This window comes from Vibrio limimangrovi (assembly GCF_054064025.1).
Genome location: NZ_JBSUGF010000004.1, coordinates 1 through 57671, shown reverse-complemented (window position 1 = coordinate 57671; position 57671 = coordinate 1). Strand labels below are relative to the sequence as shown.

Here is a 57671-nt window from a genome sequence, read left to right as displayed (position 1 = left end):
CTGACTCTGTAAACGCAGTTCTTGAAGCAGCTGCAAAAGCTAAAGCTCCAGTTATCGTTCAGTTCTCTAACGGCGGTGCTGCTTTCTTTGCTGGTAAAGGTCTAAAACTTGAAGGTCAAGGTACTCAAATCTTGGGTGCGATTGCTGGCGCTAAATACGTACACGCTGTAGCTGAAGCTTACGGTGTTCCAGTGATTCTACACACTGACCACGCTGCTAAGAAACTTCTACCATGGATCGACGGTCTACTAGACGCAGGTGAAGAGTACTTCGCTCAAACTGGTAAACCTCTATTCTCTTCTCACATGATCGACCTTTCTGAAGAGTCTCTAGAAGAGAACATCGAAATCTGTGCTAAATACCTAGAGCGTATGGCCAAGATGAACATGACTCTAGAGATCGAACTAGGTTGTACTGGTGGTGAAGAAGACGGCGTTGATAACTCTGACATGGATTCATCTGAGCTATACACTTCTCCAGAAGACGTTGCGTACGCATACGAGAAACTAAACGCTATCAGCCACCGTTTCACTATCGCAGCATCTTTCGGTAACGTACACGGTGTTTACAAGCCTGGTAACGTTGTTCTTACTCCAACTATCCTACGTGACTCTCAAGCGTACGTTTCTGAGAAATTCGGTCTTCCAGCGAACTCTCTAAACTTCGTATTCCACGGTGGTTCTGGTTCTTCTCAAGAAGAAATCCAAGAGTCTATCGGCTACGGTGTTATCAAAATGAACATCGATACTGATACACAGTGGGCAACTTGGGATGGTATCCGTCAGTACGAAGCTGAAAACCACGATTACCTACAAGGTCAAATCGGTAACCCAACTGGCGAAGACGCGCCAAACAAGAAGTACTACGATCCACGCGTATGGCTACGTGCTGGTCAAGCTTCAATGGTTACTCGTCTTGAGCAAGCTTTTGCAGACCTTAACGCAATCGACGTGCTATAATTCGTCTGAATTTAGTTATTTTAAAACCCGCTCACTGAGCGGGTTTTTTTATATCTAAAGTTTATTGTTGGCTTAATTCATCGCAGTTTATTAAAGAGGTTTGATAGAGTGTTTTGATGTTGCATCTGGGTTTATATCTTCATCTTGAGCTTGTTTTGGCTATTTTGTGTTCAATATAGGTGAGTTTCGGCATTAAGAAGTAGATAAAAGGCAGCGCATTGCGTAACCTGTAACAAGCCGATATAGGAAAACTCTGATAATGTCTTGTTTTGCATGCATTTGCGAAATTCTGACTTTGTAAAACGTCAAGGTTGATATATCGTGCCAAAAATCTGACTCTGGTCAGTTTGACAATAGCAATATTGTTTTCAATAAGAGCCTGTAAAAGACAAGGTTCATAACTAAACGGCAATTGGTTTTATATTTTTATTTGAGGATAAGAATTATGGCAGGTGAATCGATGGGTATCGATACCACGTTAACCGACGGGTTGACTAAAGCTGAAACGTGGCTTTCAAATAACTCAGACCTACTTGTTCAGTATGGTGTAAACATTATTTCAGCGCTGATTATCCTATTTATCGGTAATATTATCGTTAAAGCAGTCGCTGGTAGCGTGGCAAAAGTACTTGAAAAGAAAAAGATGGATAAGGCAGTCGTTGAATTTATTCACGGTCTTGTTCGTTACCTACTTTTCGTTATCGTACTGATCGCTGCTCTTGGCCGCGTAGGTGTTCAAACGGCATCTGTAGTTGCTGTGATTGGTGCGGCAGGTCTTGCAGTTGGTCTTGCTCTACAAGGTTCGCTATCAAACTTTGCGGCAGGCGTACTGATTGTCGCATTCCGTCCGTTTAAATCAGGTGACTATGTAGAGATTGGTGGTGTTGCTGGTAGCGTTGAAGCGATTCAAATCTTCCAAACGGTTCTGAAAACCCCGGATAACAAAATGGTTATAGTGCCTAATGCTTCTGTTATCGGTGGCGCAATTACTAACTATTCTCGTCACTCAACTCGACGTGTCGATCTAGTGATTGGTGTTTCTTACAAAGCGGATCTACAGCTAACTAAAAAAGTTATCCGTGAAACGCTAGAGAAAGATTCTCGTATCCTAAAAGATCCTGACATTACGATCGGTGTACTGGCTCTGGCTGACTCTTCTGTGAATTTTGTCGTTCGCCCTTGGGTTAAAACTGCGGATTACTGGGGTGTTTACTTTGATGCAATGCAAGGCATTAAAGAAGCATTGGATGCGAATGGTATCGAGATCCCATTCCCACAAATGGATGTTCATCTGAACAAAGTCGAAGCTTAATCTGCGCGATTAGGTATTTGAAAAGCGAGGCCTTCTTGGTCTCGCTTTTTATTTTGGGCAGAAACGATAATACCATCGTAGTTAATAACCGCTCTTACTTGCTGGGCAAAACTCTCGATAGCGGCGTAGTCGATTTTGCTTGTCATCTACTGGTTAATCAGGTCCACGACAGTGTTGCTTTGATGAAAAATCACACTGAGATTACACAGTCAAAGTTGTGTTAGAAGTGAACTAAGGTGGTTGGATAATCGCCAAAAGTTTCTATTATCAACCCATCTATTCCCACGACATTGGTCGTTAATGACTAAATCTTGTTAGCATTTGGGGTAGCCCACTGTTTTTATTATGGATGGAACTGTTGAATGAAACTGTATTCGTGTTTGCTGGCTTCCGTGCTCAGCTTTGCTAGTGTTTCAGTGCTTGCCAATACACCTGAATTTGCTCACGTTACTACCACGGGTTATGGCGAAGTAACTGCTACGCCAGATATGGCCACTTTCTCCGTCAAGGTTGTGGATACGACGATGACCGCAGAGCAAGCTAAGCAGTCAGTGGATAAGACGGTTGATGATTTTTTGCAAAACCTGGCTGATGCTGGCTTGTCAAAAGATAACATCACAAGCTCGAATCTCTACCTTGCTCCACAATATCATTACCCGAAATCAGGTAAAGCTGAGCTCGTCGGTTACCGTGCTTCTCGCAGCATAAATGTCACCGTGACGAATTTGGCAGATCTAAACCAATATCTAGATATGGCGATACAGACGGGTATTAATCAGGTAGACGATATCCAGCTTAAAGTGAGCAATCAAGCAGAGTATCAACAGAAAGCACGTATGGCAGCGATAAAAGATGCTCAAGAAAGTGCGGCTTCGTTGGCATCTGGTTTTGGTAAGCAGCTCGGTGATATCTGGCGTGTGAATTATAACCATAATTATCCAGCGCCGGTATTAATGCGCTCAATGGCAATGGACAGTAAGCAAAGCGCGAACAGTTATCAAGATTCTACGATCGTAATCCGAGATCAAGTCGACGTCATTTATAAGTTGAAATAATACTAATCTGACTCGTGAAAAATAAAAAAGGCAGGGAAATCTCCCTGCCTTTGTCGTTTGTGTTCTTCTTAGTGAAGAATACGAGCACGAATCGTGCCTTCAATACTTTTCAGTTTGCCTAGTGCTTCGTGTGAACGCTCTGTTTCCACATCGATAACCACGTAACCAATCTCAGCTGCGGTTTGTAGGTACTGAGCCGCAATGTTGATGCCTTCTTCAGCAAAAATGGTGTTGATCTGAGTCAGGATACCTGGACGGTTTTTGTGGATGTGTAGCAAGCGCGAACATTCACCACCGTGCTCAGGCAGAGAAACTTCTGGGAAGTTAACACTTGAAAGCGTTGAACCATTATCAGAGTATTTCGCAAGCTTACCTGCAACTTCTACACCGATGTTTTCTTGAGCTTCTTGAGTAGAACCACCGACGTGAGGTGTCAAGATAACGTTGTCGAACTTCATTAGCGGTGATTCGAATGGGTCAGCGTTTGTTTTTGGTTCAACAGGGAATACGTCGATAGCCGCACCAGCAAGATGGCCTGATTCTAAGCTGTTACAAAGTGCAGGAATATCTACAACCGTACCGCGAGCTGCGTTAATAAAGATTGCGCCAGGTTTCATGCGAGAAAATTCAGCTTCGCCCATCATGTTTTTCGTTCCCGGAGTTTCAGGAACATGCAATGAGATGACATCACACTTATTCAGCAGCTCGCTCATTGTATGAACTTGTGTCGCGTTACCAAGTGACAGTTTATTTTCGATGTCGTAGTAGTAAACGCGCATACCGAGGTTTTCAGCGATGATACCCAACTGAGTACCGATATGGCCGTAACCGATAATACCCAGACGTTTTCCACGCGCTTCGTATGAGTTGTCAGCGCTCTTTTTCCAGATGCCGCGATGTGCTAGAGCGTTCTTTTCAGGAATACCGCGAAGAAGCAGTAGAATTTGTCCTAAAACTAGTTCAGCTACGCTTCGAGTATTTGAAAATGGAGCATTAAATACAGGAATACCAAGTTTAGCGGCTGCACCTAGATCTACTTGGTTGGTACCGATACAAAAACAGCCAATAGAAACCAGTTTGTTTGCTGCGTTAAGTACTTCTTCAGTGATGTTGGTTCGCGAGCGGATACCAATGAAGTGAACATCTTTAACTGCTTCAATCAGTTCATCTTCAGGAAGTGAACCTTTGTGATATTCGATATTGGTGTAACCAGCTGCTTCAAGAACTTCAACTGTAGAAGGGTGTAAGCCTTCCAGTAGTAGGATCTTGATCTTTTCTTTTTCCAGTGAAACTTTGGCCATTTTTTTCTCGTCCTTAAAATGGAAAGGTGGGCTAATATGGCGCACATTGGTCAAAACCATCAAAAAGGGGATAATGAATAGTTTTGTAGGAGGCAAACGTTTCCTTATGCGTCTTCTGTTCAATAAAGTAACAAAAAAAAATTACTTTGGGTAAGAAAATTACGGAATAAGGAATAAATTTATTTGGATAAAGAATGAAAAACGGTGCTTTGCAGCACCGTATGTAATGAAATAACCGAAAAATGAACCTGATAGGTGTTTTCCTAGGGGGTTACTCTTCGATTCTTGCGCCTTCAGGGGTGCCAGTGATAACCACATCAGCCCCACGATGAGCAAAAAGACCGTTTGTTACCACACCAGCGATGCTGTTAATTTTGTCTTCCATCTCTTTTGGATTGGTAATCTTCATGTTGTGTACATCTAGTATCACGTTGCCATTATCTGTCACAACACCTTCACGGTAAGCCGGGTCACCACCCAGTTTAACCAGTTCGCGAGCTACGTAAGAACGAGCCATTGGAATCACTTCTACTGGCAGTGGGAATTGACCAAGAACATCAACTGCTTTTGTATCGTCCACAATGCACACGAACTTTTCAGAGATGGCTGCGACGATTTTTTCACGAGTCAGTGCTGCACCGCCACCTTTAATCATGTCGCGCGTTGGATTGATTTCATCAGCGCCATCAACATAAACATCCAATTTAATTACGTCGTTACACTCGAATACTTCGATACCAAGCTCTTTTAGACGCTCAGTAGAAGCAACAGAGCTAGAGACTGCACCTTTGATATCGTCTTTGATAGTACCTAGTGCATCGATGAAGTGATTCACGGTAGAGCCAGTGCCTACACCGACAATGCTGCCTTTTTCAACATATTTTAATGCTGCCCAACCAGCCGCTTTTTTCATTTCATCTTGAGTCATGCCAATCTCCTGAATAGATGTTCGTTAACATTTGCGGCGTGATTATAGCGGGTAAGTGTTAGTTTTCCCATTGCCAGATTCGGCTTGGGGTCACGATCTTGGGCAGCGGAATATCCCAACTTTCAATGGGCAGGCGATCGACGTGCTGGCAATCGTGGGCAATACCAACAGGCACCGCACCTTCGCCGGTCGCAAACCAACGAGAAAGTGTCCGATCGTAATATCCACCGCCCATGCCCAAGCGGTGGCCAATACTGTCAAAGCCCACTAACGGTGTGCAGATAAGATCAAGCTGACGAACGGGCATCAGGTGACGGATATCGAGCCTAGGCTCAAGAATGCCATACTTATTGTAAACCAGTTGATCGTCGCTAACATACTGATGAAACAGCAGCTGACCTTTGGAAAATGGGTGGATAACTGGCAGGTAAATCGACTTCCCTTGCTGCCATAACCATTCGATAAGTGGCTTGGTATCCAGTTCACCATCCGCAGAGAGGTAAATCGCGATATGTTGCGAGCGTTGAATTTCAGGAAGTTGAGAGAACTGATTGACTAGATCGAGAGCAGCCTGGAACTGCGTATCGCTACACAGCGCGTTACGTTTTTCACGAATCAGTTTGCGAAAATCTTGTCGAGATAGTTGAGACATAGAGGATACCCCAGGGTGCCGTTGAGGATTGTGGCCCTTGAACCAGCTAGTTCAAGGCGGATCAGCAATGATAACCGTAGGCTTCTCGGTACATGCCAAGCTTGCTCAATAGTCATCAAGTACTAACCCTTAGGTATTGCTTATCGGCTCGGGGACTTACATCCTGCTGACGCACACCCCAGGGTAAATTTTGTATCTACTGCTGTCCTTGCGTAACTTTACTTAGTGCGCTTTCTAAAGACGCTGTGAGCTTTTCCATTCGCTCCGTCATTTCTTGCTGTTGGCCGCTCGATTCGTATGATTTAGTCTGCAATTCATAACAAATGTTTAATGCGGCAAATGTCAGTAGCTGAGTTTCATTGGTTACCTTAGTACGATTGCTCATCTCTTTCAATCGGCGATCGAGATCTTTTGCCGCTGCAACGAGAGAGTCCTCTTGCCCTGCTGGACAATTTACTCGTGTTACTTTGCCTAATATTTGAACGTCGATCGCTTGGTTGCTCATGATGAATAAACTCTATATTCGCGCTATCTAAGGTGTTGCTCTATACAACTACCGAGGAGGAAACTATAGGAAAACCGCATTTAAGATTCAAGCATTTCCCATCACAGAAAGAGAAATGATGACGTGATCACACAGGAATTCGGCAAATTGAACAAATGGTGTCCAAAATGATTTTGATAGTCGTTTCGGACGACTAGGCTTGATGGTAGGATATGTCGATACATAATTACGCAAGAATGAGCCAAGCTATGAGTGAAATCACCCTTCCTGAATACCAATCTATTGCTGCTGAACTACAATCTGCAAGTCTCGCAGTGACTCCTGCTGAGTTGCACGGTTTGCTTGTCGGCATGCTAAGTGGTGGATTGGCGATTAACGATCAAACCTGGCAACCAATTTTGTTTGACTACACCAACGATGGCATGGGATGGCCAACAACGGCTCTGGCATTTGCACAGAGTGTGTTCAAGGTAACTGCTGATGAACTCACGGGTTCTTCAATGGAGTTGACGCTATTACTGCCAGATGAGTCAGGCGAAGAAGGTTTGTTTGCTTTAGCCGATGGCTTATCCGATTTTGTTAACCATTTTATCTCTGGTCTTGGCTTGGCTGGAATTACGCTAGGTAAAGCGTCTGACGATGTGAAAGAAGCATTGGCTGACTTAGAAGAAATTGCCAAGCTTGGCATTGATGAAGATGATGACCTCGGTGAACAGGCACAATTGCTTGAACAAGTGATCGAACACGTAAAAGCTTGTGTACTAACTATCCATGCCGAGTTTGGTGCGCGCCCTGAAAGCAGCGACAACAAACCAACTATCCATTAATCATAAAATGTTCAGCAGAGGTAAGCATGAGGCAATATGATGTGGTCATTGCTGGTGGTGCTATGGCTGGGGCGACGTTGGCACTGGCGATTGAACACTTATCCAAGGCGGCTCTACGCATTGCTGTCATTGAGCCATTTAAGGCTCAGTCAGATGCTCACCCGGGGTTTGATTCACGCTCGATAGCGTTGTCATATGGCACGGTTAACCTGTTACGCCATTTACAGCTGTGGTCAGGCATTGAGCCGTTTGCGACGCCAATTGAACATATTCATGTTTCCGATCGCTCTCATGCAGGGATGACGGACATCACCAGGCAAGAAGTTGGGGTAGAAGCCCTCGGGTACGTCGTTGAATTAGCAGATGTTGGCCGTGTGTACCAGAATCTGCTGTCAAAGAGTGCTTCAATAGATTTCTTCTGCCCAGATTCCGTCACCTATATCGAGCGAGAGCAAGATCACACCAGTGTTGAACTAAGCAGCGGTGAAAAACTGGTTGCGAAACTTTTAGTTGCCGCTGATGGGGCTGTCTCTCAGTGTTGCCAGCAAATTGGTTTAGAGCTTTCTGAGCACGACTTCGAGCAAGTTGCTGTGATTGCAAATATTTTGCCTCAGGAGCCCCATCAAGGCCACGCGTTTGAGCGTTTTACAGAGAATGGTCCTGTTGCCTTACTGCCGATGAGCGACAATCGTATGTCGTTAGTGTGGTGTTTGCATCCAGACGAAGCGCAAGCGGTATTAGCGCTTTCAGATAGCGATTTTCTCGCACGTCTGCAGCAAGATTTTGGCTGGCGGTTAGGTTCCCTGAAGAAAGTAGGGCAGCGTGCAAGCTATCCTCTATTACTGCGTCACCGCAAGCAGAACATTTCGCACCGTTTTGCGATAGTAGGTAATGCAGCCCAAACGCTTCATCCAATCGCGGGGCAAGGTTTCAACCTTGGAATTCGTGATGTCGTGTCTCTCGCTGAAGAAGTGGTCAAGCAGAGTGATGATGCAGGGCGTTATCAGGGCTTAATGCGTTTTAGTCAACGTCGTGAAGCCGATCGTAGCGAAACCATCTGGTTAACGAGCTCGCTCGTGCATATTTTTTCCAATGATTTACCCGCGATGCGAATCGGACGTAATGCCGCTTTAGCAGCGATGGATAACCTTTCTATTTTTAAGCAGCCACTTCTACGTCATACTCTCGGCTTAGTGAAAAGATGATCGGTTGCAACGAATTAGATAGCTATCAGTTCTTAGGTACAATCCGTTGTTAGGTACAATCAGCTCCTAGATAAAATCAGTTATTAGGTAAGTAAAAGCAATGATGCAAAGTGTAGATATCGCCATCATCGGCGGTGGGATGGTTGGGTTGGCGCTTGCTGCCGCTTTCAAAGACAGTGATCTGCGTATCGCGGTTATTGAAGGCAGCGTACCTGACGATAAGCTTAATGAACTACCCGATGTGCGCGTTTCTGCATTGAGCCGCTCTAGTGAAACCATATTGCGTAAGCTCGGAGCCTGGCAGGGTATCGAACAGCGTAGAGCCTCTCCGTACTATGGTATGGAGGTTTGGGAACAGGACAGTTTTGCCAAAATAGAGTTTGATGCGCAAAGTATGGCTCAGCCTGATTTGGGTCATATTGTTGAAAACAGAGTGATTCAACTGGCACTGCTGGAACAAGTTCAACAACAGGACAACGTGAAGCTGTTTATGCCCGCCCGTTGCGCTACCTTAGCGGTTGGTGAGCAGGAGAGTTGGCTAACGCTGGATAACGGACAAGCAATGACGGCGAAGTTGGTAGTCGGAGCGGATGGTGCGAACTCTTGGTTGCGTAATCAGATGGATATTCCGCTAACTCATTGGAATTATGGTCATAACGCTCTGGTCGCAAATGTCAAAACTGCAGAACCTCACAACAATATTGCGCGTCAAATTTTCACACCTCACGGCCCATTGGCGCTGTTGCCAATGTCTCATCCTAATATGTGTTCTATTGTTTGGTCGACAGAGCCAGACAGGGCAGAACAACTGCTTGCTATGGGTGAGCGTGAATTCAATAAAGCGCTAACCAGTGAATTCGATGCGCGACTCGGCTTATGTGAAGTAGTGGGTGAGCGAGCTGCGTTTCCGCTGAAAATGCGTTACGCACGTGACTTTGTCGTAGAACGTGTAGCATTGGTTGGCGATGCTGCCCATACCATTCATCCACTTGCTGGACAGGGCGTAAATCTTGGACTTCTGGATGCGGCAAGTCTAGCTCAGGAAGTCTTAACTCTGTGGAAACAGGGGCAGGATATTGGCAGTAAGCGCAACCTTCGTGCATACGAGCGCTGGCGTAAAGCCGAAGCCGCCAAGATGATTGCCGCCATGCAAGGATTCCGTGATTTGTTCACTGGTGATAACCCGGCTAAGAAGTTATTTCGTGGTATTGGCTTGAGTTTAGCGGGTCAACTGCCTGGGGCGAAAGATGAGATCATGAAGCGAGCTCTTGGTTTGAAAGGACATCTACCTGAGCTGGCTCGCCAGTAAATAATTTTATTTAGGACGGGTACACAGTGCAAAAAAAGGCTGAATCATTCAGCCTTTTTATCATCGATGTTTAGCTAAGCATATGCGCATCGGAGTTTCATGATTTCCTGGTTGATCTCTTTTACTGCTCTGAAATGACGCTGTTCCGCTTTTTCAGGCAGTATCAGTTTCCCGTTATCAAACTCAAACCTACCGACCCCGTAAATATAAATTCTTCCTTTAAAAAGACGACTTATATGTTTAGCAATCATACCTGGAGTATAGCGCTTAAACAGTCTCATATTTACTTTCCTTTTCTCTTACCTAGCTCAGGTTATTCTACGTTTTTGACGCGAAATTATTGTGATGGCAATACAACTAAGTACAGATGAAATGTAACAATTTAGATATTTGTGCTGCCACAAACAAATTGACAGTTGTATATCTCAAATAACGTGAGGTTTAACTCAAATATCACCTGTGAAGGAAGATTAATTTGTTCTGTACTCCTTCTTACGTGTGGCATTAAGCAATAGTTTTGTTACAGGATTAAGAATAGAAGCAAAATGAATGTTTGGTAAATGTTTCTTTTTCAACACTCATTCCGTTTTAATACCCTGTCACAAAATGTTAGATGAAAAGGTGTAGAAAAAGTTCATACAAAAAAATGCCCGCTTTAGCGGGCGAATAGTCACAGATGCATTACACAAAAGTGGGCTGCTGATTGAACAAATATTGTCATGGATATCAGCGAAACCACTTTATGTCGGTTAAGTCCTGTTGAAAACTTAACCAACGCGAGCATCATATACGAGTTTTTTGTTGGTGACTATTTATGTTTTAAAAATGATTAAAAATTCTTGTAATGATGATACAAAATGTGATCTTGATCACTGTAGGTTTTTGGGCTTGCAATCGGTTACATAGTTGGGCTGAGTTATCGGCAGATATCCGCTATGGTTGGTAGGCATAATCTGGCAAGATCGTCGATTGATAAGGCGAGTCCGGCCATTCTGTCACCGCTGCTGATCGTTACTTCCCTTTCATCAAAAAGGCTGCGGTCAAATACGACAGGTATTTGATGTTTAAGTAAAAGTGGTGTGACTGTGCCAATTTTATAACCAGTAATGCTTTCAACATCCGCTTGATCGACGCAAGTCATACGTCGACATTGGAGAAGAGAACGAACTTTTTTGGGGTCGACACTACGGTCACCTGGCGCACAGGCGAGTGCATAAAGATTCCCCATGTCGCGCAGTAAAATTGCTTTCACCATCTGGGAGGGGCGAATGCCGCGTTGTTGCGCGGCATCCTCAATGGTTATTGCGGGTGTTTGATGCGGTAGCAATCGGAACGTTATATTCCTTTCTGCAAGGAACTGCATCAAAGGAGTATGAATAGCCTTACTCATCTTCAAGGCTGTAAGGCAGTTCGGCGATAACCCATTCACACTCAGGCTGCGCAACCAAGCGTAAGCGAGTATCGTCATCTAAGTTATTTGGCAGAACAATTAAGCCGATCGCCTGATTGTCATTAAACTGGTAATGCGTCAGCAGAGCTCCGACTGAACGCCAGTTCTCGCCAACGCTACGCTCTAATTCTACTGGTTCATTATTTAGGTTCGACTCAGTTGCGCCTTTGACGATGTACATCGCACGCTTATTAATACCACGGTATTTTGCTCGAGCTACGGTTTCTTGCCCGGTGTAGCAGCCTTTGGTGAAGCTAATCCCACCAAGTGCTTGTACATTGAGTGCTTGTGGAATGTGCTCGTTTTGCGCGGCTGCTGGTACAAATGGCAGTGCCGCTTCAATATCAAAACGGTTCCAAAGTTCATGAGTAGTCAGTGTTGCCTGACTGTTTTCTGCCAATGACTGAGCAGCTTCACTAGTCAGGACGAGTAACCAGCGGTTATCTGCGACTTTGACCGCCGTGCCACCGTTAATTCCGCGTACGTCCCCAGTGGCCTCACTTAGGCTAGCGATAAAAGCATCGGCGTTGCTTCCTGCTACACCAAGGATGATGTCGTTTGATTCCTCGATGGTCACTTTAGAAAATACGGCGTACTTTTTAATTTCTTTTAGCTCGACTTCAATGGCGGATTTCGGCTGGATCAGGCCGTAACCATCGTGGTGATGGAATAAACGGAAAACACTCCACACTTTGCCTTTGGCATCACAATGTGCCCCAAGTGTCGATTGGTCTTTCTCTAGAGAAACGACATCGCAGGTTACCTGTCCGTGTAAGTATGATTTTTTATCATCACCCACCATGGTGATCATACCTAGGTTGTCTAGTAATGAGACAGATAGCTCGGGTAAAGTATCTTGAGTTGAGAGAGATAGAGCTGAAAAGCGAGTTTGCCATTCCATGATTACAATGCCTTTTGAAGATGTTTTTCAGCTATGTTAATTCGAGAATAAGCATTTGTCAGCTTTGATTATACTCAAGTAACCCAAGGTGTTTGGTTCGCGTATTGTGACCGGTACACTAGTTGCGTAGCACATCCCTTGTTACACTCCGCACTAACAACAAGACATCTATGAAGGAATAATGAATGTACACTCCGGAAGAAAAAGCGCGTATTAAATGGGCTTGCCGTCGTGGAATGCTTGAGCTTGATGTGGTGATTATGCCGTTTTTTGAAGAGTGCTTTGATGCGCTGAGTGAACAGGAGCAGCATGATTTTGTTTCTCTGCTTGAGTGTGACGATCCTGATCTGTTTACCTGGATTATGGGACATGGTCGTAGTGAAAACCTAGGTCATGCCTCGATGGTGGATAAAATTGTCGCCCACAACCTCAGCAAAGTCCGTTAATCTTACACTTTCCCCATCTATTGCTGCCCAAGTCATTCATATCATTTTTCTCATCCTCATGACTTGGGCCGTCACCTTCTCTGACATCCCCATCGTATTATCGATTTATTTGTTATTAATGGTTGTCAAACTGTGCTTTGAACACGGCTCGGTTATTCCTGCTAGTCAAGGACGGTGGTTCGTTCATTGCGATGGGACAGTAAGAAGTGAATCAGGGAAAACACAGCTAAGAAGCGCCGACATTTCGGCTTTCCCTTTAAAAGTGTCTTTTACACTGGGATCTGGTGATAGCGTGACCGTGTGGCGAGACAGCTGTTTTGATCAGCAATATCGTCAACTTGTTATCGTATTGCGGCAGTGGAAAATGAAACAAGGAGCCGAGGCTCCTTGTTGAAGGGTCATTTTTCGCTATCCTGCTTGGCAGGCACGAGAATGGTTGGGCCGCTATTTTCTAATTGGTCTGGGTAATCCAGTGTGTAGTGCAATCCACGGCTCTCTTTACGTTGCATCGCACAGCGTACCATTAGCTCTGCAACTTGCAGTAGGTTACGCAGCTCAAGCAAGTTGTTGGATACACGGAAGTTACTGTAGTATTCATGCGTCTCTTGCTGCAGCATTTGGATACGGCGCAATGCACGCTCTAAACGCTTATCTGTGCGTACAATACCCATGTAGTCCCACATAAACAGGCGCAGTTCGTGCCAGTTATGTTGAATAATCACTTCTTCATCACTATTGGTGACCTGACTTTCGTCCCAGCAAGGTAATTGAGGAGCCAGCTCAACTTCAGAGCGGTGCTTAAGAATATCTTTTGCAGCAGACCAGGCGTAAACCACACATTCTAACAGTGAGTTTGATGCCATACGGTTTGCACCATGCAGACCGGTATAGCTCACTTCACCAATCGCATATAAGTTTTTAAGGTCGGTACTGCCGTTTCTGTCTACGATCACGCCACCACAGGTGTAGTGAGCCGCAGGAACAATCGGGATTGGCTCTTTGGTCATATCTATACCCAAATCCATCAAACGTGAGTAGATGGTCGGGAAGTGCTTAGTGATGAAGTCAGCAGGCTTATGGCTGATGTCGAGGTACATGCAATCTGCACCTAAACGCTTCATTTCAAAGTCGATCGCACGAGCAACAACATCACGCGGGGCTAACTCTTTGCGCTCATCAAAGTCTGGCATAAAACGAGAACCGTCCGGTCGACGTAAATACGCACCTTCACCACGCAGTGCTTCTGTAAGCAGGAAGTTACGCGCTTCAGGATGGTACAAACAGGTTGGGTGGAACTGATTGAATTCCAAGTTGGCAACACGACAGCCAGCACGCCACGCGATCGCAATACCATCACCAGACGACACATCCGGGTTTGACGTGTATTGGTAGACTTTTGAAGCGCCACCAGTGGCAAGAACCACAAACTTCGCACGAACCGTTTCTACGTGTTCCTCGTTGCGGTTCCAAATGTAAGCGCCAATCACTTTGTTTTTATCACCGCCAATTTTATCTTCAGTGATAAGGTCAAGCGCGTTGTGGCGTTCAAGAACATGAATGTTGGGATGATTGTGAGCGTTATCTTGCAGGGAAGTTTGCATGGCCATGCCGGTTGCATCGGCAGCATGCAAAATACGACGACAACTGTGGCCGCCTTCGCGAGTCAGGTGGTAACGAGGCTCTTCATCAGAGTCGTCTTCTTCGCGGTCAAATGGCACACCGCCATCAATCAGCCACTGAACACACTCTTTAGAGTGCTCTGCAATGAATCTTACGGTCTCTTCATCGCAAATACCATCGCCTGCGATTTGTGTATCTTCGACATGTGACTCGATTGTATCCGATTCATCAAACACCGCTGCGATACCGCCTTGCGCATAATACGTCGCCCCTTCGCTGCGTGGTCCTTTACTCAGTACCATAACTTTACAGTGGTTCGCGACACGTAAAGCTAACGACAAGCCTGCAGCGCCACTCCCTACCACTAACACATCACATTCATGTTCACGATTCGTGTTCATATTACTTTCATAATCCCAAGCTAAGACAACAACGTTATCTTGTATATTATTCGCACACCATGTGCATTTTCATCAGCGTGACATCCGTCACTAAGGGCTGGTTGGGAGGTTCATCTAAATTGCAGTTACTCTGGTGACTTGAGCCACTCTTCTTTTTGGTATGTGTCGACGAAGTACCCCGATACACACGAACATTCTCTGAGTTTTAGTTAAAAACGCGTTATTCAGACAGCCAACAGCCATGCAAATGAAAAGTAATAGTTTCTCAATGCCATTGCTTTTCCATGCTCTACCCAGCACAATTTGTACAGAGGGGCATTTATTATACCCATTTCCCCTTAATATGCTCGTCTGACAAACTTAGATTTAAGTAAAGCAGACATGGGATTTGGCGCATGACATCACACTGTGAAAAAACAATGACTAAAAAATTGAGAACCTGTGGAACTTTCTCTTTCACATTGCAGTCACAATAGTGCTCAAGTAAGCAGTGGTGTCAATACTACGTTTTGCATAAATAGTACCCATATCTGAGAAGAGTAGGGGCATAACAAATAGGAGTATCCGCTCGAATGAACGAGCAGCTGACCGATCAAGTATTGATTGAGCGAGTTCAGAATGGCGATAAGCAAGCATTCAATCTGCTGGTAATAAAGTATCAGAACAAGGTATGCAATCTTATTTCCAGATACGTAAGTAATCCTGGCGATGTTCCAGATGTAGCACAAGAAGCATTTATTAAGGCTTACCGAGCTATCCCCACTTTTCGTGGAGAAAGTGCGTTTTATACGTGGCTGTATCGCATTGCGGTGAATACTGCGAAGAATCACATTGTGGCGCAAGGACGTAGACCTCCAGCGACCGATGTTGATGCTGAAGAAGCTGAATTTTACGAAACAGGTAATGCACTTAAAGAAATTTCGAACCCTGAGAACTTAACGTTGTCCAAAGAATTGCAACGGGTAGTGTTCAGTGCAATAGATGCGTTACCTGAAGATTTAAAGACAGCAATGACATTACGAGAGCTTGATGGCTTAAGTTATGAGGAAATTGCTGAAGTAATGGATTGCCCGGTAGGAACGGTACGCTCACGTATCTTCCGTGCTCGTGAAGCGGTGGAAAAGAAAATCAACCCTCTTTTACAGCGCTAGTACAAGTAATAACTATGGTGAAAACAATGGCTGACAAAGAAAAACTTTCAGCTCTCATGGATGGAGAATTGATCGATAAGGCTTTAATTCAAGAATTAGGGCAAGATCAAGAGAGCCGTGAAGCTTGGCAGAATTATCACCTGATTGGGGATGTGATGCGAGGCGAAGCGCCGGCAAAACCTGAGTGGAATATCGCTGAAAGCGTGGCGTTAGCGTTAGAAAGCGAGCCAGTGCACCGTTCTGTTGATTCTCACAGTGCAAATGTAATTTCAATTGCCGACGCACCTAGAGAGTCGCAACCAGAACCGAAAAAAGCGAAACGTCAGTTGCCAGGTTGGTTAACTCAGTTTGGGCAAGTTGCTGTTGCTGCATGTGTATCTCTAGTCGTCATTTTAGGTGTGCAGCAATACGGTGGCAGTGACCCTGCGTCGTCTCAAACAGAACAGCTTCCAGTGTTACAGACGATTCCGTTTGCAGGCAGTGCAGAACCTGTTAGCTTGACTCGTGAATCCGTAGAGCGTTCAATGGGTGAAGCAAATATGCAGGAGCAACGTAAACGTGTTCATGCTATGCTGCGAGACTATGAACTGCAATTAAGAATTAACAGCGATGTATCTCAGCAAGATGCACCTCTGACTTCGGATGTTGAATGAAAAAATTTCTGATCAGCGCTTGCGCTCTGTTCAGTGTGATGTCTTCGCAAGCCTTTGCTGGTGATGAGCCAGCGGAGGCTTTATTGCATCAAATGAGCGAGGCGAGTAAGAATTTAAGTTACGAACTCTCTTATATCCTTATCAAAAAGAACAGCATTGAGCCTTTGTTGTACCGCCATGCAACTCATGGTGAAGCTCAATACGCGCATCTTGTCTATTTAAGCGGACCTGTACGTGAAGTCATTCGTCGTGGTAATGAGGTTAGCTACATCGAAACAGGATCGGAGCCGTTTACCATCGAGTCGGGAAATATGGTTGCTCCAACTATTCCGATGTTGAACACCAGTATTGATGACTTGAACCTCTATTACGATTACGTGCAAGTTGGGCGAGCTCGTGAAGCGGGTGTGGCGACTCAGGTTGTACGTATCGTACCAAAAGATGGTTTGCGTTATTCCTACATCCTTTGGATCGACGAAAAGAGCAAGCTTCCACTGCGCGCCGATCTTATCGATCGTGATGGTGAAGTTTTGGAGCAATACCGCACCATCTCGTACACGGTTAATCCGAAAATTGCTGACTTGATGAGTGGACTGGAAGAGGTTCAACTACCTGCCGTTCTCACTATGCCGAAAGGTGATATGAGTACCAGTGATTGGGTTGTTGGTTGGACTCCCGATGGTTTTCAGCCGAACGAGTTAAATCGATACCGTATGGCAGTGAGTGACCAAATGGTAGAGAGCCAAATGTATTCAGATGGCTTATTTAGTTTCTCTGTCTATGTAGCAAATAAAGATGAGCACTCGTTGAAAGGTCAACTGGTTCGTCAGGGACGAAGAACGCTGCATAGCTACGTCAGTGGTAATTATGAAATCTCTGTTGTCGGAGATATTCCACCAGCAACGGCGCAACGTATCGCTCAATCTGTTACATTTAAGGTATCCAGTAACAGTAACCAGTAACGAGCAACATGAGTAACGTGCAATGATGACAGCGTTAGCGACTGTGACAGGGGTTCAGCGTCACGGTAAGCAATATGAAATTGATTTGAGCTGTGAGCAGCAAACCAGTTGCAGCAGCTGTTCTTCACAAAAAAGCTGCGGCACTGGTGTGGTGACGAAGGCCATCGGAAATAAAAGTTTGTCATGGCATTTGCGTACAGAAAAATCAGTGCAAATTGGTCAGGTAGTTGAAATAGGCTTCCCTGAATCCAGCTTAATTAAATCTGCAATGGCCGTGTACTTATTACCGCTGTTTGGTTTGATACTTGGCGCGCTCTTTGGTCATCTATTGTTTGCGCCTTTAATGTCCGGTGGAGAAGGTATCATTATTTTATCTTCCGTGCTTTTTGCCGCTGGTGGCGTGTGGTTAGCGAAACGCATTTCACGCCCGCTGGAAGATGAATCACAGCGTCAAGTTACTTTGATCAGAGTACTTGGCGAGCCCATCCACTAAGCTTTGCCCTCCGCATCTCAACGTTATTTGGGTATGTACCTTAAATTACGTGCGCCCGTTAACGAAATTCGGTAGAATCGGCCAACTTGATTGAAATGCCATCAGTGATGGCTTTCTTACTGTCCTTATTTGTAAAGAGTTAGTCAGCCTAAATCTATGAAGCACATTCGTAACTTTTCGATTATCGCCCACATCGACCATGGTAAGTCGACCCTGTCAGACCGTTTAATCCAAGTTTGTGGAGGATTAAGCGATCGTGAAATGGCCGCACAGGTTCTGGATTCTATGGATCTTGAACGTGAGCGTGGTATCACCATCAAATCTCAGAGTGTGACTCTAAACTACACCGCTAAAGACGGTGAAACCTATCAGCTGAACTTCATCGATACTCCGGGACACGTAGACTTTGCATACGAAGTATCACGTTCTCTGGCAGCTTGTGAAGGCGCGCTATTGGTGGTTGATGCTGGTCAGGGTGTAGAAGCGCAAACACTTGCTAACTGTTACACTGCGATCGAAATGGATCTGGAAGTTGTGCCAATCCTAAACAAGATCGATCTACCAGCAGCAGATCCAGATCGTGTTGCTGAAGAAATTGAAGAAATCGTTGGTATCGACGCGATGGACGCAACCCGCTGTTCTGCGAAAACAGGTCTGGGTGTTGATGACGTTCTGGAAAACATTGTATCAGCGATCCCGGCACCGGAAGGTGATCCAGATGGACCACTGCAAGCGCTGATCATCGACTCATGGTTTGATAACTACCTTGGCGTAGTGTCTTTAGTGCGTATCAAAAATGGTTCACTGAAGAAAAACGAAAAAATCAAAGTGATGAGTACAGGCCAGGCTTGGGGTGTAGACCGTCTTGGTATTTTTACTCCGAAGCAAGTGGACACTGATGTTCTGAATACTGGTGAAGTAGGCTGGGTGGTTTGTGGTATCAAAGACATCCTGGGTGCACCAGTCGGTGATACGTTAACGACGGCTAAGAATGGCAGTGACAAACCACTACCAGGCTTTAAGAAAGTAAAACCTCAGGTATACGCGGGTCTGTTCCCGGTCGCGTCTGACGATTACGAAAACTTCCGTGATGCACTAGGCAAACTTAGCCTAAACGATGCATCATTGTTCTACGAGCCAGAAAACTCGGCAGCACTAGGCTTTGGTTTCCGTTGTGGTTTCCTTGGTATGCTGCACATGGAAATCATCCAAGAGCGTCTTGAGCGTGAATACGATCTGGATCTGATCACAACAGCACCAACGGTAGTTTACGAAGTTAAGAAAACAGACGGCGATATTCTTTATGTTGATAGTCCGGCGAAACTTCCTGCGATAAACGACATCGCTGAAATTCGTGAACCAATCGCACGTTGTAACATCCTGGTACCGGCTGACTACTTGGGTAACGTTATCACCCTTTGTGTGGAGAAGCGTGGTATTCAGGTTGATATGGTTTACCACGGTAACCAAGTCGCAGTGACTTACGACATCCCAATGGCTGAGGTGGTTCTCGACTTCTTCGATCGTCTGAAGTCAACGTCTCGCGGTTACGCGTCTCTGGATTACAACTTCCAGCGTTTTGAAGAGTCGAACATGGTTCGTGTAGACGTACTTCTAAACGGTGACAAAGTGGATGCACTAGCGCTTATCACGCACAAAGATCAGTCTCAGACTCGTGGTCGTCAGTTGGTTGAGAAGATGAAAGAATTCATCCCTCGTCAGATGTTTGATATCGCGATTCAGGCTGCCATCGGTAACCACATTATCGCGCGCTCTACCGTTAAACAGCTACGTAAGAACGTAATCGCGAAATGTTACGGTGGTGACGTGAGCCGTAAGAAGAAACTTCTGAAGAAGCAGAAAGAAGGTAAGAAACGTATGAAGCAGATCGGTAACGTAGAACTGCCTCAAGAAGCGTTCCTGGCGATTCTTCACGTAGGCAAAGACTAGATTTGAACTTTGTTCCATTCTTGTTGGTCATAAGACGTTAGAACTTAAAATAAGTGAAAGAGTTAACGCTCTTTCACTTTCGCATTTTTAGATAAGGGAACTTAATGGCGAATACATTCTCACTGATTCTGGTTATCGTGACCTTGGTAACTGGTGTAGTCTGGCTTTTGGAGAAGCTGGTGTTTGCGAAAAAACGTCAGGCCAAAGTCGCAGAGATAGAAGCACAAACAACCAATGGTCTGGATGCAGTTACGCTGCAAAAAGTGGAGCGCCAGCCTTGGTGGGTTGAAAACAGCGTATCTATCTTCCCTGTGATTGCGTTTGTACTCGTCTTACGTTCTTTTATTTATGAACCGTTTCAGATCCCATCTGGCTCAATGATGCCTACTTTGCTGGTTGGGGATTTTATTCTGGTTGAAAAATACGCCTACGGTTTGAAAGACCCAGTGTGGCGTACTGAACTGGTAGAAACAGGTAAACCAGAGCGTGGCGATATTGTGGTGTTTAAATACCCGCCTCAGCCTAGCGTTGACTACATCAAGCGTGTTGTCGGTATGCCGGGTGATATTGTGCGTTATTCAACGGATAAGCAGATTTGTATTCAGACGAAAGGTGATTCTGATTGTAAACCTGTACACTTAAGTAACGTAAAAGAAAGTCAATTTAGCTCAAATGGTATCCCGATGATCCAATTGGATGAAAAACTGGGTAACGTTGAGCACAATATTTTGGTCAACCCAATCGTTCGCAACCATGTGGAGCAGTACTTTCCGCGCAGCGGCACAACAGAATGGGTTGTACCACAAGGTCAGTACTTTGTGATGGGCGATAACCGTGACAACAGTGCAGACAGCCGATACTGGGGCTTCGTCCCAGAAGCAAACTTAGTCGGCAAAGCTGTCGCCATTTGGATCAGCTTCGAGTTTGAGCGTGGCGCAGATAGCGTTCTACCTTCATGGATTCCAACTGGTGTGCGTTTTAACCGTATCGGTGGCATTCACTAACTTCTCGTCATATTTGAAGTCGCAGCGTTGTTGACTGCATAAATCCCCGGTTCGCCGGCCGCCCTAATCACATAGTACATCTATGTTCATAGGGCTGAATTTATTTGTCGCCTAGCTGCAACTTCAACTATATAGAGAAATAAACATTAATATCGAGAGAGTATGAATTCTCCAATAGATAAACTAGAGACAAAGCTTGGCTATCAGTTTAAAGATGCTGAGCTTCTCAACCTGGCGCTGACTCATCGCAGCGCTCACAGTAAACACAACGAACGTCTTGAGTTTCTGGGCGATTCAATTTTAAGTTTTGTCATCGCTGATGATCTGTACCATCGTTTCCCGAAAGTGAACGAAGGTGACATGAGCCGTATGCGCGCTACCTTAGTTCGTGGGCATACATTGGCGGAACTGGGTCGTGAATTCGATCTAGGAGATTATTTAAAATTAGGTCCAGGTGAATTGAAGAGTGGCGGTTTCCGCCGTGACTCTATTCTCGCCGATGCGGTAGAAGCCATTATTGGTGCAATTTACCTTGATAGTGATATTGAACAAGTGCGAGGAATTGTACTGAGTTGGTACCAGTCTCGTCTTGATGCCATTAAACCTGGTGTATCACAAAAAGACCCAAAAACTCGCCTACAAGAGTTCCTGCAAGGCAGAAGAAAACCGCTGCCTGTTTACACAGTGACTAATATTAAAGGTGAAGCGCACAACCAAGAGTTCACGGTTGAGTGTGACGTAGCAGGTGTGGATAAACCTGTAATCGGTAAAGGCACCAGCCGCCGCAAGGCAGAACAGGCGGCAGCAGAAACAGCACTAGAGCAATTAACTAATGGCTGATAACGAATTCGACATTGATGCATATTTTGCATCTCACGGTGAAGTCAGTTCACCAGAAAACCAGCATTGTGGCTTCATTGCTATTGTTGGTCGACCAAACGTGGGTAAATCGACACTTCTGAACAAAATTTTGGGTCAGAAGATTTCGATTACCTCTCGTAAGCCGCAAACCACACGTCACCGTATTATGGGTGTGGACACGGATGGGGATTATCAGGCGATTTACGTCGATACTCCAGGGCTTCACATTGAAGAAAAACGCGCAATCAACCGTTTGATGAACCGCGCGGCAAACTCATCGTTAAGCGATGTGAACCTAGTCTTCTTCCTGGTTGACGGTACGCACTGGACTAACGACGATGAAATGGTGCTGAACAAGCTACAGAAGGCGAACTTCCCTGTGGTGCTTTGTGTCAACAAAGTAGACAACGTGCAAGACCGCAACGACGTGATGCTGCACATGATGGACATGTCGAAGAAGATGAACTTCGTTGACGTGGTACCAATTTCAGCTAAACAGGGTAAGAACCTTGATGTATTGCGCAAGCATGTGCGAGATCACTTACCTAAAGCAGCGCACCACTTCCCAGAAGAGTACGTGACAGACCGTTCTCAGCGTTTCATGGCGTCAGAAATCGTGCGTGAGAAGCTAATGCGCTTCACGGGTGACGAGTTGCCATACTCAGTGACGGTTGAGATTGAACGTTTTGATTACAACCCGGAAACGGATGGCTTCCATATCAATGCCCTGATTCTTGTTGAGCGTAATGGTCAGAAGAAAATGGTGATTGGTAAAGGCGGTGAGAAGATCAAAACGATTGGTCGTGAAGCTCGTCTGGATATGGAAGAGCTGTTTGGTCGCAAGGTTTACCTCGAGACTTGGGTTAAAGTGAAATCTGGTTGGGCTGACGACGAACGTGCGTTGCGTTCACTAGGTTACATAGACGACCTTTAAACTTGAAGCGAAGAGACTTCGCTCCAGCATTGATTCAAATAGGGAGCCTTTTGGCTCCTTATTTTTTATTTCAGACTTTTAGGCATACTGATTGAGATGAGCAACCTGTCCTCAGAAGGCTTTCAACGCTGCTTTGTATTGCACCGACGCCCATATAGTGAATCGAGCTTAATCCTTGATATTTTCAGCGAGGAGTACGGCCGCGTCACGTTAATGGCAAAAGGCGCACGCAGCAAACGCTCGAACCTGAAAGGTGCACTGCAGCCGTTTACGCCTCTATTGCTCAAATGGTCAGGCAAAGGTTCAATGAAAACCTTGCGTCAGGCTGAACCTATCAGTCTTGGATTGCCGCTAAGTGGTATCAATCTCTACTCCGCCATGTATGTGAATGAGTTAGTGGGACGAGTACTGATGGTGGAAGTGCCAATGCCTGCGCTGTTTCATGATTATCTGCATGCACTAACGGAGCTGGCTCAGTGTGACAATCCAGAACCAGCTCTGCGTCGTTTTGAGTTGGCATTGCTTTCTTCTATGGGCTACGGCGTCGACTTTATGCACTGTGCAGGGACAGGTGAGCCCGTTGATCCTGATATGACGTATCGTTACCGTGAGCAGAAGGGATTCATTGCTTCAGTGAGGCGTGACAACCTAACTTTTTTGGGTAATGAATTGGTTGCCATCAGTGAGCGGCGCTTCGTCACTAAAGAGCAGCTAAAAGCGGCAAAACGCTTTACACGTATAGCCTTAAAGCCGTATCTTGGCGGCAAACCTTTAAAAAGTCGTGAATTGTTTATTCAGACATTCAGAGCACGGAGTAATGTAAAATGAGCTCAATCTACTTAGGCGTTAATATCGACCATATTGCTACTTTGCGCAATGCGCGCGGTACAAAGTACCCGGATCCAGTTCATGCTGCCGAAATTGCAGAGCGAGCGGGTGCGGATGGTATCACTATTCACTTGCGTGAAGACCGTCGCCATATTTTGGATCGTGATGTACGTATCTTGCGTGAAACTATCCAAACACGCATGAATCTGGAAATGGCAGTAACGGATGAAATGGTTGAGATTGCTCTTAAAACTATGCCTGAGTTCGTTTGTCTGGTTCCTGAGAAGCGTGAAGAATTGACGACCGAGGGTGGTTTGGATGTGGTTGGCCAGCTTGAAAAAGTAAAAGCGGCGACGCAGAAGCTGACAGCTGTGGGCATCAAAGTTTCTCTGTTTATTGACGCTGACCGCAAGCAAATTGATGCGGCAAAACAATGTGGTGCTCCATACATTGAGCTGCATACTGGTCACTATGCGGATGCGGAGACTGAAGAAGAGCAACAAGCTGAACTGAAGAAAATCGCAGCAGGCGCAAGCTACGCGGATGATTTGGGCATTATTGTTAATGCGGGCCACGGTCTGACTTACCACAACGTTGCTCCTATTGCGGCTCTGCCAGAGATTTACGAGTTGAATATTGGTCACTCAATCATTGGCCGTGCCGTATTCGACGGTCTGGACAAGGCAGTAGCTGATATGAAAGCTTTGATGATCGAAGCGCGTAAGTAATCCGACATTAAGCATGGCTATTTTAGGTTTAGGTACTGACATTGCAGAGATTGAGCGTATTGAAAAAGCGCTGGCTCGCACGGGAGAATCATTTGCTCAGCGCATTCTTTGTGAAGAAGAGATGAGTAAGTTTACTCAACTGAAGCAGAGAGGACGCTATCTCGCGAAGCGTTTTGCAGTAAAAGAAGCGGCCTCTAAAGCGTTAGGGACGGGAATTGCCAAAGGGGTAACCTTTCATGATTTTTGCGTAAGTAATGATGAGTTAGGCAAGCCTGTATTAACGTTATCCGGTACGGCGAAACAAATCGCTCACACCATGGGCGTCACGCATATTCACCTGTCTATTTCGGATGAACGACACTACGCGGTAGCAACTGTGATTTTAGAGTCCTGATCTAAGGGTACAGAAACCAAATACACAAAAGCCAGAGCACAATGCTCTGGCTTTTTTAAACGCGATGATGGCTACTCTTGCTCGAGATAGAGTTTCGCGGTTGTTGTCACCTTAATCATCTCGTCCTGAAGTTCAAACATTTCCGGTTCAATATCTTCAATGCTGGAACCAGAACGTAAAGCTTGCTCCAATGTCGCACACAAGGATTTCAGCCTTGGAACTCCGCAATAGGAACTGCTGCCGTGCAGTTTGTGGATCACATGAATGAGATCGTCTCGTGAAAAATCCTCTTCCTCTAATGCTTTCGCGACAATGCCATCTACTTCTGGAATAAATTCGACCAGCATACGCAGCATATCTTTCGCTAAGTCTTCTTTGTTAGCGCTCTGCTTCAGCGCAGCCTGCCAATCGATAATGACATCCTGATGAGCGGTTTCTGCCGGGTTTGGCTGGTTATTTTCATCTTCATCAACATAAGAAGGCGCGACTTTTCCCACGTTGTCGGTACAGGCATTTGGATTCCAGTGAACCAAAACCTGTTGCAGAACATGCTCTTCTATCGGTTTGGTGAGGTAGTCATCCATACCCGCAGCGAGCAGTCGATCCCTTTCACCTGCCATGGCATGGGCGGTAACCGCAATTACTGGCGTGTCTTTATTGAGTTCAATTTGCTTGATGTGTTTACATGCGGTTACACCATCCATATGTGGCATCTGAATATCCATGAACACCATGTCATATTTCTTCTCTGTCGCCAGATTCACCGCTTGTTGGCCATTACTGCAAGCGGTCACTGTCTTAACTCGCTCTTTAAGCAAAGCTGAAATCAGCTTCAAGTTTGCTGGGTTATCATCAACGGCTAGCACATGCAGTGGTAAACGTTCCTCTTGTACGGTCGGTAATGGTGTTATTGATGGTAGCGGCGATTCAATATGTTCGCTGATAAGGCTTTGCAGTAATCGACGTCTCGACAGAGGTTTTGTGAGGCACTGAATATGATGTTCAGTCATGATTTGTTCAGCAAGCGCAAGTTCTGTGCTTGGCGTACCCATGATCACACTTGGTGCCATACGTTTTGCTTGTTCAATCCAAGCTGCCACGGATTGCTCATCGTAAGTCTGGTTAGGAGCCAGATTCAGTAAGACATAATCATAATGCTCGTCCACTTCAGGTAAAGTTGAACGGTAGGTCACCATGATACCTTCTAAGCTCAGAATCTGTTGTGTCACCGAGGCCGCCTGCATGTTTGGCTCTACCAGGAGCAATTGCTTACCTGTTAAAAGCTCAACTTCAATCAGATCACTCATTGGCATCTCTGTCGAATGAAGGCGCAGGGTAAACCAGAACGTTGAACCTTGGTGCAGGCGACTTGTCAGGCTAATTTCGCCACCCATCTGGCTAACCAGTTTCTGAGTAATGACCAGCCCCAGCCCTGTTCCGCCATAGCGGCGAGAGATACTTGCATCGGCTTGGCTAAATGCCTGGAACAACTGCGCTTGCTGACGTTCTGAAATACCAATACCTGTATCGCGCACCATAAACTGCAGTTCAACGGAATCGCCGGACTGAGATCGCATCTCAACACTGATATCGATGTTTCCACGTTCAGTAAATTTGATCGAGTTACCTACCAGGTTCGTCAGAACCTGCTGGATACGCAAAGGGTCACCAACTAAACCAGGTGGGATCTTAGGATCAACTTTAAGCGTGATTTCCAGCCCCTTCTCATGGGCGCTGGTGGCTTGCAGGCTGATAACTTCTTCCAGACTCTCTCGGAAATCAAACGGAATGTTTTCCAGAGCCAGTTTACCTGCTTCTAACTTGGAGAAATCGAGAATGTCATTGATGATGTTGAGCAGGTTATTTGCTGATTTTTCAATGGTCTGAAGGTAATCTGTCTGGCTGTTTGATAACTGAGTTTTCAGCATCTGGCGCGTAAAGCCAATCACGCCGTTCAGAGGTGTTCGTAACTCATGAGACATGTTGGCCAGGAATTCTGACTTCACTCGTGCAGCTTCTTGTGCACGCTTCTTCGCGATGTCTAACTCAACGTTCTGAATTTCCAACTGCTCTAAGGTTTCACGCAGGTCAGAGGTTGCCTGATCGATACTGTGTTGCATCTCAACATGGTATTCCGACAGAGAAACCGCCATGGCGTTGATACCGTTTTTCAACTGATCAAGCTCACCGTGCATTTTACCTTCAATACGAACGTCCAAATGTCCACGTCGAATACGGTCTACGACGTTTTTCATGTGAGTGATCGGTTGAGTGACATCATGCATTAAACGGGATGCAAACACGCTGGCCAGACCAAGGCCTAAAATAAGCACTAAAAATGCAGAGAAAACTTCCTGGTATTGCTGAAGTCGTAAAGATGATAGGTCGAGCTCCACCGCAATATAACCAATGGCTTTGGTCGCTTGGCTTTTGTTCGATAGATCTGCAAGATAATGGCCTTCAGATAAGATAGGCACTCGCAGTATCAGGTAGTTATCGTAGATTTCCGAATTCCCCAATGACGGGATTGGCTCATCTTTAGGAAACATCAAGGCTTCGAAATTAGGATGAAAGTTTGAAGTGACGAATAATTCGTGGTTAGAGTCAAAGACAGCAATGCTTCGGACCAGTTTCGAATTTTTGCGGTGAGCGTAGCTGATAAGGCGACGAACGGCTTCTCGGCTTTCTGTCAGTAAGTGAGATTCACTGGCAATCGCCAATGGCTCAATAATGCTATTGCCGGTGGTGATAACTTGCTTTTCAAGATCCTGATAGCGGTTAAATGAGAAAAAGCCGCTCAGTAATAAGCCAATGATGAGAGTGGGAGCGAGAGTCAGTGTTATTACACGTGCTCGTAAGCCATATCTGGTCATGTTTCTATTATCTAATTACATCGGAGTCGGGATATGGGAAAATAACGCATTATTTCTCAAGAGTAGTCATACTAGCTTGAGTAAAGAAGTGACGTCACCGGGTAAACGGTAAGCATAATCAAGTCATTCGAATCACACAACGGCTGCAATCAATAATAGTGAAGCCGTAAAGCAAATAGACACAAATCAGGCACAGAGCATGGCACGTATCTTCCAACCTAAAAAGAAAACCCAACTCAACACTCGTCATCAGTCGGTACATGTGGAGCGTTTGGATCACCACGGCGCAGGTATCGCCTACCTGAATAAAAAGCCATTGTTTATTGAAGGCGCTTTGCCTGGTGAAGAGGTCGTTACTCAACTGGTGGAAGAAAAAAGTAAGTTTGCCCGCGGTAAGTTGATCAAAATTTTGCAGCCGAGTGACACACGCGTTGAACCATTCTGTCCGCATTACTATGAGTGTGGCGGATGTGATTTGCAGCATCTGGATTATGACCAACAATTGACGCACAAACAGCAGACTCTGCGTCAGCTAATGCGAAAATTTGCTGGTCATGATATCGAACTGGACGAACCGGTATTAGGTGAACAGTTGGGTTACCGACGCCGTGCGCGAGTGAGTTTGTTCGTGGATAAAAAAACGCATCAACTCCATTTTGGATTCCGTAAAAAGCAAAGCAAGCAGATTGTCCAAGTGACTGATTGTCCGGTTTTAGCGCCGCAGCTTAATGTGTTATTGCCAGAAATTTACACCCTGCTACAGAGTTTTAAAAAGCCAGAGCAGCTTGGTCACGTCGAACTGGTATTGGGCGACAATGGACCATGCATTACACTGAGACATTTGAATAAGCTCGCTGAGTCAGAAACAGAGGCTTTAACTGAGCTTGCGCAGCGTCATAACGCGACCTTATACCTGATGCCACAAACGGATCAGCTGGACTTAGTTGAGGGTGACACACCCTTTTATCAAGAAGTTGGTGTGAAGGTTCCATTTACACCGAACAACTTTATTCAGGTCAACCAAGCTGTAAACCAAAAAATGGTGAAACAGGCCGTTGAGTGGCTAGACCCGCAAAAGAGCGACCGAGTGTTAGATTTATTCTGCGGCCTTGGTAATTTTAGCTTGCCAATTGCTAAGTTAGTGAAACTCGTTGTGGGTGTTGAGGGGGTGGCTGAAATGGTGGAAAAAGCCACAAATAATGCATCATTGAACCAAATCAATAACGCACAATTTTATCACGCTAACCTTGAGTTGGACTTTGAAGGTCAGGCATGGGCGGCAGAGAAGTTTGATAAAGTGCTGCTAGATCCAGCACGTGCCGGAGCGAGCGGGATCATCGATCAAGTTTCCACACTTGGTGCCCAGCGCGTGGTTTATGTTTCTTGTAATCCTGCTACCCTTGCAAGGGACAGTCAGAGCTTACTGGAACAAGGCTACAAATTAACCAAGTTAGGTATGTTGGATATGTTCCCGCATACCAGCCATTTAGAATCAATGGCCTTGTTTGAAAAGTCCTAGTTATCAGGACATAGGCCCTTTACTTGTGGTAGGGCCACAAGTCAGCGCTTAAGGCTGGCAAAAGAACTAATCTGAACGGTGTTAGTCAAACCACACGAATATAATAATTAGGATGATGAGATGGTTGCGGTAAGAAGCGCGCATTTAAATCAAGATGAACAGTTTGAACTCGAGCGCTGGGTGGCTAGTCTGGGGCAAGAGAAAAGCACAGCATCACGCTTAATCGAAGTATATAAAGACTGCCAGTCTATTCTGGCGGATAACGAACAAGCGGAATTATTGCTGTGGCGTGGACGTGAGATGATCGAAATTCTGATCACCTTGTCTATGGATAAAGCGACTCTGGTTGCGGCTCAACTGTTCCCATTGGTTTCAAGCGGTGCTTTCAAAAGAGAATTGTTTGAAGAGAAGTACAGCAAAGAAATTGTAAAGCTGATTGATGGCGTTGAAGAAATGGCCGCTATCGGTCAACTCAATGTCACTATGGAAAGCACTGCTGCGTCGTCTCAGGTAGACAACGTTCGTCGCATGTTGCTTGCCATGGTTGATGATTTTCGTTGCGTCGTAATCAAACTGGCAGAGCGCATCTGCAACCTGATAGAAGTGAAAAAAGCGCCGGATGAAGTCCGACGTGCTGCCGCTAAAGAGTGTGCCAACATCTATGCACCGCTGGCTAACCGACTTGGCATCGGTCAGCTTAAATGGGAAATTGAAGATTACGCTTTCCGCTACCAGCAGCCAGATACCTACAAACAAATCGCAAAGCAGTTAGCTGAGCGCCGTATTGTCCGTGAGCAGTACATAAAAGACTTTGTCGAAGATCTCACTCAAGAGATGAAAGCTTCTGGCATTAATGCTGAAGTGAGCGGTCGACCAAAACACATCTACAGTATCTGGCGAAAAATGCAGAAGAAGAGCTTGGCGTTTGATGAGCTTTTCGATGTGCGAGCAGTACGTATCATCGCTGACAAACTGCAAGACTGCTATGCCGCTCTAGGTGTGGTTCACACTAAGTACAAGCATCTGCCAAGCGAGTTCGATGACTACGTTGCGAACCCAAAACCCAATGGCTACCAGTCTATCCACACCGTAATTCTTGGACCAGAAGGCAAAACCATCGAGATCCAGATCCGAACCAAGCAAATGCATGAGGAATCGGAACTGGGTGTCGCGGCTCACTGGAAATACAAAGAAGGCACAAGTGCTCGCAGTGGCTACGATGAGAAAATCACCTGGCTACGCAAACTACTGGATTGGCAAGAAGAGATGTCCGACTCTGGTGAGATGCTGGACGAGCTGCGCAGTCAGGTCTTTGATGACCGAGTATACGCATTTACGCCACGAGGTGATGTGGTTGATTTACCGATGGGCGCAACACCACTGGATTTTGCTTACCATATTCACTCTGAAGTGGGTCACCGCTGTATTGGTGCCAAAGTGGGAGGACGCATTGTGCCGTTTACCCATAAACTTCATATGGGCGATCAGGTAGAGATCATCACTTCGAAAGAACCAAACCCATCACGTGACTGGTTGAACCCTTCTCTGGGCTTCGTTCACTCCGGACGTGCCCGCGCTAAAATTAACGCTTGGTTCCGTAAACAAAGTCGTGAGAAAAACTTAGAGGCCGGACGTGAAATCTTAGAGCATGAACTGGTTAAAATAGGTGCGACGTTGAAAGATGCAGAGCGCTATGCGCTGAAGCGATTCAACGTCAAGTCACCCGATGAGCTCTTTGTCGGTGTAGGTAGTGGAGATTTGCGTATCAACCAGATCATTAATCATATTAATGCCCTGGTAAATAAGCCAACCGCCGAAGAAGAAGACCAGCAAGCACTAGAGAAATTGCAGGAAGCAGAGCAAAAAGCACCCGCTCAAAGCCGACCTAAGAAAGATGCCGTTGTCGTAGAAGGTGTAGATAACCTGATGACGCACCTCGCTCGTTGTTGTCAGCCAATTCCAGGTGATGAGATCAGTGGCTACATAACGCAAGGTCGTGGTATTTCGGTTCACCGTAGTGACTGTGAGCAGCTAGAAGAGTTACGACACCATGCGCCAGAGCGAATCATTGATACCGTTTGGGGCAGCGGATTTGTCGGCTCCTACATTCTCACCGTACGGGTAGAAGCAATGGAGCGTGGTGGTCTGCTTAAAGACATCACAACCCTATTAGCGAACGAAAAAATCAAAGTCACCAGCATGAAGAGTCGCCTCGATTATCGTCGCCAACTGGCCATCATGGACTTTGATCTCGAAGTGAGCAATGTGGAAGCGCTGTCTCGCGTTTCTAAACGTGTTGAACAAATAAAAGATGTTATGTCCGTAAAACGCCTCGGCTAGTTTTTACGTCACATTTAGCTTTTTATCTGCGTTAGCTGCACTTATTCGCTCCATCACATAGCGGGCTATGCTCAGGAGGCTCATAAGTTTGCTGCCTTGCTAAAAGAGCCAACGGTTTAGTAAAAACGCACTAGTGAATTAATTTAAAAGGTGAGTGGTTATGCTGCTCACCTTTTTTGTTTATAGGAAGACCTTGTTTAAAGGAACTCTTTGTTTAAGGGAAAAGTATATGAATCATCCAATTGAACAGCTTGAAGCAATCATGGCGCAGTTGCGCGATCCTGAGGGTGGTTGTCCGTGGGATCTGAAGCAGAGCTTCGACACCATTGTGCCGCATACGATAGAAGAAACTTATGAAGTCGTTGATGCGATTCAAAATCGAGATTGGCCGAATCTCAAAGAAGAGCTGGGCGATTTGCTATTTCAGGTGATTTTTTACAGCCAGTTGGCCAAAGAGCAGGGGTTGTTTGAATTTTCTGATGTGGTTGATACGGTCAATGAAAAACTGACTCGTCGTCATCCTCATGTTTTTTCTGATGTTGAGTTTGAATCCGATGCGGAAATTACGGCGAACTGGGAAGCTGAAAAAGCGAAAGAAAAAGCACAAGTAGGCAAATCGGAAGAAAGTATCCTAGACTCAATACCAAACTCTTTGCCGGCGCTTTCTCGTGCTACAAAAATTCAGAAGAAATGTGCCAAATACGGTTTTGACTGGGATTCGCTTGGCCCTGTGGTAGACAAGGTTCGCGAAGAAGTTGATGAAGTCATGGATGAAGCGCTGCAAATTGACCCAGATGAAGAAAAAGTAGAGCTTGAGTTGGGCGATTTGCTGTTTGCTACCGTCAATCTGGCCCGTCATCTAGGCAAGGATCCCGAGGTTGCATTAGGTAAAGCGAACTTGAAGTTTGCAAGACGCTTTAAGCAGGTGGAAGTGAAAGTGGCTCAATCTGGCAGGGGACTCAAAGATTGCTCTTTAACTGAACTTGATACGTTTTGGGATGAAGTGAAGACGGAAGAATAAAGATTGAGTGGGTAGAGAATGCTATTTATGGGGCAAGATTGACTCAGAACATAAATGTGCAGTTTGGTTTCTCTCTGTCCACTTTGATTTGAAGCAAAAAATAAAAAATTGCGGTGTGATAGATTTCACGTTGTGGCGGTAAGGAGCTTCTGGTATATTTATCTCCCGTCCAGAAGCACTCCATTTCCCTCATTCAACCAATTTCAGGTTAAACATGACGACAAATTACATTTTTGTTACTGGCGGGGTTGTATCCTCTCTAGGTAAAGGTATTGCAGCAGCATCTCTTGCGGCTATTCTAGAAGCTCGTGGTCTTAAAGTGACTATGATGAAGCTTGACCCTTACATCAACGTTGATCCGGGCACAATGAGCCCAACTCAGCACGGTGAAGTGTTCGTCACGGAAGATGGCGCAGAGACTGACCTTGACCTTGGTCACTACGAGCGTTTCATCCGCACTAAGATGACTAAGCGTAACAACTTCACTGCAGGTCGTGTTTATGCTGACGTACTTCGTAAAGAGCGTCGTGGTGATTACCTAGGTGCGACGATTCAGGTTATTCCTCATATCACTAATGCAATCAAAGACCGTGTAATCGCGGGCTCCGAAGGTCACGATGTGGCTATCGTTGAGGTTGGTGGCACAGTAGGTGATATCGAATCTCTACCATTCATGGAAGCGATTCGTCAGTTGGCAATCGAAGTAGGCCGTGAACGTGCGATGTTCATGCACCTGACTCTAGTTCCTTACCTTGCTGCGGCAGGTGAAGTAAAAACTAAACCGACTCAGCACTCTGTAAAAGAACTACTATCTATCGGTATCCAACCAGATATTCTAGTTTGCCGTAGCGATCGTATGATTCCAGCGAACGAGCGTAAGAAGATTGCGCTATTCTGTAACGTTCCTGAGAAAGCGGTAATTTCAATGAAGGACGTAGATTCAATCTACAAGATCCCTCAACTAGTAAAATCTCAAGGGCTAGACGACCTAGTTTGTGCTCGTTTCGGTATCAATGCGCCAGAAGCTGACCTTTCTGAATGGGAACAGGTTATCTACGAAGAAGCGAACCCAACTGGTGATGTAACCATCGGTATGGTAGGTAAATACATCGAACTACCAGACGCTTACAAATCTGTAAACGAAGCGCTTAAGCACGCTGGCTTGAAAAACCGTCTAAACGTAACAATTAAGTACGTAGATTCACAAGATATTGAAACCAAAGGTGTAGAAGTTCTAGAAGGTCTAGATGCTATCCTAGTACCAGGTGGTTTCGGTGATCGTGGTGTTGAAGGCAAGATCCGTGCAGCTCAATACGCACGTGAAAACAAGGTTCCTTACCTGGGTATTTGTCTAGGTATGCAAGTAGCGCTTATCGAGTATGCTCGTAACGTTGCGGGCATGGAAGGTGCACATTCAACAGAATTTAACAAAAACACTAAGTACCCTGTGGTAGGTTTGATCACTGAATGGGTAGATAGTGAAGGTAACGTAGAAGAGCGTACTGAGACTTCTGATCTTGGCGGTACAATGCGCCTGGGTTCTCAGCTATGCCACCTGGAAAAAGGTACTAAAGCTTACCAACTATACGGTAGCGCGACGATCCATGAACGTCACCGCCACCGTTATGAAGTAAACAACAATCTTCGTCCGCAGATTGAAAAAGCTGGCCTAAAAGTTTCAGGCTTATCTGCTGACAAGAAATTGGTTGAAGTGATTGAGAACCCTGCTCACCCATGGTTTGTAGCAGCGCAGTTCCATCCAGAATTTACATCGACGCCTCGCGATGGTCACCCATTGTTTGCGGGCTTCGTTAAGGCTGCGGGTCAATTCTCACGCGGCGAGTTCGAGAAGTAATTTAAGGGATACGGGTGGCTGCGAAGGTTGTGCTGCTACCCTTTAAAATTGACATTTATATTTGAAACGAGAGGAAACATTAATGTCTAAGATCGTTAAAGTTCTAGGTCGTGAAATCATCGACTCACGTGGTAACCCAACTGTAGAAGCTGAAGTACACCTAGAAGGCGGTTTCGTAGGTATGGCAGCAGCTCCATCTGGTGCATCTACAGGTTCTCGCGAAGCTCTTGAGCTACGTGACGGTGACAAAGCGCGTTTCCTAGGTAAAGGTGTTCTTAAAGCAATTGAAGCTGTAAATGGCCCAATCGCTGAAGCTCTAGTTGGCAAAGATGCTAAAGACCAAGCTGCAATCGATGCAGTAATGATCGAACTAGATGGTACTGAAAACAAATCTAAATTCGGTGCTAACGCTATCCTAGCTGTTTCTCTAGCAAACGCTAAAGCTGCAGCTGCAGCTAAAGGCATGCCTCTATACGAGCACATCGCTGAACTAAACGGCACTCCTGGTCAATTCTCTATGCCTCTACCAATGATGAACATCATCAACGGTGGTGAGCACGCAGACAACAACGTTGACATCCAAGAGTTCATGATCCAACCAGTTGGCGCGAAAACTCTTAAAGAAGCTCTACGTATCGGTGCTGAAGTATTCCACAACCTAGCTAAAGTACTTAAGTCTAAAGGCTACAACACAGCTGTTGGTGACGAAGGCGGTTTCGCTCCTAACCTAAAATCTAACGCTGAAGCACTAGAAGTTATCGCAGAAGCGGTTGCAGCTGCTGGTTACGAGCTAGGCAAAGACGTTACTCTAGCTATGGACTGTGCTGCATCTGAGTTCTTCGACAAAGACGCTGGCATCTACAACATGAAAGGTGAAGGTAAAACTTTCACTTCTGAAGAGTTCAACCACTACCTAGCTGGTCTAGTTGAGCAATTCCCAATCGTATCTATCGAAGATGGTCTAGACGAGTCTGATTGGGCTGGTTTCGCACACCAAACTCAACTTCTAGGCGACAAGATCCAACTTGTTGGTGACGATCTATTCGTTACAAACACTAAGATCCTAGCTGAAGGTATCGAGAAAGGCATCGCTAACTCTATCCTAATCAAGTTCAACCAAATCGGTTCTCTAACTGAGACTCTAGCTGCAATCAAGATGGCTAAAGACGCAGGTTACACAGCAGTAATCTCTCACCGTTCTGGCGAAACTGAAGATGCAACTATCGCTGACCTAGCGGTAGGTACAGCTGCAGGTCAAATCAAGACTGGTTCTATGAGCCGTTCTGACCGTGTTGCTAAGTACAACCAACTTATCCGTATCGAGGAAGCTCTAGGTGAGCGCGCTCCTTTCAACGGTCTTAAAGAAGTTAAAGGCCAAGCTTAATTATTAGCTTAGCTTAATCGCTCTTTGTAAATACCTCGCTTCGGCGGGGTATTTTTTTATGTCGCAGGGCTGAAATAGCGTTTCTTTACACTCTTTCATGTGAGGAGTTTGTGAGTCTTCCTTTCTGCCCTAGAGGCAATCAAGCATTTATGCTATATATGTCATCTTATCTAATTCCTTCCGGTACAGAATGTTAGCAACGATATGCGAATCTTTGTTATAGCCCTAACCTTACTGTTTGGCTTACTTCAATACACTCTTTGGTTCGGCAAGAACGGAGTGTCTGATTACTATGCAGTAAAAGATGAAATTGAAGTGCAGCAGCAAGTGAACAGCAAGCTACAAGCTCGTAATAATGAAATGTTTGCTGAAATAGACGACTTAAAACAAGGCATTGATGCGATTGAAGAAAGAGCACGCCATGAACTTGGCTTAGTCCGAGATGGAGAGACTTTCTACCGAATTATTGGTGAGGAAAACCAGTAAGATGTTGGATACTGTTTTATCACATATCGCTATTGTTCCTGCTGCTGGTGTTGGTAGTCGAATGAAAGCCGATCGTCCCAAGCAATATTTATTGATTAATGGCAAGGCGGTGCTAGAGCATACCGTGGAGAAACTTCTCTCACATCCTAAAATCTCTAAAGTGGTGGTGGCGATTACGGAAGGTGACCCATATTACCCTGAGTTATCCATTGCAAATCATCCAGATGTGATTCGAGTTGCGGGTGGCAAAGAAAGAGCAGACTCTGTGCTTTCAGGACTAAACTATGTAAGTGCACAATTCTCCAGTGAGTGGGTATTGGTCCACGATGCTGCAAGACCTTGTGTATCTTTAACGGATATTGACCGTCTGATTGATGTTTGTGTCGTTCATCCTACGGGTGGCATTCTTGCTTCGCCGGTGAGAGACACGATGAAACGTGCGAATCCAGCACAGGATATTGATCATACGGTCGACAGAGAAGCATTGTGGCATGCACTAACCCCACAAATGTTTAAAACTCAGCAGCTAAAACGGGCCTTGGATGATGCATTGCAGCAAGGTATCCCTATCACGGATGAAGCATCGGCTTTGGAGTGGTTGGGAGAAACGCCTGCTTTGGTACAAGGCAATGCGAGCAATATAAAAATTACTCAACCAGAAGATCTCGCATTGGCTGAGTTTTATCTAAGCCTTGAGCTCGGCGAGTAAGTAAGGACAAGAAATGATTCGAATTGGTCACGGTTTTGACGTGCATAAATTTGGTGGTGAAGGCCCGGTTATTATCGGCGGTGTCTCTGTTCCTTATGAACAAGGACTGATTGCGCACTCAGATGGTGATGTTGCCCTGCATGCGCTAAGTGATGCGTTACTTGGTGCCATTGCTGCGGGTGATATTGGCCGTCATTTTCCTGATACTGACGATAAGTGGAAAGGCGCTGACAGTCGTGAGTTACTTAAAGATGTCTACCGCCGAGTTAAAGAGCAAGGGTATCGACTAGGCAATGCAGACATTACTATCATTGCTCAGGCACCAAAAATGGCTCCGTACATTGAAGCTATGTGTGCCACAATCGCTCAAGATCTTGAAACTGATATCAGCAACATCAACGTTAAAGCAACCACGACAGAGCGCCTCGGTTTTACTGGACGCAAAGAAGGTATTGCTACAGAAGCTGTTGTGCTTCTATTCAAGCAATAATTTCTCTTTAATGCTGTGTGAACAGCGGAAATAAATCATGTCAGACATTTTATCTTCATTGGCTTACCTTGCTGGTAAGCCGGTAGCATCAGCAAAAATTAAAGCGCAACCGCAACATTTTCAGGTTCGCGAAGATCTGGGTTTTTCCTTCACTGGTGAAGGGGAGCACTTGATGGTGCGTATTCGTAAAACAGGTGAGAACACCAGTTTCGTTGCTAATGAGTTAGCCAAAGCATGTGGTGTGAAATCTAAGGATGTGAGCTGGGCCGGTTTAAAAGATCGCCATGCGGTGACAGAGCAGTGGCTGAGCATTCATTTACCTAAAGGTGGTACACCGGATTTCAGTGCTTTTTTAGCCCAGTACCCGAGTATTGAAATACTGGCAACAGATCGTCACAACAAAAAACTGCGTCCTGGCGATTTGGTTGGGAACGAGTTTGTTGTCACTTTGTCTGAAGTAACAGATGTAGCAGACGTAGAACAACGTCTTGAAAAAATTAAACAAGTCGGCGTGCCAAACTATTTTGGCAGTCAGCGTTTTGGTAACGATGGTAATAACCTGGAAGAAGCTCGCCGCTGGGGACGTGAAAACGTACGTACTCGTAATCAAAATAAGCGCAGTCTTTACCTGTCTGCGGCACGGTCTTGGATATTTAACCGTATCGTATCAGCGCGTCTGGAACAGGATGTGTTTGATAAGTTTGTCGTAGGTGATGTTGCACAAACGTCTTCGGGTAACCTTGTGGTCGACGCTGATAACATGGCAGAAATCCAGGCTCAGCTTACAGATGGAAAGGCATCAATCACCGCTGCATTAGCTGGTGATAATGCCTTACCGACACAAGCTGACGCGCTCGCATTAGAGCAGCCATTTCTGGATGAAGAGCCTGATCTGATGGCACTTATTCGCGGTAACCGTATGCGTCACGAGCGTCGTAATATTGCGTTAAAGCCACAAGACCTCGCTTGGAGCGTTGAAGGTAACAATATTACGCTGACTTTCTCATTAGATGCTGGCTCTTTTGCTACGTCGATTGTTCGTGAGTTAGTCAACGAGGTAAAAGTAGAAAGAGAATACTAATGGAACTAGGTTCATCAAGCACCAAGCCACTGCGCATTCTTATAAGCAATGACGATGGTGTTTACGCTCAGGGAATTCATGCGCTTGCAGATGAATTGAGAGATATTGCTGAAGTGACGATTGTCGCACCAGACAGAAACCGTTCTGGAGCCTCAAACTCGTTGACTTTAGAGCAGCCACTGCGCGTGACTGAAATTGCGCCAAATACCTATTCGGTACAAGGCACCCCAACGGATTGTGTTCACTTTGCTCTGAATGAGCTAATGAAAGATGACCTGCCGGATTTGGTTCTGACTGGTATCAACCACGGGGCAAACTTGGGCGACGACGTACTGTATTCGGGCACGGTCGCTGCGGCAATGGAAGGGCACTTTCTTGGTGTTCAGTCTGTGGCTTTCTCTCTGGTTGGAAAACGCCATTTTGACTCAGCAGCAAAAATTGCACGTAAGCTGGTTCAACAACATTTAGCTATGCCTATTCCAACCAACCGTTTACTGAATGTTAACGTACCCGATCTACCATTAGAAAAACTGGGTGAAATTGAAGTGACTCGTTTGGGAGCGCGCCATCATGCCGAGAATATGATCAAGCAGAAAGATCCGCGTGGTCATGATATTTATTGGTTAGGCCCTCCAGGAAAAGAGCAAGATGCAGGTGAAGGTACCGACTTTTATGCGATTGAGCATGGTCTGGTATCGATTACCCCTCTGCAAGTCGATCTCACAGCCCATGAGTCTCTACGTGCCATGGACAGTTGGTTGAAGGAAGAGAAGTAATGAGCAACCCACATGCTGACCGGTTGATTGGATTTTTGAGTGCCAGTGGCATCAAAGATCAACGAGTTTTGGATGCGATTCACCATTTGCCTAGAGAGCGGTTTGTTTCTCAGGCAATGATGCACCAAGCTTACGATAACAATGCGTTACCGATTGGTCAGGGGCAAACTATTTCTCAGCCTTACATCGTTGCTCGTATGACAGAGTTGCTAGAACTTGAACGTACCAGCAATGTGTTGGAAATTGGAACGGGTTCAGGTTATCAAACCGCTGTGTTAGCGAAAATCGTCGATCATGTTTGCTCCGTCGAACGCATCAAATCTTTACAATGGGAAGCGAAGCGTCGTCTGAAGCAACTCGATATTTACAATGTCTCTACCAAACACGGGGATGGGTGGTTAGGCTGGGAAAGCAAAGGCCCATTTGATGCCATCATCGTTACCGCCGCAGCCGAAGTCATTCCCCAGGCACTTCTGGCGCAGTTGAAAGATGGCGGTAAGATGGTAATTCCTGTTGGTGAGGCAGAGCAACAGCTATTAAAAATTGAACGCCGAGGTGAGGAGTATATTTCTACGGTTGTGGAAATGGTTAGATTCGTCCCTCTGGTAGCAGGTGACTTAGCGTAAGGGTTACGGATAGGTGAGCAAGTTATTACGTCGAATTGGTATTAGCTCTATGTTAGCTGCGGGACTTTTGGGTTGCGCGGCTCATTCACCTGCACCTGTTTCTAGCTTAAAAAAAGATTACTCAAATGTTGAGAGAGGAAGCTATAGAGGGAGTTACTATGAAGTAAAGAAAGGAGATACGCTTTATTTCATAGCTTACGTCACAGATAAGGATGTAAATGATCTCGTTCGTTACAATTCGCTTTCTCAACCCTATACCATCTACCCCGGTCAGCGCCTAAAACTTTGGGCTCCGAAATATATTGCCCCTAAATATGGGCAGAAGGTTGAACCCGTTGTGGCTCCTGTGGTTGCGAAGACCCCACCTCCAGTGATTAAAACATCAACAGTGTCACCGCCGGTAAATTCAAGTAAAAGCTCTACTCCAAAAGTGCAGGTTACCACCCCTAAAGTAGTACAACAACCGCCTCCAAAGGTAGTTGAACAAACCAAAACAAAGGAGTATGTTGGTTCAAAAGATAACCAAAATGTGCAGAAAATTGCGCCGACAACGACAGAGAAAAATGAGAATGTATCTAAGTGGTTGTGGCCAACAAAAGGGAGAGTAATCAAGAACTTTTCAGCGGGAGAACAGGGAAATAAAGGCATAGATATCGCAGGACAACGTGGTCAGCCTATCGTTTCAACCGCAGCCGGCACTGTTGTGTATTCCGGTAATGCGCTAAGAGGTTATGGCAACCTAATTATAGTGAAGCATAACGACAATTATTTAAGCGCATACGCTCACAACGATAAACTGCTGGTATCTGAAGGACAAAGTGTCTCAAGCGGACAAAAAATAGCCACTATGGGTAGTTCAGGCTCTAAGTCCGTTAAATTACACTTTGAAATTCGCTACCAAGGTAAATCAGTGAATCCAAAACGCTATTTGCCATAAAACTTTGAAAAACAACTTGCGAAACCATTTAGCGACATAGTAGTTGTCATGTCTTGCTAACTCGCCAGGGGGAGGCGTTATGAGTATCAGCAACACAGTATCCAAAGTTGACGAGTTTGAATTCGATGAAGAGGAAATGAAGTCCGTTGAAGTCGAAGAAGAGCTCGAAAAATCATCACCTACAGAAGGCAAAACCGCTGCGCGTGAAGAGTTTGATGCGAGCAGCAAAAGCTTAGATGCAACGCAGTTGTATTTGGGCGAAATTGGCTTCTCACCTCTACTTACCGCTGAAGAAGAAGTGCTGTATGCTCGCCGTGCATTGCGTGGTGACGAAGCTGCTCGTAAGCGTATGATCGAAAGTAACTTGCGTTTGGTTGTGAAGATCTCTCGCCGTTACAGTAACCGTGGTTTGGCGCTGCTTGATCTTATCGAAGAAGGTAACTTAGGTTTGATCCGTGCGGTTGAGAAGTTCGATCCAGAGCGTGGTTTCCGTTTTTCTACCTACGCAACATGGTGGATTCGACAAACGATTGAGCGTGCGTTGATGAACCAAACTCGTACAATCCGTCTACCGATTCATGTAGTGAAAGAGCTGAACATTTATCTGCGTACTGCGCGTGAACTTTCCCAGAAGCTCGATCATGAACCAACGGCAGAAGAGATTGCAGCGCAGCTGGATATTCCAGTGGAAGACGTTAGCAAGATGCTTCGTCTGAATGAGCGTATCAGCTCAGTGGATACTCCGATCGGTGGCGATGGTGAAAAAGCACTGCTCGACATTATCCCTGATGCAAACAATTCAGACCCTGAAGTCTCAACTCAAGACGATGATATTAAATCTTCATTGATTCATTGGCTTGAAGAATTGAATCCAAAACAGAAAGAAGTACTAGCTCGTCGTTTTGGGCTTCTTGGTTATGAGCCATCAACGCTGGAAGAGGTTGGACGTGAAATTGGGTTAACTCGAGAACGAGTACGTCAAATCCAAGTGGAAGGCTTGCGTCGTCTACGTGAAGTATTGATTAAACAAGGTTTGAATATGGAAAACTTGTTTAACGTCGAAGATGATTAATCTGCATCTGGTATAAATTCAAAAGGCTATGGGTAACCATAGCCTTTTTGCGTTTTAAGCCGATGATCTTTAATGGCTAAAGCATTTTCTTTAGACGATACAGTTCTTCGAGTGCTTGGCGAGGTGTCAGGTCATCGGGGTCGATGTTCGACAAGGCTTGTTCTACTTCGCTTGGTTCAGGGATCAGGCTTAGCTGATTTGCCACATCCACAGTACTTGGGCGAGGGGAGTCACTACCATGGCTCAACTGCTCAAGCTGAGACAGTTTGTTACGCGCATTTTTAATGACGGTTTTAGGTACCCCGGCCAGTCCTGCAACAGCGAGACCGAAAGATTTGCTTGCTGCACCTTCCTGAACCGCGTGCATAAATGCAATGCTGTCCCCATGTTCGACGGCATCCAAATGAACATTAGCCAGATTTGGTAACTGGCTTGGCAGCTCTGTTAATTCAAAGTAGTGAGTGGCAAACAGAGTCAAAGCACCGATCTGTGTTGCCAGCCACTCTGCGCTTGCCCATGCCAGAGAAAGACCATCATAAGTGCTGGTGCCCCGGCCGATTTCATCCATTAACACTAAGCTGTTCTTAGTGGCGTTGTGCAGAATATTTGCTGTTTCGGTCATTTCGACCATGAAGGTGGAACGGCCAGAGGCTAAGTCATCGGAGGCACCAATACGAGTAAAGATACGATCTAACGAGCCTATCTGAGCGGATTCTGCTGGTACATAGGAACCGATGTGAGCCATTAATGCGATCAACGCGGTTTGACGCATGTATGTGGATTTACCACCCATGTTTGGACCAGTGATGATCAACATTTTTCTGCTTGGGTTGAGATCGATCGGGTTGGCGATAAATGGATCGCTGGTAACCTGCTCTACGACAGGGTGACGACCTGATTGAATCTGGACACCCGGCTCCTTGACCAGTGTCGGGCGGCAGTAATCGAGTGAGTCTGCCCGCTCTGCCAGGTTTTGTAGCACGTCCAGCTGAGAAAGAGCAGAAGCTAAGTTTTGCAGTTTCTCTAGGTTTGGCATCAGCAGATCAAACAATTGTTCCCATAGCTGTTTTTCCAACGCAAGCGCTTTGGATTTTGAGTTTAGCACTTTGTCTTCGTGCTCTTTCAGCTCTGGGATAATATAGCGCTCCGCATTTTTCAGCGTCTGGCGGCGTACATAATGCGGTGGTACTAAGTGGCTTTGACCACGGCTGACCTGAATATAGAAACCATGTACGTTGTTGTAACCCACTTTTAGTGTATCGATACCGTGACGCTCGCGCTCATCCGCTTCGAGCTTTTCTAAATATTCCGTCGCGCCATCGGCAAGTTTGCGCCATTCATCCAGCTCCGCATTGTAGCCTTCAGCGATAACGCCACCGTCGCGGATAACCACAGGTGGGTTTTCCTTGATTGCACGTTCCAGTAACTCGCAGACATCATCGATAGGGGCTGCAAACTGCGCTAACTTCACAAGGTATGGATGAGCTAACGAGGCCGTAATTCCCTCCAGTTCAGGCAGTTGCTGCATCGCGTGACGCAGACGAGCCATATCGCGCGGACGGGCTGAACGCAAAGCAAGGCGAGCCAGGATACGTTCGATATCACCGATCTGTTTTAGTGTTGGCTGAAGATCGGTAAACAGACCCTGATCTTTTATTTCTCCAATTGCATCCAGACGGTTGTTCAGTGTGTCGATATTGCGCATTGGCTGGTGCAACCAACGTTTGAGCATACGACTACCCATTGGTGTCGCACAGTGATCGAGTACTGCCGCTAATGTATTGTCTGTGCCGCCAGCAAGGTTCTGGGTGATTTCGAGATTTCGACGCGTTGCTGCATCCAGAATGACGGAGTGATCCTGACGATCAAAGGTTAAAGAGCGAATATGTGGTAGTGCGGTACGCTGTGTGTCTTTGACGTATTGGATCAAGCAACCTGCAGCACATAAGCCTAGTGCTGCGTGTTCTACGCCAAAGCCAACTAAGTCTTTGGTACCAAATTGCTGGTTCAGCTGTTGTTTCGCGGTATCTAACTCAAATTCCCATACCGGACGACGACGGTTGCCGTTGCGGTTCGACATCAAGTTAACGGGTTCAAAATCTTCAGGAAACAGTAACTCACGAGGCGCTGTACGTTGCAGTTCAGCCGCCATAGCTTCTTTCGTCTCAGGTTCCGTTAATTGAAAGCGACCTGAGGTAACATCAAGCGTTGCGTAGCCAAACTTCCCATTGTGATGATAAATCGCCGCGATTAAGTTATCGATACGCTCAGAAAGCAGCGCTTCATCGGTTACCGTACCCGGAGTCACAATGCGTACCACTTTGCGCTCTACTGGGCCTTTGCTGGTAGCTGGATCACCAATTTGTTCACAAATAGCGACAGACTCACCAAGCTGAACCAGTTTGGCTAAATACCCTTCAACGGCATGAAACGGTACACCTGCCATCGGTATCGGCTCACCGGCAGACGAACCACGTTTGGTCAGGGAGATATCGAGCAGCTGAGACGCACGCTTAGCATCATCATAAAAGAGCTCGTAGAAATCGCCCATGCGATAGAACAGCAAAATATCAGGGTTCTCTGCTTTGAGCCTGAGGTATTGCTGCATCATAGGGGTATGGTGCGAAAGAGAATCGCTCGATTTATTCATGGAGTTACATCACTTGTTATTATCGTTTGCAATCCCTTTGCTCCAAAGTTTTTCAGAGAGCAAAGTAACGCATTAGGTCACTTGAAAACGGTCAGTGATGATAACAAACCTAGCCAGTACAGAGCAATTGTCCGATGATACTAGCCACCTGCAGCACTCTCGCTGCAGGTCTATTTTTTGTTATGAATTTAGGAGAAAAGTCCGGAAGAAAGGTAGCGATCGCCACGATCACAAACGATAGCCACAACGACAGAGCCAGGGTTTTGTTTTGCAATTTCAATCGCGGCAAAAACAGCACCACCAGAACTGACGCCGGCACTGATGCCTTCTTCACGTGCTAAAGTACGGGCGGTATCTTCTGCGCTTTGTTGATCGATATCGATCACCTGGTCTACTGCAGAGGCATCGAAAATACCCGGTAGGTATTCTTGCGGCCAACGTCGGATCCCCGGAATAGCACTGCCTTCTGATGGTTGTAAGCCGACGATTTTTATCTCTGGATTTTGAGTTTTCAGGTAACGCGATACACCAACAATGGTGCCAGTTGTTCCCATACTTGAAACAAAGTGGGTAATTTTACCCAGACTTTGCTGCCAAATCTCTGGGCCTGTGGTGCGAAAATGTGCATCAGGGTTATCTGGGTTATTGAACTGATCCAAGACTTTTCCTTTGCCTTCACTTTGCATCTGCAAAGCTAAATCACGCGCGCCTTCCATTCCTTGTTCTTTGCTTACTAAGATCAGTTCTGCACCATAAGCCTGCATAGAATCTTTGCGTTCTTGAGTGGAGTTGTCAGGCATAATAAGGATCATCTTGTAGCCTTTAATCGCTGCTGCCATTGCTAATGCGATCCCCGTATTACCACTGGTTGCCTCAATGATGGTATCGCCGGGCTTAATTGTGCCGCGAGCTTCAGCCTGGATAATCATATTCAGTGCCGGACGATCTTTAACCGAACCAGCTGGGTTATTACCTTCCAGTTTCACCAGTACCGTACTTTGGCTATCCGCCGCGAGGCGTTGCAGTTTGACGAGAGGTGTTTGGCCTACATAAGCTTCAATCGTTGGGAAGTCAGACACTTGATTACCTTTTATTCTTAAATCGTTAATAGGGCTTGTAATCCTTTACTAAGACAATATTGTCTAATTCTTCCGCACCTTAGTACAAGCTTCTATTCACTGATAGCATACATTTTCTTGTTTGATATTATTCCAAAATATTCTATTTATAGCCTTTGTTATAATTGTTCTATACACATACTCTAGTCACAAAGAATTCCGTTTCGATAATGTGATTTTGGAGTAAGAATATAATGAAAAGAATAAAGACAGCATTAGCAGCATTGCTGATCACGGGCTCATTTAACGCCTTCGCCGCAGATCAAACCATTTTGAACTCTTCTTACGACATCGCTCGTGAGTTGTTCGCATCGTATAACCCAATTTTTGCCAAGCACTGGGAAGAAAAGACGGGCAAAACGGTTGAGATTAAGCAATCTCATGGTGGTTCATCGGCTCAAGCTCGTTCGATTTTACAAGGATTGTCAGCAGACGTAGTGACGTTTAACCAAGTCACTGATGTTCAGGTTCTGCATGATAAAGGCAAACTTATTCCAGCGGATTGGCAGGATAAATTACCGAATGCAAGCTCTCCTTACTATTCAACTACTGCATTTTTGGTGCGCAAAGGTAATCCAAAAAATATCAAAGACTGGGGTGATTTAGCTCGTGAAGGTGTAGCGTCAGTATTCCCGAATCCTAAAACTTCAGGTAATGCTCGTTACACTTACTTAGCTGCGCTTGGCTATGCGCAAAAGACGTTTGGTAAAGATAACGAAGCGAAGCAAGATGAGTTTCTTAAACAATTCTTAGCGAATGTTGCTGTATTTGATACAGGCGGTCGTGGAGCGACAACGTCGTTTGTTGAACGTCAAATTGGTGATGTTCTGATCACATTTGAATCAGAAGTAAACAATATCCGTAAGCAATACGGTGAAGATAACTACGAAGTGGTTGTGCCTAAAACTTCAATTTTGGCTGAATTCCCGGTTGCTGTTGTTGAACGCAATGCAAAGCGTAACGGCACGACAGAAGTGGCGACAGAATATCTTTCTTACCTATACAGTGAAGAAGCTCAGCGCATGCTTGCTGGCTTCAACTACCGTGTACATGATGAAACCGTCAAAGCTGAATTTGCTGATCGTTTCCCTGAAGTTGAGCTGCTGACTGTAGAGCAAATCATTGGCGGCTGGGATCAAGCGATGGAAACTCAATTCTCTAACGGCGCTAAATTAGATCAACTACAACGTCGTTAATACTTGTTGCCGCTCCTATGGGGCGGTAACTCTTGTTTTTCTCCTGGTTATTTTGAGGGTATATGAGCGAATCTCTCGCGACTTCTCGCCCAAAACAACAACGTGTACTTCCCGGTTTTGCTATCAGTTTAGGTATTTCATTGCTGTTTGTCAGTCTGGTTCTCCTACTGCCAGCAACTGGACTCGCGATGCAAACTAAGGGAATGTCTCTTAGCGAATACTGGCAAGTGATTGCTGACCCTCGAGTGGTAGCAAGTTACAAAGTGACTGTGATGTCAGCGTTTGTCGCTTCTTTATTTAATGGCGCTTTTGGTCTGTTGCTGGCCTGGGTATTAGTGCGTTATAGCTTTCCTGGTAAACGCATTCTTGATGCTTTAGTCGATTTACCATTTGCGTTACCAACAGCAGTAGCAGGTATTACGCTAGCCACACTCTATTCAAACAACGGCTGGATTGGCAGTGTGCTTGAAAGTGCTGGTATTAAGGTCGCCTATACGCCACTGGGTATCATCGTTGCTATGGCTTTTACCAGTATTCCATTCGTTGTGCGGACTGTGCAGCCTGTCCTTGAAGAGATCTCTCGTGAGGAAGAAGAGGCAGGAATGACACTGGGTGCCTCGGACAGTGCGGTATTTTGGCGTGTCATTATGCCTTCTTTACGACCTGCGTTACTCGTAGGTGTTGCTTTGTCGTTCACTCGCAGTTTGGGTGAATTTGGCGCAGTGATATTTATAGCAGGTAATATGCCTTATGTGAGTGAGATTACTTCATTGATGATCTTTGTCCGCTTGCAGGAGTTTGACTTCCCGGCGGCAAGTGCCATTGCTTCTGTCGTATTGCTAACTTCGTTGTCATTGTTGCTGGTGATTAACCTGTGGCAAGGCGCGTATTTACGTCGTCTTCACGGACGTTAAGGAGCTCACTATGTCTAATCAAAACAGTAGACCGTTACGGGTTGGTGAGCAGCCTTGGGTTAAATGGAGCTTAATCTCAATCGCTCTGTTTTTTGTCACAATCCTGCTGCTTATTCCCTTGTTAAGTATTTTCCAGCAGGCATTTGCCAGTGGATTGAATACTTATCTTACGAACTTAAGTGATCCAGATACATTACATGCAATTGGTTTAACTTTGTTTGTCGCTTTGCTGACGGTGCCGATTAACTTGGTGTTTGGTGTCATGCTTGCCTGGTCGGTTACCCGCTTTGAGTTCCCTGGGCGTAAATTTCTCACCACTCTGATTGATATTCCCTTTGCAGTATCGCCAGTTGTCGCGGGTCTACTTTATCTGCTGCTTTATGGAAGCAGTGGTTGGCTAGGGGAGTGGTTGTATGAGCATGACTTACAAATCATGTTTGCTTGGCCTGGTATTGTGTTAGTGACGGTATTTGTAACGTGTCCTTTTGTTGCTCGGGAACTGATTCCCTTGATGCAACAACAAGGTCGTTCCGATGAGGAAGCCGCTGTGATTCTCGGAGCATCTTGGTGGCAATTATTTCGTCGCGTCACGTTGCCAAATATCAAATGGGCATTGATTTACGGGGTAATTCTGACGAATGCTCGCGCGGTTGGGGAGTTTGGTGCTGTCGCGGTTGTTTCGGGCAATATCCGTGGTGAAACCAACACACTGCCTCTACATGTTCAGCTGCTTTACGAGGATTACCAATCTGAAGCCGCATTTGCCAGTGCATCACTTCTGGCCTTTATCGCACTATTAACTTTGATTTTGAAAGCCTTTGTTGAATGGCGCCAAGAACGAAATCACGCTATTGAACAAGATCAGCAAGGTACGTTATGAGTATTCGTCTAGATAATATTTCGAAGAATTTCGGCAATTTTCAGGCTCTTTCACCACTATCCTTGAATATTGAAGATGGTGAAATGATTGGTCTGCTTGGGCCTTCTGGTTCAGGTAAAACGACGTTGCTGCGTATTATTGCCGGATTAGAAAATGCCAATACAGGGTCGATTCATTTCCGTGATCGCGATGTAACGAACGTACACGTGCGTGATCGTCGTGTTGGTTTTGTATTTCAGAACTATGCACTTTTCCGTCATATGACGGTTGCAGATAATGTTGCGTTTGGTTTACAGGTGATGGACCGCTCTCAGCGACCATCTCAGGCAGAAATCAATAAGCGTGTTAAGCAGTTATTGGAAATTGTTCAACTGGGACATTTGGCTGCTCGTTATCCTGAACAACTCTCTGGTGGTCAAAAGCAGCGTATTGCTTTGGCTCGTGCATTAGCAACTCAACCCGAAGTGCTTTTGTTGGACGAACCGTTTGGTGCTTTGGATGCAAAAGTCCGTAAGGATTTGCGTCGTTGGTTAAGAAGCTTACATGATGAATTAGGTTTCACCAGCGTATTCGTCACTCATGATCAGGACGAAGCATTAGAGCTTTCTGACCGCGTTGTTGTAATGAGTAATGGCAAAATAGAACAGGTGGATGCTCCGGTTGAATTATACGCACATCCTAATAGCCGTTTTGTGTTTGATTTCTTTGGCAACGTTAACCAATTTAAAGCGCATTGGCAGCAGGAGCAGTGGGTTAATGGCGATGCCTTTGTCCAACCACCTGTTAACGATTCAACTCGTAAGAACGGTTTGCTCTATGTGCGTAGCCATGAGTTGAGCTTATTAACTAAGAAAAATAGCCAAGCATCTTTGCCTTGTGAAGTGGTGTCGATCAACCCTGTTGGGGCAGAAGTTCGTGTAGAGCTGTCTCCGATTGGCTGGCAAACCGATGAACTGTGGGAGGCGAAGCTTTCTCACCGTACGATGAATGAACAACCTCTTAAGCGTGGTGACCAGGTCTTTGCCTCACCTCAGGTGGGGTATTTCTTTGCTGATGATTCTAACAAGGAACCCGAGGTATTGCGTTGGCCATTCCTCGCTCCGGGTAATTTGATGTTCGAAATTTAATTTACGCTATACAAGAGTGCCTGATGGCACTTTTGTTGTTTTAGGGCTGTCCGTCTTTGCGATAGCGCCCATCTTCAACAAACGCGAATGTTGGAAATTGGTCGCCTATCAGTTAGCGTATCGGTTGTTACGATTGAAAAACGTTAGGGTGGAAACCAATGAGTTTACTTGAACAGTTAAGCCAACAAGTGGGAGCGTTACTGCTTGAACATCAGCAAGTATTAGTGACGGCGGAATCTTGCACTGGTGGTGGTGTGGCTGCGGCAATTACAGATATCGCAGGCAGCTCAGGCTGGCTGGATCGTGCATTTGTGACTTACAGCAACGAAGCGAAAATGGAAATGATTGGCGTGCTTTCTCAGACTCTTGAGGAGAACGGCGCTGTCAGTGAACCTGTCGTGATTGAAATGGTCCAGGGAGCGCTTAAGCACTCGAATGCGACGATGGGCGTGTCGATCAGTGGTATTGCCGGGCCGGGAGGCGGGAGCGAAGAAAAGCCAGTAGGGACAGTATGCTTTGCATTCGCAGATAACCAGAAGTGGCTTTTGGTTGAAACCATACATTTTACTGGAGATCGTGCCGAGGTGCGGAAGCAAGCGGTAATTCATGCACTCACTCGAATCTATCAACATTTGTCTGAGAAAATTTAAAAATTCCTTAGCCCAGACGTGATAAGGTCTGGGGCAAAATACGCTGCAGAACAAGCCAAATTTTTTTCATACAGGTATAGACACTGTATGAATCAACAGTATAATAACTTTCATTGCTGAGTAGGATAACTACTTAAGAAAAGTTTAATGACTATTCGTCGCCTAAAGAAGATGAATAAATCGGAGAAAGTAATGGACGAGAACAAACAGAAAGCGCTCGCCGCTGCGCTAGGTCAAATTGAAAAACAATTCGGTAAAGGCTCAATCATGCGCCTTGGCGATAACCGCGCAATGGACGTAGAAACCATCTCAACGGGTTCTCTTTCTCTTGATATTGCTTTGGGCGCTGGTGGTTTACCAATGGGTCGTATCGTAGAAGTCTACGGTCCAGAATCTTCAGGTAAAACAACGCTAACTCTTGAGTTAATTGCTGCAGCACAGCGCGAAGGCAAAACTTGTGCGTTTATCGATGCCGAGCACGCTCTGGATCCAGTTTATGCGAAAAAACTGGGCGTTGATATCGACGCGCTATTGGTTTCTCAGCCAGACACTGGTGAGCAAGCACTGGAAATTTGTGATGCATTAGCACGCTCTGGTGCGATTGACGTTATGGTTGTCGACTCTGTTGCAGCTCTGACTCCAAAAGCAGAAATTGAAGGCGAAATGGGCGACAGCCACATGGGTCTGCAAGCGCGTATGCTTTCTCAGGCAATGCGTAAGCTAACCGGTAACCTGAAGCAGTCTAACTGTATGTGTATCTTCATCAACCAAATCCGAATGAAGATTGGTGTGATGTTTGGGAACCCAGAAACTACAACGGGTGGTAACGCACTTAAGTTCTACGCTTCTGTCCGTCTGGATATCCGTCGTACTGGCGCGATCAAAGAAGGCGACGAAGTTGTTGGTAACGAAACTCGCATCAAAGTGGTTAAGAACAAGATTGCTGCTCCATTTAAAGAAGCGAATACACAAATCATGTACGGTCAGGGCTTTAACCGTGAAGGTGAGCTTGTCGACTTAGGCGTGAAGCACAAGCTGGTTGAAAAAGCTGGTGCGTGGTACAGCTACAATGGCGACAAAATTGGTCAAGGTAAAGCAAACGCTTGTAACTACCTTCGTGAGCATCCAGAAGTGGCGAAAACAATCGACACCAAACTGCGTGAAATGTTGCTATCACCAGCAACGCCTGAAGCGCCAGAAGCTGTTGAAGTTGCAGAAAAGCAAGAAGAAGAGTTTTAATCTTCAGCTTGACGATAAAAAAATGAGAGGCCCTGCATTGCGGGGCTTTGTTATTTCTGCAGTATCTGAATTGTTAGAAACTGAATTGATAAAAACGAAGTTTGTACAGGAAAAGTCGGTTTAGGATCACTATGTACCAAAAGCGTCAAGAACCAACCCTATCCAGTAAGGAAGCCGCCATACAACTCTTAAGCCGGCGTGATCATGGTCAGTATGAACTGCATCAAAAGCTGGCTTTGAAAGGGTATGAAGATGCTGATATTGAAGCCGCGATAAATTTCTGTTTGGATCATCATTATCTCGACGATTTACGCTATGCCAAAAGCCAGATTCGCCAGCATGTCTACAAAGGGCATGGTGAGCGTAGGATTCGCCAAGAACTGGCCCAGAAGCGTGTGTCCGAATCGGTGATTGAAGAGGCGATGGCAGAAGAGCCACAAGATTGGTTTGAATTGGCGAGAATGGCTGCTGAGAAGAAATTCAAAGGAATACAGGCCAAAGATCAGAAAGAGTACGCCAAACAGGTGCGCTTTATGCAGTATCGTGGTTATTCGTTCGAACAAATTAGCTATGCATTGAGCTTTGAGGAGCACGATTGAAGGATATTCTCTCGTTGATTTCTCTTTTTCTTCAAAATTTTTCTTCTAATCCCTCTTTTCCTCAAGAAAACTAGTCGTAGCTGATTGCATGATCTACAATACGGCAAAATTCTAACTCGACTATTTTCAGGAAGAGCTGCATGTACATGAGCACTGACGAGGTTCGTAACTCGTTCCTCAAGTTCTTTGAAAGCAAAGGACACCAAATCGTAGAAAGTTCATCGTTAGTACCACATAACGACCCAACTCTGCTGTTTACTAACGCAGGTATGAACCAATTTAAAGATTGTTTCTTAGGCTTGGAAAAACGAGCCTATACTCGAGCGACTACGGCTCAACGTTGTGTACGTGCTGGCGGTAAACATAATGACCTGGAAAACGTGGGTTTCACGGCTCGCCACCATACTTTCTTTGAAATGCTAGGTAACTTCAGCTTTGGCGATTACTTCAAAGAAGACGCGATTGCATACGCTTGGGAATTTTTAACAGAAGTTCTTCAGTTGCCTAAAGATCGTCTGCTGGTGACCATTTATGAAACTGACGACGAAGCATTCGAAATCTGGAACCAAAAAGTAGGCATTCCAGCTGACCGCATTATTCGCATTGGCGACAAAAAAGGTGGCAAGCCATACGAGTCAGACAACTTCTGGCAAATGGGCGACACTGGTCCTTGTGGTCCGTGTACTGAGATCTTCTATGATCACGGTGAGCACATCTGGGGTGGCCGTCCTGGTACGCCAGAGGAAGATGGCGACCGTTTCATCGAGATCTGGAACAACGTATTCATGCAGTTCAACCGTCATGCAGACGGTACAATGGAGCCGCTACCAAAACCATCTGTAGATACCGGTATGGGTATCGAGCGTATCTCTGCAATTATGCAGGGCGTTCACTCAAACTACGAAATCGACGTATTCCAGACGCTAATCAAAGCAGCTGCTGAAGTGATTGGTTACGAGGACCTCTCGAATCAATCTCTACGCGTTATTGCAGACCACATCCGTTCGTGCTCTTTCTTAATCGTTGATGGTGTTATGCCTTCAAACGAAGGCCGTGGTTACGTTCTGCGCCGTATCATTCGTCGTGCTGTACGTCACGGTAACAAGCTAGGTGCACAAGGAGCATTCTTCCACAAATTGGTGGGCGTGCTAGCTGAGGTTATGGGTACAGCCGGTGAAGAACTGAAACGTCAACAAGCACTAGTAGAAAAAGTACTGCGTATCGAAGAAGAAAACTTTGGTCGTACGCTAGAGCGCGGTATGTCGATTCTAAATGAAGCGCTAGACAACCTGGATGGCAAAGAGTTAGACGGCGAAACAGTATTTAAACTTTACGATACTTACGGTTTCCCTGCTGACTTAACTAACGACGTTGCACGTGAACGTGAATTCACGATTGACGAAGACGGCTTTGAAAAAGCAATGGAAGAGCAGCGTCAACGCGCTCGTGAAGCTGGCCAGTTTGGTACAGATTACAACGCCGTTATCAAAGTAGACGCTGAAACTGAGTTCTGTGGCTACACAGGCACAACTGGCTCAAGTTCTGTAGAGGCGATGTTCGTTGAAGGTAACGAAGTTGACTCACTATCAGCAGGCGATAAAGCAATCATCGTATTAGGTGAAACGCCATTCTATGCAGAATCAGGTGGTCAGTGTGGTGATGCTGGTGAGATTCGTACTGAATCAGGTATCTTCCGCGTTGAAGACACGCAAAAGCTGGGTAACGCGATTGCGCATCACGGCGTAATGGCTGAAGGCGTTCTTGCTAAAGGCGATGAAGTGGCAACAATTGTCGACGCAGAGCGTCGTGCCGCAACCTCATTAAACCACTCTGCTACACACTTAATGCATGAAGCGCTTCGTCGAGTATTAGGCGAGCACGTACTGCAGAAAGGTTCTTTAGTTCGACCAGAAAACCTTCGTTTTGACTTCTCTCACCTGGAAGCTGTTACCGCTGAAGAGTTGAAAGAAGTTGAGCGTCTGGTTAATGCTCAGATTCGCCGTAACCACGTTATTGAAACCAATATTATGGACGTCGAGTCTGCGAAGAAGAAAGGTGCGATGGCGTTGTTTGGTGAGAAATACGACGACGAAGTTCGCGTACTCTCAATGGGTGACTTCTCTACTGAGCTTTGTGGTGGTATCCACGCTTCAAGCACTGGTGATATTGGTCTGTTCAAGATCATCTCAGAAAGTGGCATTGCAGCAGGTATCCGTCGTATTGAAGCGGTAACTGGTGAAGCAGCTCTGGATGCAATCGAAACTCAGACGGCTAAATACGAAGAGAAGCTTGCAGAATCTGCTCAAAAATCGAAAGCGCTTGAAAAAGAAATTCAAAAGCTGAAAGACAAGATGGCGGCAGCAGAAAGTGCGAACATCATGGGTAAAGCTACTGAAGTGAATGGTACTAAAGTGCTAGTTGCCGCTCTAGAAGGCGCAGACAGCAAAAACTTACGCACCATGGTTGATGACATCAAGAACCAAATGGGTTCTGGTGTTGTACTTCTGGCAAACGTCACTGATGACAAAGTTGGCCTGATTGCTGGTGTGACAAAAGATCTTGTCGGCAAAGTGAAGGCTGGTGATCTGGTTAAAATGGTTGCTGAACAAGTCGGTGGTAAAGGTGGCGGTCGTCCAGATATGGCTCAAGCTGGTGGTACTGATGTTGCTGCATTGCCAGAGGCGATTAAAGCAGTTCAGCCTTGGCTGGAAGAGCGTTTATAATCAATAAATAACAAATTTACGCTCAATCAATTTTCTTTGATTGAGCGTAATTTTTTGACGGTAACCAAGTGGTTTAATTGACCGATAATTGATCAGGTTAGTTAAGCTGCTTGGTTTTTGTTGTAACTGCCACTTACATTAATTTTAACCAACAAAATGTTTGTGGTCCTTATGAGACTTTGGTCTTGGGAAGGTGAAGACTGGTGAAAAAGCCCCTTATCGTGCAAAAGTTTGGCGGAACTTCTATGGGTTCTATTGAAAGAATCCATCAAGTGGCTGAACACATCATTAAAGCGAAAAATGATGGTAATCAAGTTGTCGTTGTTGTTTCTGCAATGTCTGGAGAAACAAACAGGTTAATGGAACTGGCTAAACAGGTCGATCGTGTTCCTACAGCCCGCGAACTTGATGTTTTGCTCTCTGCTGGTGAGCAAGTGTCTATGGCGCTACTGGCAATGACCCTGAACAAATTGGGTTATGCTGCACGCTCACTTACCGGAGCACAGGCGAACATTGTGACGGATAACCAACACAATGACGCAACGATTAAGCACATTGATACTACGAGCATTATGGCATTGCTTGAACAAGAGCAAATTGTCATTGTCGCAGGTTTTCAAGGTGTGAATGAAAATGGGGATATCACCACATTAGGTCGAGGTGGCTCAGATACGAGCGCAGTGACACTAGCAGGCGCGTTGCGTGCTGATGAGTGTCAAATCTTTACCGACGTTGATGGTATTTATACTTGTGATCCGCGTGTAGTGAAAACGGCTCAAAAAATGGCTGTAATTGACTTCCCTTCAATGGAAGCGATGGCAAGCCGAGGAGCTAAGGTTTTACACTTACCTTCAGTGCAATTTGCATGGAAGAATAATGTACCGCTGCGCGTGCTTTCGACATTTGATGTGAATGAAGGAAGTTTAGTCAAAGGGGATACAGGTACTCAAGCTGTATCTGGTATCGCTATTCAACGTGATCTTGCCATTATTGAAGTTGATAAAGAACATTTATCAAGTGCTACAAAACAATGTCAGATGTTAGGTATCGACATTTGGAATGTGATCGAGGAAACAGAACGAACAGGTATCATGATAAAACAAGATGCATGTGCCAAGTTCGATCTGGTGTTCAGCGATAAAATCCGTAATAGTGAAATGGTTAGCCTGTTAACCGCAGTTGGGCTTGAAGCCAATGGAATGGTTGAGCACGCATGCGGTTTGTTGGCACAGCGAGATATTGAGATCAATTTCTGCGCGACAAATGCACTCACTATGATGCTAGTTTTATCACCTGAAGACGTGGATACCGCGGCAAACATTCTTCATGATGCTTACATTACGTCCAATGAAGCATTGAACATTCAGCCAAAACATGCCTTATTAGGATGATTTTCGCAAACAAGGTAGTTTACGAAAATATAACTTTTATTGGATAATGGCTTTGTAGCAAGAAAATTTAGAGATTACTCAAGGAGCACAGAATGCTAATTTTGACTCGTCGCGTAGGCGAAACACTGATGATTGGTGATGAGGTAACTGTAACTGTACTAGGTGTTAAAGGTAACCAAGTGCGCATCGGCGTTAACGCTCCGAAAGAAGTGTCAGTTCACCGTGAAGAAATCTACATGCGCATTCAAGCTGAAAAAGGCAATGGCAACGTTGCTTCAGGTAACTACTAAGACACTCCTGTTTACAGAGCTTAGTTTGAATGAAAAAGGCTAACCTATGGGTTAGCCTTTTTAGTTTCTGATAATTGCCATTTTTTAAGAGAAGACTCTCTTTTTTTCATCATAATAGGGTGGTAAAGTTCGTTTAATAGTCACTTTGATTAAATCCGCAACGGTTGAGTGTTTTTTGCGGTTTTTTTCAAAGAAAGTGTTTGACTTATTTTCGGTAAAACGTAATATGTGCCTCCGCAAGACGGTGAGGTGGCCGAGAGGCCGAAGGCGCTCCCCTGCTAAGGGAGTATGCGGTTTGTAGCCGCATCGAGGGTTCGAATCCCTCCCTCACCGCCATTCTTGCCTTGTTTGGGTTAGCAGCCAAGCAGAGAACAAAGTGCGTCCTTAGCTCAGCTGGATAGAGTACCTGGCTACGAACCAGGCGGTCGGAGGTTCGAATCCTCCAGGACGCGCCATATTCTTTTACATTATTTTTAATGATGCATCTGAATATGAATAATGCGGTGAGGTGGCCGAGAGGCCGAAGGCGCTCCCCTGCTAAGGGAGTATGCGGTTTGTAGCCGCATCGAGGGTTCGAATCCCTCCCTCACCGCCATTTATTGACGTGGCAGTCAATTTTTTTGTTCTTGAAGAAAATTAGTGTGACCTGTTTCACAAAAGTGCGTCCTTAGCTCAGCTGGATAGAGTACCTGGCTACGAACCAGGCGGTCGGAGGTTCGAATCCTCCAGGACGCGCCACTTTTCAAAGAAGTCTGACTTTTTTGAAAAAGAATTTAGGGTATTGCCCTGATATTGACTAAAGTTGATATCGAAACGTGTGCGTCCTTAGCTCAGCTGGATAGAGTACCTGGCTACGAACCAGGCGGTCGGAGGTTCGAATCCTCCAGGACGCGCCA

General features: G+C 45.6%; 54 protein-coding genes, 5 tRNA genes and 1 other RNA gene (1 of these 60 running past the window's edge). 47 read left to right on the top strand and 13 right to left on the bottom strand.

Translation table 11 applies throughout. The features are described from left to right. Window positions 1-959: the 3' portion of a class II fructose-bisphosphate aldolase gene (gene fbaA, locus ACWYU8_RS04305; RefSeq protein WP_444495939.1), read on the top strand. The gene continues 118 nt to the left of window position 1, outside the view; 959 of the gene's 1077 nt are visible here — the last part of the coding sequence; its start codon lies off the left edge, out of view; its stop codon occupies window positions 957-959. A 445-nt stretch (window positions 960-1404) separates the two neighbouring features. After that, complete coding sequence (gene mscS / locus ACWYU8_RS04300) at window positions 1405-2271, top strand: small-conductance mechanosensitive channel MscS (protein ID WP_457517474.1); 867 nt, start codon at window positions 1405-1407, stop codon at window positions 2269-2271. Here mscS and ACWYU8_RS04295 read toward each other — a convergent pair. Beyond that, window positions 2268-2417 carry a hypothetical protein gene (locus tag ACWYU8_RS04295; RefSeq protein WP_457517473.1) on the bottom strand — a complete coding sequence of 50 codons (150 nt, stop codon included), beginning with the start codon at window positions 2415-2417 and terminating at the stop codon, window positions 2268-2270. The two genes, mscS and ACWYU8_RS04295, sit on opposite strands and share 4 nt — an antisense overlap. A gap of 216 nt (window positions 2418-2633) precedes the next feature. On the opposite strand from ACWYU8_RS04295, the gene ACWYU8_RS04290 reads away from it, so the two are divergent. Next, on the top strand, window positions 2634-3326 hold the full coding sequence (locus tag ACWYU8_RS04290) for an oxidative stress defense protein (RefSeq protein ID WP_457517471.1): 693 nt from the start codon (window positions 2634-2636) through the stop codon (window positions 3324-3326). Window positions 3327-3394: 68 nt separating this feature from the next. On the opposite strand, the gene serA is transcribed toward ACWYU8_RS04290, so the two are convergent. The 5 genes from serA to ACWYU8_RS04265 form a co-directional block, all read right to left on the bottom strand. Next, window positions 3395-4627 carry a phosphoglycerate dehydrogenase gene (gene serA / locus ACWYU8_RS04285; protein ID WP_457517469.1) on the bottom strand — a complete coding sequence of 411 codons (1233 nt, stop codon included), beginning with the start codon at window positions 4625-4627 and terminating at the stop codon, window positions 3395-3397. 271 nt (window positions 4628-4898) lie between these two features. Continuing rightward, the gene (rpiA, locus tag ACWYU8_RS04280) at window positions 4899-5555 is read right to left on the bottom strand and encodes a ribose-5-phosphate isomerase RpiA (protein ID WP_457517468.1); all 657 of its coding nucleotides are present in this window, start codon (window positions 5553-5555) and stop codon (window positions 4899-4901) included. Between the two features lie 58 nt (window positions 5556-5613). Then, entirely contained in the window at window positions 5614-6207 is a 594-nt protein-coding gene (locus ACWYU8_RS04275; protein ID WP_457517467.1) for a 5-formyltetrahydrofolate cyclo-ligase, read from the bottom strand. Window positions 6208-6210: 3 nt separating this feature from the next. Further along, window positions 6211-6395: non-coding RNA, 6S RNA (gene ssrS, locus ACWYU8_RS04270), on the bottom strand. A gap of 8 nt (window positions 6396-6403) precedes the next feature. Next, window positions 6404-6712, bottom strand: a complete 309-nt coding sequence (locus ACWYU8_RS04265; RefSeq protein WP_457517465.1) for a cell division protein ZapA — start codon at window positions 6710-6712, stop codon at window positions 6404-6406. Window positions 6713-6960: 248 nt separating this feature from the next. Between ACWYU8_RS04265 and ACWYU8_RS04260 the strand changes: the two genes are divergently transcribed. From ACWYU8_RS04260 to ACWYU8_RS04250, 3 genes are all read left to right on the top strand, one after another. After that, complete coding sequence (locus tag ACWYU8_RS04260; RefSeq protein ID WP_457517464.1) at window positions 6961-7539, top strand: YecA/YgfB family protein; 579 nt, start codon at window positions 6961-6963, stop codon at window positions 7537-7539. A 26-nt stretch (window positions 7540-7565) separates the two neighbouring features. Continuing rightward, window positions 7566-8744, top strand: a complete 1179-nt coding sequence (ubiH, locus tag ACWYU8_RS04255; RefSeq protein WP_457517462.1) for a 2-octaprenyl-6-methoxyphenyl hydroxylase — start codon at window positions 7566-7568, stop codon at window positions 8742-8744. 100 nt (window positions 8745-8844) lie between these two features. Further along, window positions 8845-10053, top strand: a complete 1209-nt coding sequence (locus ACWYU8_RS04250) for an FAD-dependent 2-octaprenylphenol hydroxylase (protein ID WP_457517460.1) — start codon at window positions 8845-8847, stop codon at window positions 10051-10053. A gap of 74 nt (window positions 10054-10127) precedes the next feature. Here the strand turns inward: ACWYU8_RS04250 and ACWYU8_RS04245 are convergent, their stop codons facing one another. From ACWYU8_RS04245 to ygfZ, 3 genes are all read right to left on the bottom strand, one after another. Continuing rightward, the gene (locus tag ACWYU8_RS04245; RefSeq protein WP_041153835.1) at window positions 10128-10334 is read right to left on the bottom strand and encodes a DUF1107 domain-containing protein; all 207 of its coding nucleotides are present in this window, start codon (window positions 10332-10334) and stop codon (window positions 10128-10130) included. A gap of 635 nt (window positions 10335-10969) precedes the next feature. Then, window positions 10970-11443, bottom strand: a complete 474-nt coding sequence (locus ACWYU8_RS04240) for an aminoacyl-tRNA deacylase (RefSeq protein ID WP_457517458.1) — start codon at window positions 11441-11443, stop codon at window positions 10970-10972. Further along, the gene (ygfZ, locus tag ACWYU8_RS04235; protein ID WP_457517456.1) at window positions 11436-12404 is read right to left on the bottom strand and encodes a tRNA-modifying protein YgfZ; all 969 of its coding nucleotides are present in this window, start codon (window positions 12402-12404) and stop codon (window positions 11436-11438) included. The genes ACWYU8_RS04240 and ygfZ overlap by 8 nt, the downstream gene beginning before the upstream one ends. A gap of 185 nt (window positions 12405-12589) precedes the next feature. Here ygfZ and ACWYU8_RS04230 point away from each other — a divergent pair, with 185 nt between their 5' ends. Then, window positions 12590-12850, top strand: a complete 261-nt coding sequence (locus ACWYU8_RS04230) for an FAD assembly factor SdhE (RefSeq protein WP_182011201.1) — start codon at window positions 12590-12592, stop codon at window positions 12848-12850. After that, window positions 12798-13244 carry a protein YgfX gene (locus ACWYU8_RS04225; RefSeq protein ID WP_457517454.1) on the top strand — a complete coding sequence of 149 codons (447 nt, stop codon included), beginning with the start codon at window positions 12798-12800 and terminating at the stop codon, window positions 13242-13244. Before ACWYU8_RS04230 ends, ACWYU8_RS04225 begins: the two co-directional genes overlap by 53 nt. A gap of 4 nt (window positions 13245-13248) precedes the next feature. On the opposite strand, the gene nadB is transcribed toward ACWYU8_RS04225, so the two are convergent. Further along, a complete protein-coding gene (gene nadB / locus ACWYU8_RS04220) occupies window positions 13249-14871 on the bottom strand; it encodes an L-aspartate oxidase (RefSeq protein WP_457517453.1) in 1623 nt (540 codons plus the stop codon). A gap of 572 nt (window positions 14872-15443) precedes the next feature. On the opposite strand from nadB, the gene rpoE reads away from it, so the two are divergent. From rpoE to acpS, 11 genes are all read left to right on the top strand, one after another. Next, window positions 15444-16022, top strand: coding sequence for an RNA polymerase sigma factor RpoE (gene rpoE, locus ACWYU8_RS04215; RefSeq protein WP_457517451.1), 579 nt, complete (start codon window positions 15444-15446; stop codon window positions 16020-16022). A 26-nt stretch (window positions 16023-16048) separates the two neighbouring features. Next, window positions 16049-16675 carry an RseA family anti-sigma factor gene (locus tag ACWYU8_RS04210; RefSeq protein WP_457517449.1) on the top strand — a complete coding sequence of 209 codons (627 nt, stop codon included), beginning with the start codon at window positions 16049-16051 and terminating at the stop codon, window positions 16673-16675. Then, on the top strand, window positions 16672-17637 hold the full coding sequence (gene rseB, locus ACWYU8_RS04205) for a sigma-E factor regulatory protein RseB (RefSeq protein WP_457517448.1): 966 nt from the start codon (window positions 16672-16674) through the stop codon (window positions 17635-17637). Before ACWYU8_RS04210 ends, rseB begins: the two co-directional genes overlap by 4 nt. A 22-nt stretch (window positions 17638-17659) precedes the next feature. Beyond that, the gene (locus ACWYU8_RS04200) at window positions 17660-18130 is read left to right on the top strand and encodes a SoxR reducing system RseC family protein (RefSeq protein ID WP_457517446.1); all 471 of its coding nucleotides are present in this window, start codon (window positions 17660-17662) and stop codon (window positions 18128-18130) included. Window positions 18131-18286: 156 nt separating this feature from the next. Then, a complete protein-coding gene (gene lepA / locus ACWYU8_RS04195; RefSeq protein ID WP_457517444.1) occupies window positions 18287-20080 on the top strand; it encodes a translation elongation factor 4 in 1794 nt (597 codons plus the stop codon). Between the two features lie 104 nt (window positions 20081-20184). Continuing rightward, entirely contained in the window at window positions 20185-21084 is a 900-nt protein-coding gene (lepB, locus tag ACWYU8_RS04190; protein ID WP_457517442.1) for a signal peptidase I, read from the top strand. Between the two features lie 162 nt (window positions 21085-21246). After that, entirely contained in the window at window positions 21247-21924 is a 678-nt protein-coding gene (gene rnc / locus ACWYU8_RS04185) for a ribonuclease III (protein ID WP_457517441.1), read from the top strand. Next, a complete protein-coding gene (era, locus tag ACWYU8_RS04180) occupies window positions 21917-22879 on the top strand; it encodes a GTPase Era (protein WP_457517440.1) in 963 nt (320 codons plus the stop codon). The genes rnc and era overlap by 8 nt, the downstream gene beginning before the upstream one ends. 96 nt (window positions 22880-22975) lie before the next feature. Continuing rightward, complete coding sequence (gene recO, locus ACWYU8_RS04175; RefSeq protein ID WP_457517438.1) at window positions 22976-23707, top strand: DNA repair protein RecO; 732 nt, start codon at window positions 22976-22978, stop codon at window positions 23705-23707. Continuing rightward, complete coding sequence (gene pdxJ, locus ACWYU8_RS04170; protein WP_457517436.1) at window positions 23704-24435, top strand: pyridoxine 5'-phosphate synthase; 732 nt, start codon at window positions 23704-23706, stop codon at window positions 24433-24435. Before recO ends, pdxJ begins: the two co-directional genes overlap by 4 nt. A gap of 13 nt (window positions 24436-24448) precedes the next feature. Next, window positions 24449-24829, top strand: coding sequence for a holo-ACP synthase (gene acpS, locus ACWYU8_RS04165; RefSeq protein WP_457517434.1), 381 nt, complete (start codon window positions 24449-24451; stop codon window positions 24827-24829). 71 nt (window positions 24830-24900) lie between these two features. Here the strand turns inward: acpS and barA are convergent, their stop codons facing one another. Beyond that, window positions 24901-27702 carry a two-component sensor histidine kinase BarA gene (gene barA, locus ACWYU8_RS04160; protein ID WP_457517432.1) on the bottom strand — a complete coding sequence of 934 codons (2802 nt, stop codon included), beginning with the start codon at window positions 27700-27702 and terminating at the stop codon, window positions 24901-24903. 199 nt (window positions 27703-27901) lie between these two features. Here barA and rlmD point away from each other — a divergent pair, with 199 nt between their 5' ends. From rlmD to rpoS, 13 genes are all read left to right on the top strand, one after another. Next, the gene (gene rlmD / locus ACWYU8_RS04155; protein WP_457517430.1) at window positions 27902-29221 is read left to right on the top strand and encodes a 23S rRNA (uracil(1939)-C(5))-methyltransferase RlmD; all 1320 of its coding nucleotides are present in this window, start codon (window positions 27902-27904) and stop codon (window positions 29219-29221) included. A 120-nt stretch (window positions 29222-29341) separates the two neighbouring features. Then, a complete protein-coding gene (relA, locus tag ACWYU8_RS04150) occupies window positions 29342-31561 on the top strand; it encodes a GTP diphosphokinase (RefSeq protein ID WP_457517428.1) in 2220 nt (739 codons plus the stop codon). A gap of 229 nt (window positions 31562-31790) precedes the next feature. Beyond that, window positions 31791-32582, top strand: coding sequence for a nucleoside triphosphate pyrophosphohydrolase (mazG, locus tag ACWYU8_RS04145; protein WP_457517426.1), 792 nt, complete (start codon window positions 31791-31793; stop codon window positions 32580-32582). A gap of 214 nt (window positions 32583-32796) precedes the next feature. Continuing rightward, the gene (locus tag ACWYU8_RS04140) at window positions 32797-34437 is read left to right on the top strand and encodes a CTP synthase (RefSeq protein ID WP_457517424.1); all 1641 of its coding nucleotides are present in this window, start codon (window positions 32797-32799) and stop codon (window positions 34435-34437) included. A gap of 82 nt (window positions 34438-34519) precedes the next feature. Further along, window positions 34520-35821: a phosphopyruvate hydratase gene (gene eno, locus ACWYU8_RS04135; RefSeq protein ID WP_444495907.1), complete on the top strand. Its 1302-nt coding sequence runs from the start codon at window positions 34520-34522 to the stop codon at window positions 35819-35821. A gap of 204 nt (window positions 35822-36025) precedes the next feature. Further along, complete coding sequence (gene ftsB, locus ACWYU8_RS04130; RefSeq protein WP_457517422.1) at window positions 36026-36307, top strand: cell division protein FtsB; 282 nt, start codon at window positions 36026-36028, stop codon at window positions 36305-36307. Between the two features lies 1 nt (window position 36308). Beyond that, window positions 36309-37016, top strand: a complete 708-nt coding sequence (ispD, locus tag ACWYU8_RS04125) for a 2-C-methyl-D-erythritol 4-phosphate cytidylyltransferase (RefSeq protein WP_457517420.1) — start codon at window positions 36309-36311, stop codon at window positions 37014-37016. 13 nt (window positions 37017-37029) lie between these two features. Further along, window positions 37030-37506 (top strand): 2-C-methyl-D-erythritol 2,4-cyclodiphosphate synthase, encoded by a 477-nt coding sequence (gene ispF, locus ACWYU8_RS04120; RefSeq protein ID WP_457517418.1) that lies wholly within the window; start codon window positions 37030-37032, stop codon window positions 37504-37506. A gap of 37 nt (window positions 37507-37543) precedes the next feature. Next, window positions 37544-38587: a tRNA pseudouridine(13) synthase TruD gene (truD, locus tag ACWYU8_RS04115; protein WP_457517416.1), complete on the top strand. Its 1044-nt coding sequence runs from the start codon at window positions 37544-37546 to the stop codon at window positions 38585-38587. After that, window positions 38587-39363, top strand: a complete 777-nt coding sequence (gene surE, locus ACWYU8_RS04110) for a 5'/3'-nucleotidase SurE (protein WP_457517414.1) — start codon at window positions 38587-38589, stop codon at window positions 39361-39363. Before truD ends, surE begins: the two co-directional genes overlap by 1 nt. Next, window positions 39363-39989 (top strand): protein-L-isoaspartate(D-aspartate) O-methyltransferase, encoded by a 627-nt coding sequence (locus ACWYU8_RS04105; RefSeq protein WP_457517412.1) that lies wholly within the window; start codon window positions 39363-39365, stop codon window positions 39987-39989. The genes surE and ACWYU8_RS04105 overlap by 1 nt, the downstream gene beginning before the upstream one ends. Before the next feature lie 13 nt (window positions 39990-40002). Next, on the top strand, window positions 40003-40926 hold the full coding sequence (locus ACWYU8_RS04100; RefSeq protein ID WP_457517410.1) for a peptidoglycan DD-metalloendopeptidase family protein: 924 nt from the start codon (window positions 40003-40005) through the stop codon (window positions 40924-40926). Window positions 40927-41005: 79 nt separating this feature from the next. Further along, entirely contained in the window at window positions 41006-41998 is a 993-nt protein-coding gene (gene rpoS, locus ACWYU8_RS04095) for an RNA polymerase sigma factor RpoS (protein ID WP_457517408.1), read from the top strand. A gap of 76 nt (window positions 41999-42074) precedes the next feature. Here the strand turns inward: rpoS and mutS are convergent, their stop codons facing one another. Together mutS and cysM are read right to left on the bottom strand one after the other, a co-directional pair. Then, window positions 42075-44648, bottom strand: a complete 2574-nt coding sequence (mutS, locus tag ACWYU8_RS04090; RefSeq protein WP_457517406.1) for a DNA mismatch repair protein MutS — start codon at window positions 44646-44648, stop codon at window positions 42075-42077. A 188-nt stretch (window positions 44649-44836) separates the two neighbouring features. Then, window positions 44837-45727 carry a cysteine synthase CysM gene (gene cysM, locus ACWYU8_RS04085; protein WP_457517405.1) on the bottom strand — a complete coding sequence of 297 codons (891 nt, stop codon included), beginning with the start codon at window positions 45725-45727 and terminating at the stop codon, window positions 44837-44839. A 233-nt stretch (window positions 45728-45960) separates the two neighbouring features. Here cysM and cysP point away from each other — a divergent pair, with 233 nt between their 5' ends. The 15 genes from cysP (at window position 45961) to ACWYU8_RS04010 (ending at window position 57671) form a co-directional block, all read left to right on the top strand. After that, complete coding sequence (gene cysP, locus ACWYU8_RS04080; protein ID WP_457517404.1) at window positions 45961-46962, top strand: thiosulfate ABC transporter substrate-binding protein CysP; 1002 nt, start codon at window positions 45961-45963, stop codon at window positions 46960-46962. Window positions 46963-47024: 62 nt separating this feature from the next. Then, window positions 47025-47876: a sulfate/thiosulfate ABC transporter permease CysT gene (gene cysT / locus ACWYU8_RS04075; RefSeq protein ID WP_457517403.1), complete on the top strand. Its 852-nt coding sequence runs from the start codon at window positions 47025-47027 to the stop codon at window positions 47874-47876. 10 nt (window positions 47877-47886) lie between these two features. Further along, window positions 47887-48756, top strand: coding sequence for a sulfate ABC transporter permease subunit CysW (cysW, locus tag ACWYU8_RS04070; protein WP_457517401.1), 870 nt, complete (start codon window positions 47887-47889; stop codon window positions 48754-48756). After that, on the top strand, window positions 48753-49883 hold the full coding sequence (locus tag ACWYU8_RS04065) for a sulfate/molybdate ABC transporter ATP-binding protein (RefSeq protein WP_457517399.1): 1131 nt from the start codon (window positions 48753-48755) through the stop codon (window positions 49881-49883). Before cysW ends, ACWYU8_RS04065 begins: the two co-directional genes overlap by 4 nt. Window positions 49884-50041: 158 nt before the next feature. After that, complete coding sequence (gene pncC, locus ACWYU8_RS04060; RefSeq protein WP_457517397.1) at window positions 50042-50533, top strand: nicotinamide-nucleotide amidase; 492 nt, start codon at window positions 50042-50044, stop codon at window positions 50531-50533. A gap of 192 nt (window positions 50534-50725) precedes the next feature. Then, complete coding sequence (recA, locus tag ACWYU8_RS04055) at window positions 50726-51772, top strand: recombinase RecA (RefSeq protein ID WP_457517518.1); 1047 nt, start codon at window positions 50726-50728, stop codon at window positions 51770-51772. A 131-nt stretch (window positions 51773-51903) separates the two neighbouring features. Then, window positions 51904-52371 (top strand): recombination regulator RecX, encoded by a 468-nt coding sequence (gene recX, locus ACWYU8_RS04050; RefSeq protein WP_457517395.1) that lies wholly within the window; start codon window positions 51904-51906, stop codon window positions 52369-52371. A gap of 140 nt (window positions 52372-52511) precedes the next feature. Beyond that, window positions 52512-55094, top strand: a complete 2583-nt coding sequence (alaS, locus tag ACWYU8_RS04045) for an alanine--tRNA ligase (protein WP_457517394.1) — start codon at window positions 52512-52514, stop codon at window positions 55092-55094. Between the two features lie 203 nt (window positions 55095-55297). Beyond that, window positions 55298-56485 (top strand): aspartate kinase, encoded by a 1188-nt coding sequence (locus tag ACWYU8_RS04040; RefSeq protein WP_457517392.1) that lies wholly within the window; start codon window positions 55298-55300, stop codon window positions 56483-56485. 92 nt (window positions 56486-56577) lie between these two features. Further along, window positions 56578-56775, top strand: a complete 198-nt coding sequence (csrA, locus tag ACWYU8_RS04035) for a carbon storage regulator CsrA (RefSeq protein ID WP_004415691.1) — start codon at window positions 56578-56580, stop codon at window positions 56773-56775. Between the two features lie 243 nt (window positions 56776-57018). Beyond that, a tRNA-Ser gene (locus tag ACWYU8_RS04030) sits at window positions 57019-57111 on the top strand. 42 nt (window positions 57112-57153) lie between these two features. Further along, window positions 57154-57230, top strand: a tRNA-Arg gene (locus tag ACWYU8_RS04025). 47 nt (window positions 57231-57277) lie between these two features. Further along, window positions 57278-57370 (top strand) — tRNA-Ser (locus ACWYU8_RS04020). A gap of 66 nt (window positions 57371-57436) precedes the next feature. Next, window positions 57437-57513 (top strand) — tRNA-Arg (locus ACWYU8_RS04015). An 81-nt stretch (window positions 57514-57594) separates the two neighbouring features. Then, a tRNA-Arg gene (locus tag ACWYU8_RS04010) sits at window positions 57595-57671 on the top strand.

Excerpts from the sequence above, each read along its gene's own strand:
- barA (WP_457517432.1), bottom strand. The coding sequence starts at position 27,702 with ATGACCAGATATGGCTTACGAGCACGTGTAATAACACTGACTCTCGCT.
- relA (WP_457517428.1), top strand. The coding sequence starts at position 29,342 with ATGGTTGCGGTAAGAAGCGCGCATTTAAATCAAGATGAACAGTTTGAA.
- cysW (WP_457517401.1), top strand. The coding sequence starts at position 47,887 with ATGTCTAATCAAAACAGTAGACCGTTACGGGTTGGTGAGCAGCCTTGG.
- lepB (WP_457517442.1), top strand. The coding sequence starts at position 20,185 with ATGGCGAATACATTCTCACTGATTCTGGTTATCGTGACCTTGGTAACT.
- rpoS (WP_457517408.1), top strand. The coding sequence starts at position 41,006 with ATGAGTATCAGCAACACAGTATCCAAAGTTGACGAGTTTGAATTCGAT.
- ACWYU8_RS04250 (WP_457517460.1), top strand. The coding sequence starts at position 8,845 with ATGATGCAAAGTGTAGATATCGCCATCATCGGCGGTGGGATGGTTGGG.
- rlmD (WP_457517430.1), top strand. The coding sequence starts at position 27,902 with ATGGCACGTATCTTCCAACCTAAAAAGAAAACCCAACTCAACACTCGT.
- era (WP_457517440.1), top strand. The coding sequence starts at position 21,917 with ATGGCTGATAACGAATTCGACATTGATGCATATTTTGCATCTCACGGT.
- ispF (WP_457517418.1), top strand. The coding sequence starts at position 37,030 with ATGATTCGAATTGGTCACGGTTTTGACGTGCATAAATTTGGTGGTGAA.
- cysT (WP_457517403.1), top strand. The coding sequence starts at position 47,025 with ATGAGCGAATCTCTCGCGACTTCTCGCCCAAAACAACAACGTGTACTT.
- recA (WP_457517518.1), top strand. The coding sequence starts at position 50,726 with ATGGACGAGAACAAACAGAAAGCGCTCGCCGCTGCGCTAGGTCAAATT.
- ACWYU8_RS04065 (WP_457517399.1), top strand. The coding sequence starts at position 48,753 with ATGAGTATTCGTCTAGATAATATTTCGAAGAATTTCGGCAATTTTCAG.
- ACWYU8_RS04240 (WP_457517458.1), bottom strand. The coding sequence starts at position 11,443 with ATGAGTAAGGCTATTCATACTCCTTTGATGCAGTTCCTTGCAGAAAGG.
- eno (WP_444495907.1), top strand. The coding sequence starts at position 34,520 with ATGTCTAAGATCGTTAAAGTTCTAGGTCGTGAAATCATCGACTCACGT.
- ubiH (WP_457517462.1), top strand. The coding sequence starts at position 7,566 with ATGAGGCAATATGATGTGGTCATTGCTGGTGGTGCTATGGCTGGGGCG.
- mscS (WP_457517474.1), top strand. The coding sequence starts at position 1,405 with ATGGCAGGTGAATCGATGGGTATCGATACCACGTTAACCGACGGGTTG.
- pncC (WP_457517397.1), top strand. The coding sequence starts at position 50,042 with ATGAGTTTACTTGAACAGTTAAGCCAACAAGTGGGAGCGTTACTGCTT.
- rnc (WP_457517441.1), top strand. The coding sequence starts at position 21,247 with ATGAATTCTCCAATAGATAAACTAGAGACAAAGCTTGGCTATCAGTTT.
- mutS (WP_457517406.1), bottom strand. The coding sequence starts at position 44,648 with ATGAATAAATCGAGCGATTCTCTTTCGCACCATACCCCTATGATGCAG.
- rseB (WP_457517448.1), top strand. The coding sequence starts at position 16,672 with ATGAAAAAATTTCTGATCAGCGCTTGCGCTCTGTTCAGTGTGATGTCT.
- surE (WP_457517414.1), top strand. The coding sequence starts at position 38,587 with ATGGAACTAGGTTCATCAAGCACCAAGCCACTGCGCATTCTTATAAGC.
- ACWYU8_RS04140 (WP_457517424.1), top strand. The coding sequence starts at position 32,797 with ATGACGACAAATTACATTTTTGTTACTGGCGGGGTTGTATCCTCTCTA.
- recX (WP_457517395.1), top strand. The coding sequence starts at position 51,904 with ATGTACCAAAAGCGTCAAGAACCAACCCTATCCAGTAAGGAAGCCGCC.
- ACWYU8_RS04265 (WP_457517465.1), bottom strand. The coding sequence starts at position 6,712 with ATGAGCAACCAAGCGATCGACGTTCAAATATTAGGCAAAGTAACACGA.
- ACWYU8_RS04210 (WP_457517449.1), top strand. The coding sequence starts at position 16,049 with ATGGCTGACAAAGAAAAACTTTCAGCTCTCATGGATGGAGAATTGATC.
- rpiA (WP_457517468.1), bottom strand. The coding sequence starts at position 5,555 with ATGACTCAAGATGAAATGAAAAAAGCGGCTGGTTGGGCAGCATTAAAA.
- ACWYU8_RS04290 (WP_457517471.1), top strand. The coding sequence starts at position 2,634 with ATGAAACTGTATTCGTGTTTGCTGGCTTCCGTGCTCAGCTTTGCTAGT.
- ACWYU8_RS04225 (WP_457517454.1), top strand. The coding sequence starts at position 12,798 with ATGCCTCGATGGTGGATAAAATTGTCGCCCACAACCTCAGCAAAGTCC.
- ACWYU8_RS04200 (WP_457517446.1), top strand. The coding sequence starts at position 17,660 with ATGATGACAGCGTTAGCGACTGTGACAGGGGTTCAGCGTCACGGTAAG.
- acpS (WP_457517434.1), top strand. The coding sequence starts at position 24,449 with ATGGCTATTTTAGGTTTAGGTACTGACATTGCAGAGATTGAGCGTATT.
- alaS (WP_457517394.1), top strand. The coding sequence starts at position 52,512 with ATGTACATGAGCACTGACGAGGTTCGTAACTCGTTCCTCAAGTTCTTT.
- pdxJ (WP_457517436.1), top strand. The coding sequence starts at position 23,704 with ATGAGCTCAATCTACTTAGGCGTTAATATCGACCATATTGCTACTTTG.
- ACWYU8_RS04275 (WP_457517467.1), bottom strand. The coding sequence starts at position 6,207 with ATGTCTCAACTATCTCGACAAGATTTTCGCAAACTGATTCGTGAAAAA.
- csrA (WP_004415691.1), top strand. The coding sequence starts at position 56,578 with ATGCTAATTTTGACTCGTCGCGTAGGCGAAACACTGATGATTGGTGAT.
- ACWYU8_RS04295 (WP_457517473.1), bottom strand. The coding sequence starts at position 2,417 with ATGACAAGCAAAATCGACTACGCCGCTATCGAGAGTTTTGCCCAGCAA.
- rpoE (WP_457517451.1), top strand. The coding sequence starts at position 15,444 with ATGAACGAGCAGCTGACCGATCAAGTATTGATTGAGCGAGTTCAGAAT.
- serA (WP_457517469.1), bottom strand. The coding sequence starts at position 4,627 with ATGGCCAAAGTTTCACTGGAAAAAGAAAAGATCAAGATCCTACTACTG.
- nadB (WP_457517453.1), bottom strand. The coding sequence starts at position 14,871 with ATGAACACGAATCGTGAACATGAATGTGATGTGTTAGTGGTAGGGAGT.
- ACWYU8_RS04260 (WP_457517464.1), top strand. The coding sequence starts at position 6,961 with ATGAGTGAAATCACCCTTCCTGAATACCAATCTATTGCTGCTGAACTA.
- lepA (WP_457517444.1), top strand. The coding sequence starts at position 18,287 with ATGAAGCACATTCGTAACTTTTCGATTATCGCCCACATCGACCATGGT.
- ftsB (WP_457517422.1), top strand. The coding sequence starts at position 36,026 with ATGCGAATCTTTGTTATAGCCCTAACCTTACTGTTTGGCTTACTTCAA.
- mazG (WP_457517426.1), top strand. The coding sequence starts at position 31,791 with ATGAATCATCCAATTGAACAGCTTGAAGCAATCATGGCGCAGTTGCGC.
- ACWYU8_RS04245 (WP_041153835.1), bottom strand. The coding sequence starts at position 10,334 with ATGAGACTGTTTAAGCGCTATACTCCAGGTATGATTGCTAAACATATA.
- ygfZ (WP_457517456.1), bottom strand. The coding sequence starts at position 12,404 with ATGGAATGGCAAACTCGCTTTTCAGCTCTATCTCTCTCAACTCAAGAT.
- cysP (WP_457517404.1), top strand. The coding sequence starts at position 45,961 with ATGAAAAGAATAAAGACAGCATTAGCAGCATTGCTGATCACGGGCTCA.
- ispD (WP_457517420.1), top strand. The coding sequence starts at position 36,309 with ATGTTGGATACTGTTTTATCACATATCGCTATTGTTCCTGCTGCTGGT.
- recO (WP_457517438.1), top strand. The coding sequence starts at position 22,976 with ATGAGCAACCTGTCCTCAGAAGGCTTTCAACGCTGCTTTGTATTGCAC.
- ACWYU8_RS04105 (WP_457517412.1), top strand. The coding sequence starts at position 39,363 with ATGAGCAACCCACATGCTGACCGGTTGATTGGATTTTTGAGTGCCAGT.
- truD (WP_457517416.1), top strand. The coding sequence starts at position 37,544 with ATGTCAGACATTTTATCTTCATTGGCTTACCTTGCTGGTAAGCCGGTA.
- ACWYU8_RS04230 (WP_182011201.1), top strand. The coding sequence starts at position 12,590 with ATGTACACTCCGGAAGAAAAAGCGCGTATTAAATGGGCTTGCCGTCGT.